Consider the following 57,671-nt stretch of genomic DNA (forward strand, 5'->3'; position numbering starts at 1 on the left):
GCGCCCTGCTCGCCGCCGGCGGCCACCGGCCGTGGCGGAAGACGCCTACCCATGCTCATCTGTGAAGGGCCCCTATACGCCACAGGCCCCCACCAGCACGGTGGGGGCCTGTGCGCGTTCCGGGGCCGGCGTGTTCCGCCGGCCGGGGATCAGCCGACGATCTTGCCGGGATTGAGGTGGCCGCCCGGGTCCGCCGCGCTGAAGAGGCCGTGCAGGAGCCGGACCCCCTCCGGGGAGACGTCCTGCTCCATCCACGGACTGTGCTCGAGCCCCACGCCGTGATGGTGGGACAGCGTCCCACCGGCGTCGATGAAGGCCTGCTGGACCGCGCCCTTGATGACCGCGTACTCGCCGTGCGGGTCCGCGCCGATCTCGTAGCCGAAGGTGAAGTAGAGGCACGCACCGGCGTGGTACGAGTGCGACATGTGGGACATGATCCAGCCCGTCTTGCCCTGCGACGCGAAGGCCCGCTCCGCGGCCTCGTAGACCGCCTGGTGCACGGTGGTGAGCTTCGACCACGGGGCGGCGGTCTCGGAGACGTCCCCGATGGTGTTCTGCTCGAGCAGGAAGTCGCGCAGGTACGGGGTGTCGAACTTCTTCTGGTCGTAGAGCGCGCCGGGACCGGCGCCAAGCACCAGGGCGCCCTGTCCCTTGACGATGCCGGCCACCGCCTTCTTCCGGCGCTCGACCTCGGCCTTGCTGCCCTCGAAGCACACGTAGCCGATGCACATGGCGTCGGTGTCCCACCCGCGGCGCCGCATGAGCTCCCACAGCAGCTCCTGGCCCTTGGCCGTGACCTTCTTCTTCAGGGTGGCGGGTGCCTTCTGGGTGGAGAGGGAGAACGCCGTCTCGTGGGCGTCCGAGACCCGGGCGAAGGTCGTGCTGACGCCGGAGCGCGCGATCTCCCGCATGGCCCGGAGGGCCTGCTGCCAGGTGGGGAACATGTAGGCGATGACCTCGCGGTGCTCGGCGAGCCGGTGCACGTGCACGTCGAGCTGGGTGATGACGCCCAGCCGGCCCTCGGAGCCGATGATCATCTCCCGCAGGCTCGGGCCCGTGGAGGTCGAAGGGAGGGGGCGCAGCACCACGGTCCCGCCGGGGCGGACGACCCGCAGCCCGCGCACGATGTCGGCGATGTCCCCGTACTTGTCCGACTGCATCCCGGAGGAGCGGGTGGCGGCCCAGCCGCCGAGGGTCGAGTGCGTGAAGGAGTCGGGGAAGTGTCCCAGGGTCCAGCCGCGGGCGTTGAGCTGCTTCTCCATGTCGGGACCCAGGACGCCGGCCTGGATCGTGGCGAGCCCGGAGGTCTCGTCGAGGGAGAGCACCTGGTTCATCCTGCCGAGGTCCAGGGAAACGATCGTTCGTTCTTCGTCCGCGTCCGGCTGGAGGCTGCGGGAGATGCTCGTGCCGCCGCCGAAGGGGATGACCACGAGGTCGCGCTCCACGGCGAGGCGCAGCACCTGCGCCACCTCGTCCTCGGTGCCGGGGTACACCACCACGTCGGGCACGCGCGCGAACTCCCCGGCCCGGGTGAGCAGCAGCTCGGTGACGGACTTGCCGGCCCAGTGCACGATGCGCAGCTCGTCGTCGAGCGTCACGTGCTCGGGTCCGGTGACGGCGGACAGCGCCTCCAGGACCCCGTCCGCGGCGCGGGAGGCCGGGACGCGCACGGTGGAGAAGTCGATGGTGTCGCGCTGCCGGGGTCGCAGGTCCACGTCCAAGGCGTTCTTCACGAACGGGGCGAACGCCGGCTTGTTCGCGTACTCGAAGTGCACGCCCTCCTCGCCCCAGCCCCACCACTTCATGTGCTTCACGTGTGCCATCTGCGCAGTACTCTCCTGGATCTCGGGGGACGGGGGACGGGGGACGGGTCTCAGGCGTCGATGCGCGGCCGGTGCTCGGCGTAGAGGGCACGCACCGAGGCCTCGATGCGGTCGTTGAACGACGAGGTCGGTTCCTTCTGCCGTGCCACGAGCGGTTCGCCGACGGCCACGACCACGCGGGGGCGGCCGCGGCGCGGCCAGCGGGCCCCGCGAGGCATCGCCTCGTAGGCCCCGATCAGGGCGACGGGGACCACGGGGACGCCCACGGCCTTGGCCAGGCCTGCCGCGCCGATCTTGAAGGAGCCCATCTTGCCCGTGCGGGAGCGGGTTCCCTCCGGGAAGATCAGCAGCGGGACCCCCGCCTTCAGCAGCTGCTTGGACAGGCCGCGGTTCGCCCCGGTCCCCGTGCGGTCCACCGGGAAGGCGTTGAAGATCAGCTCGGTGAACAGCCGCTTGTGCGGAGCCGTGAAGAAGTAGTCCGCGGCCACGCCGGTCGCGAGGTCCCGGCGGATCCGCCGGGGGACCGAGCCCAGGACGAGGGGCGCGTCGAGGTGGCTCGAGTGGTTGGCGACCACGATGCAGGCACCCTCCAGGGCGTCCGCCGCGGGATGGGTGACCACGGTGCGCCGGACCGTGCGGTACGCGAGGCCCTGCAGGAAGATCCGCTGCGCGATCCGCCGGGCGAGCCGGCGACGGGGGTCGCGGAAGCGCTCGGGGCTCAGTTGGGCGGAGGACGCGGGCGGCGCCTCGGGCGCGGCCTCGGGGGTCGGCCCGGCCGCCCCGTCGATGGAGCGCTGGACCGGCACGGGCTCCTGGGGATCGCGGCGGGTCACGACCCGGCCGCCCGTTCCTTCTGGCGGGCCGAGGCGACCAGCCCCGAGATCCGGCGCACCGCGGAGCGCGGCAGGTGGCGCAGCGCGAAGCCGAGGAGGCGGTAGCGCCTGGTGGGCATCGAGAGCACCTTGCCGCGGGCGACGTCGTCGAGCGCCTCCTCGACCACGCGCTCGGGGCTGAGCCACATGAAGGACGGGATCGAGGAGCCGCTGATGCCGGCGCGCTCGTGGAACTCCGTGCGCACCCAGCCGGGCAGCAGCGCCGTCACGTGGACGCCGGTCCCGGAGAGCTCGACGGCCAGGGCCTCGGTGAACGCGGTCGTGTAGGCCTTGATGGCCGAGTAGGACCCCATCGTGACCAGGCCCGCGGTGGAGGAGACGTTGATGATCCAGCCGGAGCCGCGGGCCGTCATGGCCCGTGCCGCCGCCGAGGACAGGACCAGCACCGCCCGGCACATGACCTCGAACGCGCGGTCGTGGGCGCCGGTGTCCGGGTCCGCGAAACGGGTCTTCACCGAGAACCCGGCGTTGTTCACGAGCACGTCCACGGGGTGCGCCGGGTCCTCGACCCGGGCGGCGACGCGGTCCACGTCCGCGCGGTCGGAGAGATCCGCGGGCAGGACCTCCACGGGCACGCCGTGCGCCGAGCGCAGCCTGGCGGCGGTCTGCTCGAGGCGGTCGGCGTCGCGGGCCACCAGGACGAGCGCATTTCCCCGGCGGGCCAGGGCCTCGGCGAACGCGGCGCCGATGCCGGACGTCCCCCCGGTCACGAGAGCGGTAAGCATGAGATCTAGGCTACACTACGGTAGCCGTAGCGCAGCCGGGTGCGGTCCGCCCGTGCGGCGCCGTCGTCGCCCGCCGGGCGGGACCCGCCCGCAGCCCCCGCCCGCTCCGCACCGGCCGCGGACCAGCACACCACCGGAGGAACACCGTTGACCGAGACCCCCACCACGCGCGTCCTGCTGACGGGAGCCACCGGCTTCCTCGGACAGGCGGTGCTCGAACGGCTGCTGTCCGCCCACGACGGGGTGCACGTCACCGCCGTGGTCCGGCCCCGGGGCAGCATCAGCGGTGCGCAGCGGCTGCGGCAGCTGCTGCGCAAGCCCGCGTTCCGCACCTGGCGGGAGGCCGTGGGCGAGGAGGAGGCCCAGCGGGTCTTCGCGGAGCGCACCGCGGTGCTCGAGGGTGACCTCTCCGCGCTGGCGGGCCTGGCGGAGCCGTTCGACGTGGTGATCCACTCCGCCTCCACCGTGTCCTTCGACCCGCCCATCCACGAGGCCTTCAGCACGAACGTCGGCGGCGCCACCGGGCTCTACGACGCGCTGCTGGCCTCGGGGCAGGACCCGCACGTCATCCACGTCTCCACCTGCTACGTGGGCGGGATCGCCAAGGGCCTGCGCCCCGAGGCGCCCGTGGACCACGACGTCGACTGGGCCGCGGAGTTCGAGGCAGCCCAGCGGGCGCGCGACGAGGCCGAGATGGCCTCCCGCACTCCGGAGCGGCTGCAGGCCATCATCGACGACGCCACGGCGGAGCACGGCAAGCAGGGCCCGAAGTCGGTGGCCCGCGCCGCCGAGGCCGCGCGCGAGGAGTGGGTCCGCACCCGCCTGGTCGAGTACGGGCGCACCCGGGCGCAGTCCCTCGGCTGGACCGACATCTACACCTTCACGAAGGCCCTGGGCGAGCGCGTCGCCGAGCAGAAGTGGGCGGGCGCCGGCCACCGGCTCTCCGTGGTCCGACCCTCCATCATCGAGTCCGCGCTGCGCCACCCCTACCCCGGCTGGATCGACGGCTACAAGGTGGCCGACCCCCTGATCATGGCCTACGCCAAGGGCGCCCTGCCCGAGTTCCCGGGGCTGCCGGACTCCGTGCTCGACGTCATCCCCGTCGACTTCGTGGTCAACGCGATCGTGGCCCTGGCCACGGACGGGCACCGCGCCCCGTCGGGGGCGGTCACCCCGGCCGGGCACGCCGACCCGGCCCCCGCCTACTACCAGGTCTGCTCGGGCGCCTCCAACCCGCTTCCGTTCCATCAGATGTACGAGAACGTCCGGTCGTTCTTCCTCGCCCACCCGCTCGAGGACGCCGACGGCAAGCCCATCCGCGTGCCCGAGTGGAAGTTCCCCGCCAACAACGCCGTGGAGCGCTCGCTGGCGGTCAAGGAGCGTCTGTCCGCGGTGGGCGGCCGGCTCACCTCGGCGCTGCCCGCGACCTCCCGCACCCGCGAGTGGGCCAGTTCCCTGCACCGGATGCAATCCGGTCTCGGGTCCCTGCGCACCTACGTGGACCTGTACCAGTCCTACACGCGCACCGAGATGATCTTCGACGACGCCGGCACCCGGCAGCTCAACGACTCGCTGCCCGCCGGGACGCCCGAGGACCGGACCTTCGACGTCCGGTCGATCGACTGGGCCGACTACTGGCAGAACGTACACCTGCCGGCCCTGACCACGATGACCAAGGCCTACGGCCGGCTCCAGGCGGCGTCCAAGCGGCGCAACGCCGCCCGGCGCGGGCTCAGCGAGGGCACGGACGTGCTCGCGGTCTTCGACCTGGAGGGCACCGTCCTGGACTCCACGGTCATCCGCCAGTACCTGCAGCTGCGCCGCCGGACCCTGCACCTCGCGAAGTGGCCCGCGGAGGTCGCCGACCTCGTCTCGAGCGCCCCGACCTATCTCAAGGCCGAGCGGCGGGACCGCGGCGAGTTCATCCGGGCGTTCATGCGCCGCTACCAGGGCGTGCCCGCCGGGACGGTGCGGGAGCAGGTGGCCGGCCCGCTCGGCCAGGACATGCGGCGTCTGCTGCGACCGGGTGCCCTCACCCGGATCGAGGAGCACCGTGCCGCGGGGCACCGCACGGTCCTGGTCACCGGTTCCATCGACCTGCTCGTGGAGCCGATCGCCCACCTCTTCGACGAGGTCGTGGCGGGCCGGATGGACGAGCGGGACGGCGTGATGACCGGCTACCTCGCCACACCGCCCCTGGTGGACGAGGCGCGGGCCCAGTGGCTCAAGAAGTACGCCGAGCAGGGCGGTTACGACCTGTCCCGCTCCTACGGCTACGGGGACTCGCACGCGGACGCCAGCTGGCTGCTGCTCATGGGCCACCCCTACACGGTCAACCCCGACCTGCCCCTCTACCGGCTGGCCCGGAAGAACCACTGGCCCATCGAGGACTGGAAGACCGCCTGACCCCGGGGACGGCGGACGGCGAGCAGGAGGGGCAGCCATGGGCGACGACGACCGGACCGATCCGCGGACCGTCACCACCGACAAGAAGATCACCGCGGCGGCCCTCGCCCTCCTCCGGGAGGGCGGACCGCACCGGGTGAGCATCGAGGCGGTCTCGGCGGCCTCGGGCGTGGCCAAGACCTCCATCTACCGCCGCTACGCGAACAGCCTCGAGATGCTCGAGGGAGCGCTCGAGGACGCCGTGGCCACGTACTCGCCGCAGCGGCCGAGCGCCCCGGCGAGCTGGGAGGAGGGTCTCGCGGAGGCACTGGACTTCCTGCTCCACGACATGGGCATCGGCGTGGCGGTCTCCCTGCTGAGCGACCCCGGGTCCGAGACCTCCCGGATCCTGCGGGCACACCTGGTCCGGCCGCGCGTGGAGCGGCTGCGGGAGCTCCTCGCCGCGGAGACCGCGGCGGGGCGGCTCAGCCCGGACCTGGACGTCGACGTGGTCCTCGACTTCGTGCTGGGCTCCGCCTACTCCCACGTGGCCCGGTACGGGAGTCTGGGGGAGGACTGGCCCCGGCGGGTGCACCGGACCCTGACCGGGGTGCTCGCGGCGCACCGGCCCTGACCCGGGCGGGCCGGCGCCCCGCTCAGAAGACCTCGCGCTCGTCCGGTCGCCGGGCCAGCTGCGAGGCCACGTAGTCCTCGACCGCCGTCTGCGTCGCCACGTCCTTGCCGGCGCGCTCGGAGAGGAACCACCGGTGCTCGAGCACCTCGTGCACGATCTCGGCCGGCTCGAGCTTGCGGCGCATCGGCGGGGTGACCGCCTCCATGATCGGGGAGAACACCTCGCGCATCCACAGCTGGGCCACGAGCTCCTCGGGCAGGCCCGGGTAGAGGTCCTGCCCGAGCTGGGCGATGTCGGTCAGCAGCCGCCGCGCCTGGTTCTCGTGGGCGCTCAGGCCCGTGAGCCGCTGCAGGCGGCGGGTGTGGTGGCCGGGCTCCACCACCTGGGGGCGCAGCCGGATCCGGCCGTCGACCGTGTCCATCGAGGCCTCCTCCACGTCGAAGCCCAGCTCGTTGAGGCGGCGCACCCGCTCCACCACGCGCCAGCGCTCGTCCATGCTGAAGGACTCCTCGACGGTCAGCTCCCGCCACAGGAAGTCGTAGGTGGCCACCAGCCGGTCCGAGACGTCGAAGGGGTCCACCACGTCCGCGATGTCGTGCCCCTCCTCGACCGCCCCGGCGAGGAGGTCCATGATCTCCCCGGCCACGTTCGTGCGCGCCAGCTCGATGTCGTACCCCCGCTGGCCGTCCGTGAGCTTCGGGTGGATCTCGCCCGTCTCCGCGTCCACCAGGTAGGCGGCGAAGGCGCCGGCGTCCCGGCGGAACAGCGTGTTGGAGAGCGAGACGTCACCCCAGTAGAAGCCGGAGAGGTGCAGCTGCACGATCAGCGAGGCGAGCGCGTCCACGAGCCGCTCGACCGTGGCGGCGCTGGGGCCGGCGGAGAAGATCGCGCGGTAGGGCAGGGAGAAGATCAGGTGGTCCGTGACCAGGGCCGCCGGCAGCAGCTCGCCCTCGGGGGTGTACCGGTCCGTCACCACGGCGTCCGGCACCACGGCCGGGATGCCCATGCGCTGGAGGCGGCGCAGTGTGGCGTACTCGTGCCGCGCGTAGTGCGGCACGGTCTCCTTGACGGCGACGACCTTCCCCCCGGCGTGGGCGAACCGCACGACGTGCCGGGAGATGCCGCGGGGCAGGGCGGCGAGGACGTCGTCGGGCCACTGCTCCAAGGGGGTGTCCCACGGCAGCTCGAGCAGCACCGGGTCCGGGGAGGCGGTCTGGATCGACACGATTCCCGAGCGTCCGCCGCGGGCGGAGCCGTTCTCGGGGGCGAGGGGGAAGTGGGGGCCGAGTGAACCCTTCATACCGGGTCATGCTAGCAACCGGGCCGGCTGCGGTCCCGCCGCGGCCGTCCCCGCGCTCGCCGCCCGCGGTCGTTAGGGTGGTGAGCGTGTCGATCGAACAGCGCATCCACGCGCACTACGCCGGGCTCTCGCCCCAGGAGCAGCGGGCCGCCGACCTGATCCTGGACCACCTGGACGACCTCGCCCTGTACAGCTCGGCGGAGCTGGCGCAGATGAGCGGCGTCTCCCGCGCCACGCTGTCCCGGCTCTACCGGCACCTGGGCTTCGAGTCCTTCACGGAGCTCCGGGAGACGGCCCGCACCCTGCGCCAGCGGGGTGTGCCGCTGGGGCCGGACGCGGACCCGGAGCTGGGCCGGCACCTGGAGCAGGAGCTCGCGAACCTGCGCAAGGTCCTGGACCCGGCCGGGGAGGACCGCCGGACCCGGGCCGTGCACGCACTGGCGGAGGCGCGGTCGGTCCTGGTCATCGGGCTGCGCAACAGCTACCCGGTCGCGCTGCACCTGAAGCAGCAGCTGCAGCAGGCACGGGACGGGGTGCGGCTCGCGCCGCTGCCCGGGCAGACGCTCGGGGAGGAGCTCGTGGGCGTCGGCGAGGGGGACGTCGTGGTCCTGTTCGGCTTCCGGCGGCGTCCTCAGGGCTTCGAACGCCTCGTGGACGTCTGCACGGCCGGCGGGGCGCAGACGGTCCTCGTGGCCGACAGCACGGCCCGGCGCCACGCGGCGGCCGTGGACCTGTGGATCGAGTGCCCCCTCGACGGCGTGGGACCGTTCGACTCCTACGCGGCGGCCATGAGCCTCGTGTCGGTGCTCGCCGACGGCGTGCTCGCCGCCGCGGGTCCCGAGGGCAGACGGCGGGTGGGGCGCACGGCCGAGCTCTACGAGGAGCTCGAGGAGCTGGACCTGCGCTGAGGCCGCCCCGGGCGCTGGGCGCCCGGTCGATCGGGACCTCCGGAACGCCGGCCCCGAGCTCCTCGTGCGGGTTCCCGCCGACCGGCCCGCCCGGCACCGAGCCGGTGCCGTCCGCTCCGTCCGGGGCCGAACCGGGTCCGGACGCGCCGCGGCGCCCTCACCGCTGCCGGGAGGGCGCCGCGGTGTCCTGGCGGTGCAGCTGCCGCCGGCCCGGGCCTCAGCCGGTCCGGAGTCCGGCGGACCCCGACCTCAGTCCGGGAGGCGGTGGCCGGTGGCGGTGTCGAAGAGGTGGAGGCGCTCGGTGTCCGGTGCCACCCAGATGGTGGTCCCGGCCTTCGGCGGGGTGCGGCCCTCGACCCGGACGATGATCTCGTGGGCGCCGGCGGCGTCCTCCTCCACGGTCCCGGTCGCATCGACCGGGACGATGGTGTTGGCGGCGGTGACCGGGGCGAGGTGGCCGTAGACGAACGCGTCGGCGCCGAGCTCCTCGACCACATCGGCGACGATCGGCAGCCCGGTGCCCTCCGGCGCCCGGTGCAGGTCCTCGGGGCGGATCCCGACCGTGACCCGCTCGGAGGTCAGCGCCTGGCGCTGCTGCCGGGACAGGGCGATCCCCAGGGTGCCCAGCTCCACCCCGGTGCCGGTGACCGGGACCCGGAACAGGTTCATCGCCGGGGAGCCGATGAACCCGGCCACGAACTCCGTGGCCGGGGCGTCGTAGAGGGCCCGGGGGGTGTCGACCTGCATGAGGTGCCCGTCCTTGAGCACCGCCACCCGGTCGCCCATGGTCATCGCCTCGACCTGGTCGTGGGTCACATACACCGTGGTGACCCCGAGGCGGCGGGTGAGGGAGGCGATCTGGGTGCGGGTCTGCACCCGCAGCTTCGCGTCCAGGTTCGACAGCGGCTCGTCCATCAGGAACACCTGCGGGGACCGCACGATGGCCCGGCCCATGGCCACGCGCTGGCGCTGGCCGCCGGAGAGTGCCTTGGGCTTGCGGTCGAGGTAGTCGGTCAGGTCCAGGATCGTGGCGGCCTCCTCGACCCGCCGGCGGCGCTCCTCGGCGGGGATCTTGGCGATCTTCAGGGCGAAGCCCATGTTCTCGGCCACGCTCATGTGCGGGTAGAGGGCGTAGTTCTGGAAGACCATCGCGATGTCCCGGTCCCTGGAGGGGACGTCGGTGACGTCGCGCTCCCCGATGTGGATGGTCCCGTCGGTGACCTCCTCGAGTCCGGCGAGCATCCGCAGGGTCGTGGACTTCCCGCACCCCGAGGGGCCGACCAGGACGAGGAACTCCCCGTCGGCGATCTCGAGGTCCAGCCCGGTGACCGAGGGCCGCTCGGCCCCCGGGTACTGACAAGTGACATTCGCGTAGCGCACAGAAGACATGGTGGAAGCCTCTTTCCCGGCAGGCACGTGCCGGACGATCCGAAGGAGAAGAGCTGCCCCGTCGGGTGACGGGGACCACAGTGATCCTAGTCACTGTTCCTGTGCGGCCGTCCTCGGCTCGCCGTCACCGGCAGCGGTCGCCGCCCGGGATCACCGCTGCGCGTCCTGGCGCAGCACGGCCAGACGGGTCAGGGTCGTGGCCATCTCCTCCGGGGAGGCGACCCGGTGCGCGGCCACCGTCTCTCCCGTGCCCACCTTGATCCCGAGGTCGTCGGGGCCGAGCTCGCGCATGGCGTTCTCGTCCGTCACGTCGTCGCCGGCGAACAGGGTGACGTCCGCGCCCGTGGCCTGCATGAACGCCGTGATGCCCTCGCCCTTCGTCGCGGAGTGCACCGAGGACTCGACCACATGCTGGCCCGGAGTGATCTTCAGGCCCTCGAGCTGTTCGAACTGCTCGATCATCTCCTGCTCCGCCCGAGCGGAGAGCGTGCGGTCCGCCATCGTGCGGGTGTGGAACGCGGCTCCCGTGGGCTTGAGCTCGAGCTTGGACCCGGGGTACCGGGCGACCTGCGCCTCCACGAGCGCGGTGGCCTGCGCCAGCAGCTCCTGCTGGGCCGGGGAGAGCTCCAGTCCGGTGTCCTCGGCCGCGTCCCCGAGGGCGTCGAGGTGCAGCTCCGCCCCGTGCGAGCCGGACAGCAGCATCCGCCCGGCCGGGTCCACCACGGAGCGGAGGAAGCGCATCGGACGCCCGGAGATGACGGCCACGTACGTGCGGTCCAGCTCGAGCAGCGTCTCGAGGGCCGACTGGGCCTCCGGCAGCGCCCGGCTGTCGTCGGGGTCGTCCGTGAACGGGGCCAGCGTGCCGTCGAAGTCCAGGGCGACCAGCAGGATCCCGGCCCCGGCGGCCCGGCGGAGGGCCTCCTCGAGGTCCGGACGGGTGTCCGCGTGCGGGTCCATCACTGCTCCTCCTCACCGGTGGTCCCCGGGCGGGTGCGGGCGAGGTCCTGCAGGAAGGCCTCCGACCAGTCGTTGACGTCGTTGCCGAGGACCTGCCGGCGCATCGAGCGCATCCGTTTCTTCGCCTCGGTCGCGGGCATGTCGCGGGCCCTCAGCATCGCGTCCTTGAGCCCGTCGATGTCGTGGGGGTTGACCAGCAGGGCCTGCTTGAGCTGTTCGGCGGCGCCGGTGAACTCCGAGAGCACCAGGGTCCCGGAGCCGTCCGTCTTGGCCGCGACGTACTCCTTCGCCACCAGGTTCATGCCGTCCCGGAGGGAGGTGACCAGCATGACGTCCGTGGCCAGGTACAGCGCCACCATCTCCTCGAAGGGGTAGCCGTGGTGCAGGTAGCGGATCGCGGTGTGCGAGATGGTGTCGTGCTGGCCGTTGAGATGGCCCACGAGGCCCTCGACGTCCTCCCGCAGCTGGACGTAGGACTCCACGCGCTCCCGGGAGGGGTTCGCGACCTGGACCAGCACCGACGGCCCCACCGTGAGCCGGCCGTCGGTCAGCAGCTCCCCGTAGGCCTTGATGCGGTGCAGGATGCCCTTGGTGTAGTCCAGCCGGTCGACGCCCAGGTACACGGTCTCGGGGTCGCCGAGCTCGTGGCGGATCTCCCGGGCCCGCTCCTGGACCTCGGGCCGTGAGGCCAGCTCCTGGATCGCCTCCGCGTCGATCGAGATGGGGTAGGACTTCGCGTGCACGGTCCACGCCGCGTCGTCCGTGCCGAACCGTGCCGTCCCGTGGCGGAACGAGACGTCCAGGAAGCGCCGGACACAGCGCTGGAAGTTCTGGGCGTCACCGGGGCGCTGGAAGCCGATGAGGTCCGCGCCGGAGAGGCCGTCCAGGACGGCCCTGCGCCAGGGCAGCTGCGCGAAGATCTCCAGGGGCGGGAACGGGATGTGGTTGAAGAAGCCGATCGTGAGGTCCGGGCGCAGCTCCCGCAGCATCTTGGGCACGAGCTGCAGCTGGTAGTCCTGCACCCACACCGTGGCGTGCTCGGCGGCGATCTCGGCGGTCCGCTCGGCGAACCGGCGATTGACCTTCCGGTAGGTGTTCCACCACGCACGGTGGAACTCCGGCGGTGCGATGACGTCGTGGTATAGGGGCCAGAGGGTCGCGTTGGAGAAGCCCTCGTAGTAGGCCTCGACCTCCCCGGCGGACAGGGGCACCGGGGCGAGGTGGAAGACGTCGTGGTCGAAGCGCTCGAGCGTCTCGTCGGGGGCGCCGTGCCAGCCCACCCAGGCGCCGGCCCGGCGCGACATGACGGGGGACAGCGCGGCCACGAGCCCGCCGGGGGAGCGGCGCCACGAGGACTCCCCGTGCTCCACGACGCGCTCCACCGGGAGCCGGTTGGAGACCACCACGAAGTCGTACCCGGTCTCCTGCGGCACGTCGGTCCGTGGCTCCGGCACCTGCTCCAGGTCGGCCGAGGAAGCGGTCGGGGTCTGCTCTGCACTCACGAGGGGTCCTTCCGGTAGGTCGTCGTCGTCCTGCCCCCAGTCTATTCGTCAGTGTGCTCATGGTTCCGCCTGGTGATCTCCTGAGTCGGCGGGGGAGCAGGGGGTCCGATAATCTGGGCGACGACACGCCCCCATCCGCCCCCCAGGATCTTGCGAAGAGGACCCATGGCATCCAGCAGCAGTTCGACCCCCGACCCCCGGAACCGCGACGCCGCCCGGGAGCGGGCGCGGCAGGTCGCGGACCAGCACGCACGGCAGGACAAGCGTTCCCGCCGGGTCCTGCAGCTGGGGATCCTCGCCCTGGTCCTGGTCATCGTCGCCGTGATCGGCATCGTGGTGGCGCAGAACCGCGCCCAGCAGATCCCCGAGGCCGGCCCGGTTCCCGCCAGCGCCAACCAGTGGGGCGGCACCGTACTGACGGCCGACGGCATCCGCACGGGCCAGGCCGAGGTCGAGGAGCGTGACCTCGGCGAGGTCCCGGAGGCGCCCGAGACCCCGGACGAGTCCGCCGTTCCGCCGGGGGTCGAGGCCTCGGGCGACGACGAGCCCGTGCAGGTCGTGATCTTCCAGGACTTCGAGTGCGTGCACTGCGCGGACTTCGAGGCCGAGAACGGCGACGTGCTCGAGGAGGCCGTGACCTCCGGCGACATCACCCTCGAGTACCGCAACCTCAACTTCCTGGACCGCGCGACGCCGACCCAGTACTCGTCCCGGGCCGCGGCCGCCGCCTACGAGGTGGGCAACCAGGTCTCCACCGAGCAGTACCTGGCCTTCGTCGAGGAGGTGTTCTCCCACCAGGGCACCGGCGGGCTGGACGACGAGCAGCTCGTCGAGATCGCCTCCTCCCACGGAGCGGACATCGCGAGCGCGCTCGAGGAGAACACGTGGCGGCCGATGGTCAACGTGGTCTCCCAGGAGTCCCTGGCCAACGGCGTCTCCGGCACCCCGACCGTGTTCATCGACGGCGAGCGGCTCGGCAACGAGCCCTTCCAGGACGCGCTCGAGGCGGCCGTGGAGGCCAAGGAGTAGCCGGTCGCTCCCCGCACCGCGCGACGGCGCCGCGTCCCCGCCCGGGGGCCGGCGCCGTCGCGCTGTGCACGCCCACCCGTCCCGGATCGGGGATTTCGGGGTCCTCCGGCGCGTCCGATATCCTGGGGGACCGGCCGCTCGGGCCGAGTCCGCACGCCGCCCGAGGGCGGATCCGCCTCCTTAGCTCAGCTGGCCAGAGCACCTGTCTTGTAAACAGGGGGTCACCGGTTCGAATCCGGTAGGGGGCTCCACTGGTCCGTGGGAACGCTCCACGGTCACACATGGCGTCACATGTTGCGCTGAGGTCTCGATCTGGGCTATAAGCCTGCTGATCTCCGCAGCTTCTCCGTTCCGCCCGTGCCGGGCCTCCGGCCACCGCCCGGAATGTGCCTGTGCTCATGCGAGGGCCGAGATCCGCGCCGTTCCGGGTCTCCCGGCGCCGCACGTCCGCCCCGCGGGGCGGGCCGGGGCGAAGAGCGGCCGCACCGGCGAGGGTCCGGGCAGCACACACCGCACGGGGGAGTGCGACGAGACAGAACCGTGATCGTGAACCCCCTGGTCAGAGTCTTGAACCGTGACTCAGGACACTCCTACGGTGTTCATACCTATCTCATAGGTGAGACCTCTTGCCCAGGTCTCGAACATCTCAATCGCATGACGATCCCCATGTCATGCCCTTTCCACAGGAGCAGCAATGAGCAGTCTGCGGAAGACCCTCGTCGGCGCGGCCATGGCCGCCGCCCTCGTCGGAGGGACGGTAGCCACCCCGGCGGTCGCGGAGTCATCTGATGGTAACGGCAACGGGCGCAGTAGCGAAAGCAAAAAGTACGACAAGGACCGGGATCACGGCAACAAGGACGACCATCGCGACCGGGACCGCGACCACCGGGACAAGAAGGACCACGACCGGAACGACCACCGGCGCTACGACCGGGACAAGAAGGACGACAACGGGAACGACCACCGGCGCTACGACCGGGACAAGAGGGACCACGACCGGCGTGACGACCGGGACCACAGGCACTACGACGGCAAGAAGTACTACGACCACGACCACGACTACGACCACGACGACTACGACCACAAGGATCACTGGTGGTGGTGCGAGAAGCACGACAAGTGGCACTTCTACGACAACGATGATCGGAAGAGCCGGGAGCACCACGACGACATGAAGGATGAGGGCAAGCACGAGCACGAGAAAGGCCACGGCGACCACGATCACAGCCACCAGCACTGACGCCGGCCGACACCGGCCCGATGAGCACGAGCTGTCCGTGACCGCACGGTCCGGCGACCGTCCGTAGGGTCGCACCCTGCCGGGGATCGAGCGCCCCGTCCCGCCGTGGACGGGGCGCTCCCCTGGGCGCCGTGCCGCCGGGCGGTGCCCCGGGCTCGGGAGGTCGGCGTCCCGGGGGAGGCCCCACGGGAGACCCCACGGGAGACGCCTCGGGGAAACCTCCGCGGACACGCTCCGAGCCTCCGCGCGCGGGGCGCCGCCGCGTGATGATATCGGGGGACGCACGCGGGACGAGCCGTCCCCCGTGACCCCCGTCGTCCGCGGCAGCACCCCCCCCGGCTCCTGCGGCGCCTCCGGGCGACGGCCCCCCCTGCGAGCGCCCGGCGCCGCGCCCGGACCGACCCTGGAGGGCACCCTGGTACCCATCGCCCGACGACGCGTGCGCCCCCCGGCCGCCGCGGCGCTGCTCCTGATGCTGCTCCTGCTCCTCGTGGCACCGGCCGGACCGGCGCGGGCGGCGCAGGACGCGGAGCCCCGCGGCCCGTACCTGGGCGCGCTGCTGGACTGGGGAGCGGACACGGCGGCCGGCCACGCCGAGCGGCTCGGCACGCCGGCGGCCGTCTACGGCAGACCCGTCCCGCTGCCCATGGGCGAGCAGGAACGCGGCCACCTGCGGGACTACTTCGCCCAGGTCGCCGGGCAGGGCGCCCACGCCCTGCTGACGATCCGGCCCGAGATCGCGCTGGGCCGCGTGGACGAGGCGCAGGCCGCCGTCCTGGCCGGGCAGCTGGCCGACGCCGCGGACGGGTTCGAGGGCACGGTCTTCGTCCGGTTCGCCCCGCAGATGAACGCCACGTGGGTGGAGTGGGGGCAGCAGCCGGAGGCGTACACGGCGGCTTTCCGCACCGTCGCGGCCGCGCTGGACGCCGAGCTGGACGACCCGGTCATGGTCTGGGCGCCCACGGCGGGAGCGGACTATCCCTTCCGCGACGCGGCGGGTGCGCCGCCGGGCAGCGGGGCGACCGGGCTGGACACGAACGGCGACGGGGTGCTGGGCCGGGGCGACGACCCCTACGGTCCCTACTACCCGGGCGACGACGTGGTGGACTGGGTCGGACTGGTCGCCCCGTACGACGAGGCGGGCAGCGGGCCCGCCCGCAACGCCGTGCCCGGGCCCGGAGCGTTCCGCGCCCTGTTCGGCGCCGGGGACGGCGCCGGGCCGGCGGGGGAGGACGACTTCTACACCGCGTACGCCGTCGGCCACGACAGACCGCTCATGGTGGAGACGGGGGCCTTCTACAGCGCGGCGGCGGGCGGCCCGTCGGAGCGGGAGGTCAAGGAGGCCTGGTGGGACCAGGTGCTCGCCACGGCGTCCGCGGACGACCTCGACCGGGTGGGGGCGATCGTGTGGAACGAGACGGTCGAGCAGCGCGACGACACCGCGGTGACCGTCGACTGGAGGATCACCGCCGACCCGGGCCTGGCCGCGGCCGCCGGCGACCGGCTGCAGGAGGCCGCCCTGGTGACCGGGCCCGTCACCGAGCGGTCGGAGCTGCCGGGGGCCGGCCCGTCGGCGGAGGGGACGGAGCTCGGCGGAGCGGCCGCGTGGGGCGGCGCCCTGGCGGTGCTCGCCGTGGCGCTTGCCCTCTGGCTGCTCCCGCTCCGGGGGCCGGTCAGGGCGTGGGCGTACGCCGACCCCGCCCGGCGGGACCTCCGCATCGACATGCTGCGCGGGGCGGCCATCGTGTTCGTGGTCGTCAACCACGTGGGCATCACCTCGGTGTTCCAGCTGCTGACGCAGGAGACCGTCGGCGTCGTCTCGGGGGCCGAACTGTTCGTCCTGCTCTCCGGGGCGGTCCTGGGCATCGTGTACGGGCCCCGGGCGAAGGACGAGCTCGGGGCGGTGGTCGACCGCACCACCTCGCGGGCGTGGAAGCTCTACGTCACCGCCCTGGTCGTGGTCCTGGCCGTCTACGGCCTGAGCCTGCTGCCCTTCCTGGACGCCGGGGCCGTCACCACGTTCACGGACCAGGGGACCGGTGCGGCCGGGGCCGGGGCCGCGGGCACCACGTATGACCTGTACTCCGGGATGGAGGGCTTCCTCCAGTTCCCCGTGCCGGCCCACCTGATCCCGTCCCTGTTCCTGCTGCAGGTCGGTCCGTGGCAGTTCAACATCATGGGGCTGTACGTGGTCCTGCTCCTGGTGAGCCCGCTGGTGCTGGCCGCGCTGGCCCGCGGGCGGACGTGGCTGGTCCTGGCGGTCAGCCTGGCTCTCTACGGGGCGGGCACCGTGTTCCGGATCCGGCTGCTGCCGTCCCAGTTCGAGGACTCGTTCCCGCTGCTGGTGTGGCAGGTCCTGTTCGTCCTGGGCATGACGGCCGGCCACCACCGGCGCCGGATCGTGCACTGGTTCTCCGGCCACCGCTCCGTGCTGGCCGCGTGCCTCGCGCTGGCCGTGGCCTTCGCGCTCTTCGCCTGGTCCAGCCCGTACCTGACCAACGCCTACGACGTGCGGCTGGCCCTGCTGCCGGAGCCGGTGTTCCGCTCGGTCTACGACGCCTTCTTCGGGCGGACCTACCTGGGGATCGGCCGTCTGGTGAACGTGCTCGTGGTGGTGGTGGCCGCCTACGCCGTGCTCAGCGCCTACTGGAGACCGATCGAGCGCGCCCTCGGGTGGTTCCTCGTCCCCCTCGGGCAGGCCACCCTGTACGTGTTCGTCATGCACGTGTTCCTGATCCTCGCCGTGGCCAACGTCCCCGCCCTGCAGCAGGGCAGCCTGTGGCTCAACACCGCGGCCTACGTCGTGGTCCTGGGGCTGCTCTGGGCCATGGTGCGGACCGGGTTCCTGTTCCGGATCGTCCCCCGCTGACCCGGTCCGGCCGGTCCTGCGGGCGCCCCGTCAGGTGCGGCGCAGGGCCACCACCGTGACATCGTCGGGGTGCCCCTGCGCCTGTGCGAAGGCGACGGCGCGGTCGACGACCTCCGCGACGGGCAGCTCGGGGATCGAGGCCCCGACAGCCTGCTCGAGGGTCTCCTCGAGTGTGGGGAAGAAGTCGAGGAAGCCGTCGCTGATCACCACGAGGGTCTCCCCGGGCTCGAGCACGGTGCTGCGGAGCTGCCAGGTGTCGTCCGGGAACACCCCCAGCGGGGGGCCCGAGCGCTCCAGCGGACGGTAGCCCTCGGCGGTGAAGACGAAGGCGAGACCGTGGCCGGCGTCCACGTACTCGACCCGGCCCGTGGCCGGGTCCAGGCGGGCGGAGAACGCGGTGACGAACGCGCCGGTGTCGGCCAGCAGGTCCTGGGAGGCCTGGGCGACCCGGGCGAAGGCGCGGTTCTGGTCGTTGAACTGGGCGGCGCCCACGAGCATGGCCCGCACCGAGGCGGCGATCAGCGCCGCGGGGATGCCCTTGCCCATCACGTCGGCCACGTGCAGCTGCAGCCGTGCGTCGTCGAGGAGGTGCCACGCGAAGAAGTCGCCGCCGATCGCCTGGGTGGGCACGCACCGGCCGGCGAGCTCGTACCCGTCGACGCGCGGGGCCGTGCGGGGCATCAGGACCTGCTGGACCTGGGCGGCGCGGTCGAGCTCGTTCTGCAGCGCCAGCTCCCGCTCCACCCAGCCGGCCATCTCCTGCAGGAGGGTCCGTTCGTCGGCGCTCAGGCTCCGCGGCTTCGTGTCGTGCATGCACAGCGACCCGATGCGCTCCCCGCCCGGCGCCTCCAGCGGGTGGCCGGCGTAGAACCGGACGTGCGGATCCCGGCGGACGAAGACGTTGTCGCGGAACCGGTCGTCCGCGGTGGTGTCGGTCACCACGAGGGCCCCGGGGCGCTGCACGGTGTGGCGGCACATCGAGTCCGTGGTGGAGGTGTTCTCCAGCCCGTCGAGACCCGCCTCGGCCTTGGTCCACTGCCGGTCCGCGTCGATGAGGTTCACCGCCACCATGGGCACGTCGAACATCCGCTGGGCCAGCTGGACGATGCGGTCGTAGCGCTGCTCGCGGGGGGTGTCGAGGACGTTGAGGGCGTGCAGGGCCCGGACGCGGTGGCGGGAGTCGGTGGCGTCGGCCAGGTCGAGGGACATGCCATCACCCTACTCACCGGCAACGGCCCGCCCCGGGGAGCGGGACACGCCCGGGCTCCGGTGCGGCACAGGGGAGGAGCGCCGTCCGTGACGGTGCACAGGACCCTCCGGCCAGCCCGTATGACGCCGCACGGCAGGGCTCGGGACAGCAGCGCCCCGCGGTGCTAATTTGCGTTCGCTCATTCTCGTCGTCGCGGACGAGACCCCCCGCGTGCCCGCCGTCGGCGGAGGCCCGCACCCCTCGGAAGGCCCCCTCATGCCCGCTCCCGCTCCCTCCCGTCTCCTGTGCTCCCTCACCACGGCCGCCGCCGCCGTGGCCCTGGGGCTGGTCGTCGTCCCCGCGGCGCACGCCGCACCCCTGGTCCAGGCCCCGGCCGGGCCGCCGATGCTCGCCGCGGCGAAGAAACCGGTGCGGTCCGTCACCGTCGCGACGACCGCGCCGCAGGTCCGCACGTGCCCCCTGCGCTTCGGCGTCGGCACGGCCGGTGGCCCCGCGGCGGCGGACGAGCTCGCCGAGGTCGCCTCGCTCACCGGGGAGAAGCCCTCGATCGTGCTCTCCTACAAGGACTTCGCCCAGCCCGTGCCCTACTGGGAGCTCGAGCAGACCCGCGCCGCGGGGGCCGTCACGCTCCTGACCTGGGAGCCCTGGATCTGGGGTGGCGGGACCGAGCAGCCGGCCCACTCCCTGGACGCGATCGCCTCCGGCGCCCACGACGCCCACATCACCGACTGGGCGACCCGCCTGGCCGACTGGGGGTCGCCCGTGATGCTGCGCTTCGGCCACGAGATGAACGGCAACTGGTACCCGTGGGCCGAGGGCGTCAACGGCAACGCGGCCGGGGACTACGTGGCCGCATGGCGCCACGTCCACGACATCTTCACCGCCGCGGGCGCCGACAACGTGCAGTGGGTGTGGAACCCGAACGTGCCCTACTACGGATCCACGCCCCTGGACGGGCTCTACCCCGGCGCCGACTACGTCGACGTCGTGGGCCTCGACGGCTACAACTGGGGCACCTCCCAGTCCTGGTCCACCTGGCAGCAGCCGTGGGACCTGTTCGCCTACGGGCTCTCCGAGATGCGGCGCGTGGCCCCGGGCAAGGAGATCGTCGTGGCCGAGACCGCCTCGGCCGAGTCCGGCGGGTCCAAGGCCGAGTGGAACGCCCACCTGGTGTACTACCTGGCCCAGCAGCCCGACGTCACGGGACTCGTCTGGTTCCACCTCGACAAGGAGGTGGACTGGCGGATCAACTCCTCGACCTCGTCGGCCCAGGCGCTGGCGGCCGAGCTCGCCAAGCGGCCCTGTCCCTGAGCGCCGCCGCGCCGCACGCCACACGGTGTCACGCTGATCACAAATGCAAATCAGCGGTGTAGCGTGACCCCAACGACCGGCGCCGCGCCACCTCCCGTCCGGGGGCGGCGCGGCGCCGGTCGGTCCCCCCAGGACCGTGTCGAGGAGTCCCCCCATGGCAGTACCCGTCCCCCCACCGCCCGGTCGCAGGCTCGGGCCCGTCTGCGCGGCGCTGCTCGTCGTCGCGCTGGCGGGCTGCGCCGCCGATCCCGGGGCCGATGCGACCCCCGCCCCGTCGGCGGCCTCGGCCACCACCACGGACCCCGTCGGGACCGCCGCGCCGGCGACACCCGACGCCACACCATCAGGCACCGCGCCGTCCGACACCGCGCCGTCCGATACCGCGCCGTCCGGCAACGACGTGGCTCCCTACGACGACACCTCGACCCGGGACGCCGCCGGGTCCTTCGGCACGGCCCAGCGCCTCGACGCCTCTCTCGAGGCCGTCGTGGAGGGCCCCCGCCCCGCCACCACCGGCGAACGTCCCGTCCGCGCGGCGCCCGGGACCCCGGTCCAGGTGTTCACCCTGACCCTCACCAACACCGGCGGCACCCCGGTCGACGCCGTGCGGTGGTCCTTCCCGGTCGCCGTCGCGGACGGCGAGCCTGCGGTCCCCGTCTTCGACGAGTCCCTGGGGGTGCCGATGGAGACCTTCAGGACCATCGGCCCCGGGGAGAGCGCCTCCCTCGAGGTCGCCTACGCCGCCCCGCACGACGCCGAGCTGGCCGTCCGCGTCTTCGACACCGCCACCCCCGACCACTACGTCGAGTTCTCCGACTGAACGCCCAGCAAGGGACCCCCCATGACGATCTCAGCTCTGCGCCTCCCCGCCGCGCTCGCGGCCTGCTTCGCGGTCGTGCTCGCCGGCGCCCCCGGGGCCTCCGCCGCCCCGTCCGCTCCGACCCCCGCCGTCTCGGCCGGCCCGACCACGACGCCCGGCCCCTCCGCCGTCCCCTCCGCGGGTGCCGCCACGGCGACCGTGCGGCTCGACCCGGCGGACGACACGACCACCCTGCCCGCCCGCGGCTCCGCGCTGCTCGACGTCCTGGCCAACGACGGTCTCGACGACCCCTCGGCCGTACGGCTCCTGCTCGTGGACCCTGCGGCCGCGGCCACCGTCGGTGATCCCGAGCTCGTCGACGCACTGCGCACGGACCTCGGGTCCCTGCGCGTGGTCACCCCGGAGACGGATCCCGCGTCCCTGCCCGAGGGTTGGGAGCTCCCGGAGCACCCGGTCCTCGCTCTCACGCCCGACCCGGATCGGCCGGCCGGCGGCACCGCGGCGGAGGTGTCCTACGCCCTGGTCGACGCCACGGGGGCCGAGGCCCGGGCCGTGCTCACGGTCGCCCCGGACCCCCGGAGCACCGAGGACCCCCGGGACGACGAGGGCCGGTCCTCCCCGGCCGCCCCGGAGAACACGGCCGCCCCGGAGGGCGCCGCCGGGCCGACGGCGGAGCCCTCCTCCGGAGCGGACCCCTCCGCCGGGCCGGACCCGGCCGAGGAGCCGGCCGCACCCGGGGCCGAGCCCCAGGAGCCGGCGGCCGCGGCCGCCGCGGAGGAGGTGGACGTGCCCGCCGAGGTGCGGCAGGCGCTCGAGGCCGCCGCGGCCCGCGCGGCCGCCCGGACCGGGGAGCCGACCGCCGGGATGCGCCCGTGGAAGGGCGGCTGGGAGTGGCCGCACGAGCGGGGCGTGGTCCTGTGGTCGGAGGCCCACGGCGCGCACTTCGTGCAGCTGCGCGGCGCGATCGGCCACCGGTGGACCCTCGGGGGCGGGGTGGACGTGCTGGGCTGGCCCGTCGAGGACGAGTCCTGCCACCTGACCGGCGGCGGGTGCCGGCAGTCCTTCTCGGCCAACCGCACGATCTTCTGGACCTCGTCCACCGGGGCGCGGACCGTCAACATGCGCGGTGCGATCGGCCACAAGTGGATCCGCGGCGGCCGCGAGGCCGGGAGCTACGGATACCCCGTCACCGACGAGTCCTGCGGCTCCGACGGCGGGTGCCGGCAGTCCTTCTCCGGCAACCGCACCATCTTCTGGACCCCGTCCACCGGCGCGCGGACCGTGAACACCCGGGGCGCGATCGGCCACCTGTGGATCCGCGGCGGCCGTGAGGGCGGGAGCTACGGCTACCCCACGACCGACGAGATCTGCGGGCTGACCGGAGGCGGGTGCCGCCAGTCCTTCACCCGGGCGCACACGATCTACTGGTCCCCGTCCACCGGGGCGCGGGCGGTCAAGACGAACGGCGCCATCGGGCAGCGGTGGATCGCCACGGGACGCGAGCGGGGATCGCTCGGCTACCCCGTCACGAACGAGGTGGGCACCGGCAGCGTGCACCAGACGTTCCAGCGCGGAGTCGTCACCTGGAGCCGCGCCACCGGCGCCCGGACGCACCTGTTCCGCGGCGAGTGCCACCACCTCAACACCGGGCGCTCCGTGCAGCCGACCCGCAACGCCGCGCGGGTGTCCCTGACCATCGCGGAGGGCTACGGGCGCTCGCAGGCCACGTTCGTCAACTGCGTGCGGATCGGCGGCAACTACGTCGAGGAGTGGCGGACCTCGGCCTACGTGGGCGCCAGTGGCTTCAAGCGGCCCGGCGTGCCCTCGGGACACACGCAGTACCTCTACTCCCCGCAGGGCTCGTACTCGGTCACGGAGTCCTTCGGCGTCTACAACCCGGGCACCGCCCTGCCCTACCGGCAGCTCAACCCGAACTCCCGGTGGGGCGGGCGCCTGGGCACGCTCTACAACAAGTACTTCGAGTCCACCGGCTACACCTGGCCGGACGAGAACATGTGGTACTTCTCGCTCTCCGGTGACTACCGCCTGGGCGTGGTGATCAACTACAACCGCCCGCCCGACTCGCCCATCGTGCAGGGCAACGGCTTCGCCATCTTCCTGCACGCCAACAAGAAGCCCACCGCGGGGTGCATCGCCCTGCACGAGCACGAGGTGGCGCGATACATGCGCACCGCCCGGCCCGGTGACCGGATCATCATGGGCGTCCGGGCGGACCTGTTCCGCTGAGGACCCGGCACAGCACAGGGGGACCGCGCCCGGCGCGGTCCCCCTGTGCTGTGCCGGGTGCGTCATGCCGGGCCCGTCCGGGTGCGGCCTGCCCGACGGACTACTCGACGGTCTCCTCCACGGCGGCCTGCTCACGGCGGCCGAAGACCCACAGCAGCAGCTCGCTCGGCACGGCGCGCAGCACGCGCACGGTCCCCGTCCTGCCGCGGCCGCCGCGCACGGCGCCGTAGGACGGGGCGATCAGCACGACCGTGTCCTCCTCGTCCTTGAGCATGACCTTGGCCACCAGGCTCAGGGACCGCCACAGGTCCCGCTCCTCGTCGTGCAGCAGCGGGCGCGCGTGCCACGTGGGCTGGGCGCGGCGGACGTCCTCGTGGTGGACGAAGTACTCCACGGTGTTCATCCGCTTGTCCACCGGCCCCAGCCGCGCGGGGGAGTACAGCGGGGGGTGCTCCACCTTCCGCACGAGCTCCTCCCACGGCTGGGCGGCGACGGCCTCCTCGGCGCGCCGGGTGCGCTCCCCGAGCAGGGGTACCTGCGGCAGCACCCGGCCGGGGAGGAGGTCCGGGCGGCCGTCGCGCAGCACGAGGTGCACGGCGAGGTCACGGGTCCTCCAGCCGTCGCACAGGGTGGGGGCATCGGGGCCCAGCCGGCGCAGGAGCGCGGCCAGGTGCCGGCGCTCGACATTGGCGAAATTGGTCACGGGGATCCTCCTCGTGGCGCCGCCGGCGGTCGGCGGGGCCGTCCTGCGACCACGCTATACCGGCTGCTCGGCCGCCCGGAACCGGCGCGGCGCGGGACCGGCCGCGGCCGACGGGGTCAGCCGCGGGGGACGGGCGGACCCAGGTACAGGAGCACGGAGGCGAGACCCGCCACCACGGCCGCGCCCGCCAGGACCGCCAGCCAGGGGCTGCGCAAGGACCAGGCCTCCACGTGCTCGGGCATGGTGGCGGGGCGGTCTCCGCCGGGGGCCAGCCGCCACCCGCCGTCGAGCCGTCCCGAGCGCCGCGCGCGGCGCTCGAAGGGGATCGTGGCGTACGGGACCACGGCGCTCACCAGACCCAGGGCCCCGAACCGGGCGGACCAGCGCTGGTCCACCGCGACGAAGCAGGTCACCACGCAGTACCCCAGGAACACGAGGCCGTGCAGCATCCCGAAGACGGGCACGAACGCCTCCGAGGTGCCCGTGTACTTCAGGACCATGCCGAGGATCAGCAGCGTCCAGGTCACCGCCTCCGCGAGGGCGAAGCGTCCGTACAGCTCACGGGGTGTCATGGGCGGTGCTCTCCTGCGGGTCGTGGGTGTCGTGGGGGCCGTGGGGGCCGTGGGCCGCCGCACGGGACCGCCGCGCGTCCGGGCCGCCGGCCGGCCCCACCCCAGGATGATAGCCGCGGCGGGGCCGCAGCGGCGTCGGCACGGGACCGGTGGAGGCGTGTGCAAGGCGCCGGACGGGGGACTCCTCTCCGGGCCCGCAACCCGATGTGGCGTTTCGTGAAGTGGATCACCAGAACCCCTGGTAAAACCACACGAACTCACATAAACTCAAGGGAACGCAAGAAAGAGCCATTCGTCCCCGTCCGTGAGGTGCCCGTCATGTTCGCAGAAGAACGCCAGGGCGAGATCGCCGAGCTGGTCGTCACGACCCGCCGGGTCAACGGCGCCGAGCTGGCGCGCCGCTTCGACGTCACCATGGAGACGGTCCGCCGCGACCTCGCGGCCCTCGAGGCCGCGGGCAAGCTCCGCCGGGTCCACGGGGGCGCCGTCTCCGCGGACCAGTCCACGTCCGACGAGAAGGCCATCTCGTCGCGCAAGCACGTCAACACCCCGGAGAAGCGGCGGATCGCGCAGGCCGCGTTCGACCTCCTGCGCACCAGCGGGGCCGGGGCGGTCGTCCTCGACGCCGGCAGCACGGTCGAGGCCCTGGCCGACCTCATCGTCCGCACCGACTCCAGCCTGCCCGACGGGCAGGAGCAGCTCATCATCACCCACGCCCTGCACATCGCCGCCAAGCTCGCCGACGCCACGGGCATCGGCCTCGAGCTGGTCGGCGGGCGGGTCCGCAAGCTCACCTGGGCCGCCGCCGGCGGCCGGGCCGCGGAGCACTACACCCGGCTGCGCCCGGACCTCGCGTTCGTGGGCTGCAACGGGATCCACGCGGCGTTCGGGCTGAGCACCCCGGACCCCATCGAGGCGGTCGTGAAGACCGCCATCATCCAGACCTCCCGGCGGGTCGTGGTCCTCTGCGACTCCGCCAAGCACGATCAGGAGACCCTCATGCGCTTCGCATCGCTCGACGAAGTCGACACCCTCATCACGGACCGGGCCCCCGGGTCCGAGCTGGCCGCCGCCCTCGAGGAGGCCGACGTCGAGGTGGTGATCGCGTGATCCTCACCGTCACCCTCAACCCGTCCCTCGACCGCACGGTCGAGCTCCCGGCCCCGCTGCGCCGCGGCGCCGTCCAGCGCGCCGACGCCGCCCGGCAGGACGCCGGCGGCAAGGGCGTCAACATCTCGCGGGCCCTGCGCGCCAGCGACGTCCCGACCCTGGCCGTGCTGCCGGGCGACCCGGGGGACCCGCTGCTGGCGGAGCTCGTCGCGGCCGACGTGCCGTACGAGACGGTCCCCGTCGGTGCGCCGATCCGCTCGAACGTCACGATCACCGAGCCGGACGGCACGACCACCAAGATCAACGCCCCGGGGGCGCCGCTGGGCCCGGAGCACGTCGACTCCGTCGTCGAGCTCCTGGTGCACCGCGGCCCCGACGCCTCCTGGGTGGTCCTCGCCGGCTCCCTGCCGCCCGGCGCCCCGGAGGACGTCTACGCACGGATCGTCCGCCGGGTCCGGGCGGCCCTGGGGGAGCGTTCGCCCCGGTTCGCCGTGGACACGTCCGGGGCGGCGCTGCGCGGCGCCGTGTCCGGCGACGACGCCCTGCCCGACCTCATCAAGCCCAACGGCGAGGAGCTCGCCGAGCTGGTCGGGTCGGTCGACGGCGAGCGGCTGGAGGCCGATCCCGACCTCGCGGCCGCGACGGCCGCCGCACTCGTGGAGCGCGGCCTCGGCGCGGTCCTCACCACCCTCGGGGCCGGCGGGGCGGTGCTCACCGTCCCGGAGGGCTCCTGGCACGCCGTCCACGAGCCCGTGGCCGTGCGCTCCACCGTGGGCGCCGGCGACAGCTCGCTCTCGGGCTACCTGATCGCCCAGGAGCGCGGCGACGGCCCGCCGCAGTGCCTGCGGCAGGCCGTGGCCTCCGGGTCCGCGGCGGCCGCGCTGCCGGGCACCCGGGTCCCTGCCCTCTCCGAGACCACCCCGGAGGCGGTCACCGTGCGGGAGCTCCCCGCGCGTGCCGTCGCCGGCTGACCAGACCCACCCCACCTCATCCGAACCACCCGGGCCACCGGCCCGGCCGCTCAAGGAGGACATCGTGTCCGAGCTCATCACCCCTGACCTGGTCTCGCTGGACCAGGACCTGGGCGCCGACAAGGAGACCGTCATCGGACGGCTCGCCGAGCTGGTGCAGCGCACCGGCCGCGCCGAGCAGCTGGACGGGCTGCTCGCGGACGCCATCGCCCGCGAGAGCAAGACCGCCACCGGCATCCCGGGCGGCATCGCAATCCCGCACTGCCGCTCCGCCGCCGTGACCGAGCCGACGCTGGCCATGGCGCGGCTGGCGCAGGGCGTGCCCTGGGGCGCCAAGGACGGCCCCGCCGACATCGTGTTCTTCATCGCCGCGCCCGAGGGCGCCGACCAGACGCACCTGCAGCTGCTGGCCAAGCTCGCCCGCTCGCTGATGAAGAAGGACTTCGTGGCCGCCCTGCGCACCGCGGACTCCGAGCAGGAGATCGTCCGGATCGTCGACGACGCCCTGGGCCTCGGCGGCAGCGCCGAGGGCGCCACCACGGCCGGAGCCGCGTCCGCCGGAGCCGCGTCCGCCGCTCCGGCGCCCGCCGCGCAGACCCCGGAGCCCGCTGAGGGCGCCGCGCCGCACGCCGGCAAGAAGATCGTGGCCGTCACCGCCTGCCCCACCGGCATCGCCCACACCTACATGGCGGCGGACGGACTGACCTACGCGGCCGAGGAGATGGGGGTCGACCTGCAGGTCGAGACCCAGGGCTCGGCCGGTTTCACCAAGCTCGACCCCGCCACGATCGCCGCGGCCGACGCCGTGATCTTCGCGACCGACGTCGACGTCCGGGACCGCTCGCGGTTCGCCGGCAAGCCCTACGTCGCCTCGCCGGTCAAGCGCGGCATCGACGAGCCCAAGGTCATGATCGAGGAGGCCCTCGCCAACGCCGGGAACCCGAACGCGAAGCGCGTGCAGGGGACGGCCGGCGCCGCCGACGAGGCCGAGTCCTCCGGCGGGCGTGAGGGCTGGGGCACCCGGATCCGCAAGGCCGTGATGACCGGTGTCAGCTACATGATCCCGTTCGTGGCCGCGGGCGGCCTGCTCATCGCCCTGGGCTTCATGATCGCCGGCGCGGACATCGCCAACGTCGCCGACGACATCCTGGGCACCTCCACCCTGTGGAACCTCGGGGACGCCAGCGTGGCCCAGTACCTCGGTGCCGTGCTCTTCAAGATGGGCGCCCTGGCCATCGGGCTGCTCGTCCCGGCGCTGGCGGGCTACATCGCCTACGGCCTGGCCGACCGGCCCGGCATCGCGCCCGGCTTCGCCGCCGGTCTGGTCGCCAACTTCATGGGAGCCGGCTTCCTCGGCGGCATCGTGGGCGGCCTGCTGGCCGGCCTGGCGGCCTACTGGCTGGCCCAGCCGCGTCTTCCGCGCTGGCTCGGCTCCCTGATGCCGGTGGTCATCATCCCGCTGCTCGCCACCCTGTTCTCCTCGGGCCTGCTGCTGCTGGTCCTCGGCGGGCCGATCGCCACCTTCATGGCCTGGCTCACCGAGTGGCTCAACGGCATGACCGGGGCCAGCGCGCTGGCGCTCGGAGCGATCCTCGGCCTGATGATGGGCGCGGACCTCGGCGGGCCGATCAACAAGGTCGCCTACACGTTTGCCGCCGCCGGCCTGGGCGCCGCCACGGCCGTGAACACCGCCCCGCAGGAGATCATGGCCGCCGTCATCGCGGCCGGCATGGTCCCGCCGCTGGGCCTGGCCCTCGCCTCCCTCGTGGCCAAGCGCTACTTCACCGTGGCCGAGCAGGAGAACGGCAAGGCCGCGTGGCTCCTGGGCGCCTCCTTCATCTCCGAGGGCGCCATCCCGTTCGCCGCGGCCGACCCGCTGCGCGTGCTGCCCTCCACCATGGTGGGCGGTGCCGTGGCCGGCGCGATCTCCCTCAGCGCCGGAGCGCTCTCCCCGGCTCCGCACGGGGGCGTCTGGATCCTCCCGCTGATCGGCAACCCGCTGATGTTCCTGCTCGCGGTCGTTGTCGGTACCGTGGTCACAGCAGCCGTCGTCGTCGCTCTCAAGCACGTGGGTGGAGCGCACGGGCGGGTGGCCGAGGCCACTCGTTCGCGCGAGGACGCCGCCGCTGTGCCGACCACCGCGTGAGCGACGTGCGCGGGCCCCGCGAGGGGCCCGCGCACGGCCAGCTCCTTTCCCGAGGAAGAGGAACACCATGCAGACACTGACAGGCGTGGGAGTGTGCGCGGGCCGCGTCATCGGCGAGCTCGTGAGCATGCCGGATCCCGTCTCCGAGCCGGCCGCGGGCCTGACCCTGGGCGACGAGGAGCCCGACGCGGCCGTGGTCCGGCTGCAGGCGGCCGCGGCCGCCGTCAAGGCCGACCTCAAGGCGCGCGCCGAGGTCGCTGTCGAGAAGGACGCCGCGGACGTGCTCAAGTCCACCGCCCTGATGGCGGGGGACAAGGCGCTGCTGAAGAACGCCGCGAAGCTCATCACCGGGCGCGGCCTCGCCCCCGAGCGGGCCCTCTGGGAGGCCGCGAGCGACTACGCCGACCAGATGCGCGCCCTCGGCGGGTACATGGCCGAGCGGGCCACCGACATCGAGGACGTGCGGGCGCGGCTCGTGTCCCAGCTGCAGGGGCTGCCCATGCCGGGCGTGCCGCAGCGGGACGTCCCGTTCGTGCTGACCGCCGAGGACCTGGCCCCCGCCGACACCGCCACCCTGGACCCCGAGATGGTCCTGGCGCTGGTCACCTCCGGCGGCGGCCCGCAGTCCCACACCGCCATCCTGGCCCGGAACCTGGGGCTGCCCGCGATCGTGGCCGTGCGCGGCGTCGAGGCGATCGAGGACGGCACGCGCGTGTTCGTGGACGGCGCCACCGGGGAGATCCGCACGGAGCCCGGCGAGGAGGAGCAGGAGCTCGTGGAGGCCTGGGTGCGCAGCGCCGCGGCGCGGACCGCGTTCGACGGCCGGGGCGTGCTCTCGGACGGCACCGAGGTGCCGCTGCTCGCCAACGTCGGCACGCCCGAGGACGCCCGCACGGCGGCCGCGGCCGGCGCCCAGGGCGTGGGCCTGCTGCGCACCGAGTTCTGCTTCCTGGGCCGCGACAAGGAGCCCTCCGTCGAGGAGCAGGTGGAGCAGTACACCGCGATCCTCGAGTCCTTCGCCGGCAAGAAGGTCGTGGTCCGCACCCTCGACGCCGGGGCGGACAAGCCCCTGCCCTTCCTGACCGACACGGCCGAGCCGAATCCGGCGCTCGGGGTGCGGGGTTTCCGCACGGACCGCTCCGTGCCCGGCGTGCTGGGCCGCCAGCTCGAGGCGATCGCGCAGGCGGAGCGGGCCACGGAGGCCGAGGTGTGGGTCATGGCGCCGATGATCGCCACGACCTCCGAGGCCCGGGACTTCGCCGAGATGGCGACGGCCGCCGGCCTGCGCGTGCCCGGGGTCATGGTCGAGACGCCGTCCGCGGCCGTCACGTCCGACCAGATCCTGCGCCACGTCGAGTTCGTCTCCCTGGGCACCAACGACCTGACCCAGTACACGATGGCCGCGGACCGGATGATGGGCTCGCTCGCGGAGCTCAACAACCCCTGGCAGCCTGCCGTGCTCCGGATGATCCGGTACACGGTGGAGGGCGCCCGCCGGGCCGAGTCCGAGGGCGCCGGCCGGCGCAACGTGGGGGTCTGCGGCGAGGCCGCGGCGGATCCGGCGCTCGCCGTGGTCCTCGTGGGTCTCGGGGTGGACACCCTGTCCATGAGCCCCCGGGGGCTGGCCCCCGTCGCCGCCGTGCTGCGCAGCGTGGACCTGCCCACCGCCCGGGCCCTCGCCGAGCTCGCGATCGAGCAGCCGAGCGCCGAGGACGCCTCCGCCGCCGTGCGGGCCGAGCTCGACGTGCTCGCCGAGCTCGGGCTCTGACCCTCGCTCCCAGCGCCCACCCGCTACCCCAACCCCCGGGGTCCGACAAGCAGGACCTCGCAACCCGAAGGAGAACCACCATGGCAGAACGCACCGCCACCATCGCCTCGTCCGTGGGCCTGCACGCACGCCCCGCCGCGATCTTCGCCGAGGCGGCCGGGGAGTACGACATCGAGATCACCATCGCCGCCGAGGGCGAGCCCGAGGACGAGGCGATGGACGCCTCGAGCGTGCTGTCGCTGATGTCCCTCGGCGCCGGCCAGGGGGACAAGGTGGTCCTCCGGGCCGAGGGCGCGGGCGCCGACGAGGCGCTCGACAACCTCGTGCGCATCCTCGAGACGGACCACGACGCCGAGTAGGACCGTCCCGCACCGGGGCACACCACGGCGCCCGTCCACCTCGGGGTGGGCGGGCGCCGTGGTGTGCCCGGGCCTCTGTCACGGAGCTCCCCCGTGCGCCCACTACCGTGGAGGGGACGCCCGGCCACCCCGATGGAGGACCCATGACCGCCGACCGACCACCGCTCGACCTCCAGCCGCGGGACGCGGAGCGCACCGCGCCGGCGCCGCGGCGGGCGCTCATCGTGGGCACGGGCCGGGACCGGGGCGCCCTCGCGGCGGCCCGCGCGCTCCGGCACTCGGGCTGGCACGTGGGCGTCGGCACCCCGGACGGGCCGGGCATGCTCGGTGCCAGCCGGGCGGCCGCGGTCCGGCACGAGGTGCCGCGCCCGCGCGGTGACGGGTCCGGCTTCATCGACGGCGTCCGCCGAGCGGTCGCGGAGGGAGCCTACGACGTCGTCTTCGGGGCCGGGGACGACTGGATGGCGGCGGTCTCGGCCTACCGGCGGCACATCCCGGCGGCCGTGGCCCACCCGGGTCCCGACGTGGTCGCCGCGGCCCTCGACAAGGTGGGTCTCGCGGACCGTGCGGCGCGGGCGGGCCTGTCCGCTCCCCGGACGCTGACGGCCACGGACGAGGCGCTCGCCGCCTGGCACGGTCCGGTGGTGGTCAAGTGCCGGGCGCACTGGGAGCCGGGGCAGACACGGCCCCACCGCATCGAGGCCAGGCTGTTCCCCGACGCCGCAGCCGCCGCCGGACAGGTCCGGCGCATCCGCGCCGCGGGCGCCGAGCCGGTGCTCCAGGCTCCCGTCCGGGGAAGCCTCGGGGCCCTGATCGGTGTCCACCACGACGGTCGCCTGCACGGCCGCGTCCAGCAGACCACCACCCGGCTGTGGCCCACGCCCAACGGCGTCTCGGCCCGCGCGCGGACGGTGCCCGTGGACGAGGCGCTCGCCGCCCGCGCCGAGGCGCTGCTGCGCGAGCTGGGCTGGTGGGGGCTCGTGGAGCTGCAGTTCCTCACGGGCGAGGACGGCGTCCCGCAGCTCATCGACCTCAACGGCCGCTTCTTCGGCTCCATGGCGCTGGCCGAGTCCGCCCGGCCCGGGCTGGCCGACGCGTGGGGACGGCTGGTCCTCGGCCGGCCCGTGCCGGTGCTGCCGGACGCCCGGCCCGACGTCCGCTACGCCTGGCTCGCGGGGGACCTGCGCCGGGCGTCCGTGGAGCGCCGCGGCGGCCTCGCCGCCGACGTGGCCGACACCCTCCGCTGGGGCCGCGGCGCCCAGCACAGCGTGTGGGACCTCCGGGACCCCGGGCCCACCTGGCACCTGGCCACGTGGCGGTTCCGCGGCGGAGGCCGGTCGCGGTAGCCCGGCCGCGGGGTCAGCGCCGCCGGCGCAGCGTGCGCAGCGTCTCGCCCACGAGCCGGCGCTCGGGGGCCCGCAGCAGGACGAGCCCGAGCAGGTAGGTCCCGCCCACGGCCGCGGCGCACAGCGCTGCCGGCACCGGTGCCGGCAGCTCGGGCAGCGCCTGCCGCACGACCAGCCCCACGGCGACCGCCGCTGCTGCCAGGACCAGAGCCCGGAGCACCAGGGCCGTCGTCGCCGGAGCGTCCAGCCCGGCGTGCCGCCGGTGCAGCCACCACGCGTTGAGCACCGCCGCGACGACCAGCGACGCGGTCGTGGCCGCCGCGATGCCGGCGAGCCCCAGGACGGGGGCCAGGAGGAGGTCGCCCACGACGTTGACGAGCATCGCCAGCACCGCCACGACCACCGGCCCGCGGGAGTCCCCGAGGGCGTACGACGCCCGGACCACCACCTGGCGGAAACCGAGGGCCAGCAGCGCCGGGGCGTACCAGGCGACCGCGGTGGCCGTGGCCGCCACGTCCCTGGCGTCGAACGCGCCGTGACCGAAGGCCGTGGCGACGAGGGGCCCGGACGCGACCACGAACACCGCGCACACCGGGGCCAGCACCGTGACGACCACGGACAGGCCGCGGTTCACGAGCCGCCGCAGCTCCGGGCGGTCCTCCGCGGCGGCGCCCAGGGCCGGGTACAGGGGCACCAGCAGCGCGGCGATCACGACGGTCTCCGGGAGGTCGACCAGGCGCCAGCCGTAGGTCAGGGCCGTGATCGTGCCGTCCCCGAGGGTGGAGCCCACCGCCCGGTCGACGAGGGTGTTGATGTTCACCACGGCGTTGCCCACCAGCATCGGCGGCACGAGCCGGGCGATCTCCCGGAAGCCCGGGTCCCGCAGCTCCCAGCGGGGGCGGAGCCGGGTGCCGAGCGCCCGCACGGGCGGCACCTGCATCAGCAGCCGTGCCGCGGAGCCCACCACGTAGCCCACGGCGAGCGCCGAGATCCCGTACCGGGGCCCGAACAGGCCCGCCGCGGTGATCATGACGAGGTTGAACGGGACGCCCTGCAGGGAGGACCACGCGAAGCGTCCGTGCGCCTGCACGAGCGAGGCCAGCAGGTCGGTGCCGGCCACGAGCACGGTCGCGACGAGGACGATGCGGGTGAGCGAGGCGGCCGTGGCGGTCTGGGCGTCGTCGAACCCGGGGGCGAGCAGAGTCGTCACCGGCTCCGCGAGCAGGCCGGTCAGCACGGCGGCGAGGCCGAGGGCGACCACGGTGACGGTGAGGGAGACCTCGAAGCCGCGGTGGCCGCGGCAGCCCGTGCCGTCCGCGCGCTCCCGGGCCGCCTCCCGCGCGGTCACCGGGGTCACGGAGCGGGCCATCGCCCACGCGAGCAGGCCCAGGACGACGTTGAGCACGCCCTGCGCCACCAGCCACGCGTCGAGCTCGGCACCCGCCCCGAAGACCGCACCGACGACGACGTCGCGGAGGAAGCCCAGGACGGTGGAGACGGCGGTCAGCGCGGTCACGAGGACGGCGGCGCGCGCGATGCTCCAGCGCCCGCCCGGTCCGCCCACGGCTTCCGCCACCTCCCTGGTCCGGAGCGCCCCGTGGATCGGTGCCGGCTCCGTCTGGTGCGAGCCGCGGACCTGCCGGCGCGAACCGCCTGAACAGAATACACAGCGCGGTCCCCGGACCCGTTCAGGGGGCGGCAGCACGGGGAGCGCGGCGGGGACCGCGGCGGGCGTGCCTCCTGTCGGCACGGCTCAGAAGCGGCTCAGGCCTGCGCGGTTAGACTGACCGGGGCCGGCCCCCGCCGGTGCACCGGTCCGCCGACCGCCCCCGGCCGGCCCCGACGACCCCGACGACCTTGACGATTGAGAGAGCCTTGCGAGAGTTCACCGCACGCTTCGCCACCACCCAGGAGATCGCCGACTGGGACGACCACGTCACGGCGAACCCCCACGGCGGCAACATGCTGCAGTCCGCCTCCTTCGCGGCCGTCAAGAAGGACCACGGCTGGCAGCCCCGGTACCTCGTGCACGAGCCCGCCGACGGCGGGCAGGCGTCCTACAACCTCGTCCTCGAGAAGCCGGTGCCGGCCCTCGGCAGGCTCTGGTACATGATCAAGGGCCCGGACGTCGCCTCCGTCGAGGACATCCCGGGGATCGCCGCGGCCAGCGCCCGCTTCGTGGCCGAGCAGCGGCTGAACGTGTTCGCGATCAAGATCGAGCCGGACGTCCAGGACTCGGACCACGCCCGGGCCGTGCTCGCGCGGGCCGGGCTGAAGAAGTCCTTCAACATCCAGCCCAACGACTCCACCGCGATCCTCGACACCGACCGGGACGAGGACGCCGTGCTCAAGTCCCTGCACTCCCGTGGCCGCAACGCCGTCCGGCGGGCGCTGCGCGAGGGGTGCACGGTCGAGCGCGTCGAGCTCACCGAGCAGAACATGCGCGCGATGTACGCGCTCATGGACACCGTGGGACAGGGGGACGCGAACGTGAACCTGCGCTCCTACGAGTACTACGCCGCGTTCTGGACGACCTTCGCGCAGGCCGGCCAGGGGCGGCTGTACTTCACCTACGAGGACGGCGAGCCCTCCGTGGGGGCCTACGTCATCGCCTACGGGAACAAGGGCACCTACAAGGACGGCGGCTCGAAGCCGCGGCGCCGCCAGTACGGTGACTCCCACCTGCTCCAGTGGACCGCGATCACGGACCTGATGCGGGAGCACGGCATCGTGGAGTACGACTTCTGCGGCACCCCGCCGAGCGACGAGCTCAAGAACAAGGAGCACCCGTACTACGGGCTGGGCCTGTTCAAGACGAGCTTCACCAAGACCGTCGTCGACTTCGTCGGCGTCCACGACCAGGTCCTGAGCCCCGCCAAGTACGCGGTGTGGACCAACGTGGCGGAGAAGGTCCAGCGCCAGCTGTGGGTCCGCCGCACGGGTCAGCCCTTCTACTGATCCGCCTGCCGGACCGCCCCCCACCGACCGCCGGACCCGCCCCCGCGCCACGGAAGGAGGACCACCACGTGGTGACCGACCAGCTCGTCCCCCTGAGCCCGTTCGCCGCCTACCCCTCGTCGGACGGGAGCGCGGAGCCCGACGTCCACGTCGTCGAGCCGTTCGGACCCGGCGGGGACACGACGCTCACGGGCGCCGCCCGGCCGGTCGCCCGGCACGGCGCGGGCCTGCCCGCGGTCCGCCCCACGGAGGCCCAGGCCCTCCACGCCCGGCGCCGCGCAGGCACCGCCGCGACCGACGTGGTGCCCGACGGCCCGCAGCCCCTGCCCGTGCTGAGCACGGGCCAGATCCGCCGGCACGGGCACGCCGGGGCCGCCCCGGAGGAGCCCCGGCAGCCGCTCACGGCCGCCGAGACCGTTCCCCTGGCCGCCTCGGCCCGCCGCCGGCGCCGCACCGACACGGTTCCCGTCGCCCGCCCGGAGACGACGACGATCGGGCCCCTGCCGGCACCCGGCAAGAGCTCCGACCGGATGCAGCGGGGCGCCTATCCCTCCACCCGGGCACAGGGGGCCCGGCCCGGGGGTCGCGCCCGGCTGCGCTCCATCCTGCAGGGGGAGGCCGCACCGACCGCCCCCATGCGCGTGGTGGAACGGCTCAACGCCTCACCCTTCGCCAACCTGCGCCGGTTCGGGGAGTCCACCAGCCGCCAGGCCCGCCGTACCCTGAACTTCGCGCTGCGGCTCGCGGAGACGATGTTCCACTACGGTGCGGACGCCCTCGACGTGGAGAACGCCATCATCGCGGTGTGCGCCACCTACGGGGTCGAGAACGTCGAGGTGGACATCACCAACCAGGCCGTGACGATCAACTACATCGCCGACGACCAGCCGGACGGCGGGGACACCCGCACCCGTGAGGACGTCTTCAACGACCCGGACACCAACAGCCACACGGTCATGCGGGTCGTGCGCTCCTGGACGGACAACTACGCGGGTCTGGCGGAGACGCACCAGCTCGTCGCGGACATCACGGGCGGGGAGATGCCGCGCGGGGAGGCGGAGCGGCGCCTCGAGGCGATCAACGCCAAGCCCAAGCCCTATCCGCGGTGGATGGTGCGCGCCGCCACCGTCGCGGCGGCGATGACCATCACCGCCGGCATCGGCGGCGGTGTCCTGGGCGCGCTCGTGGCCGGTCTGTCCTCGATCCTCAACCAGCTCGTGGCCCACCGGCTGGGCACCTGGCGGATCCCCGAGTTCTTCACCATGGCCGCCCAGTCGGGGATCCTCACCACGATGGCACTGCTGCTGTCCTGGGGCGGTGCCGACCTCTCCCCGTCCCGGGTCATCGCCGGCGGGATCATCCTGCTCCTGCCCACCACCCGCATGGTCTCCACCATGCAGGACGCGATCAACGGCTTCCCCGTCACGGCGGCCGGCAGGCTGCTGTCCACCTCCATGGCGTTCCTCGGCATCGTCGCGGGCATCGCGGGGGGCATCTCCATCGCGGGCTACGCCGGCATGCCCCGGGTCGACGTCTCGATGAGCGCCTTCGACCCGGTGAGCCCTCTGACCAACGCCGTGTTCATGCTGATCGCCACCGGTCTCATCGCGGTCACGATGCAGGCCAAGCCCCGCCACGTGCTCTCCACCGTGGCCGCCGCCCTGGGCGGTCTCGTGGTCTACCACGTCGGCACGGCGGCCGGTGTGGGAGCCCGCCTGGACACGGCCCTCGCCGCGATCACCAGCGGGTGCGTGGCGACCGTGCTCGCCGCCCGGCACCGGATCCCCCAGCTGGTCCTGGCGATCCCCGCCATGACATTCCTGTTGCCCGGGCTGTCCATCTTCCGCGGCATGTACACCATCACCGTGGAGACGGACACCTACGGGCCCGGGATCGTGGGGCTCGTCAACGCGATGGCCTCGATCGTGGCCCTGGCCTCCGGGGTGGTGCTCGGCAAGTACCTCATGCGTCCCTTCGTGGGGCACCTCAACGGCACCAGCTCCCGCCGCAACCGGCGCCGCTGACCTGGCGCTGTTGCCGGGGCGCCGCTGACTTGCTGCTGCGGTCGGGGCGCCGCCGTTCCGGTGGCGCCGGCAGGACCGCGGAGTGCGGCGCACCGGGCGGCGCGGTGCCGAGCGCGGGCGGCCGCGGAGTGGACGTGGCGTCGCAGACACGCGGTGCCACGGTCCCGGTCAGAACGGGGGCGGGGCGTCGCAGGGAAGCACCGTGCAGGGGCGACCGCCGTGGCTCAGGGAACTGCGGGACGTCCACGGGCGACCGGACGGTGGCGGCTCGGGCTGCGGCGCGGCCCGGAGCGGGAGCATGTCGGCGAGCCGCAGCGACGAGAGCACCGGATGGTGGTGCTCCTGCGGGTAGGTCACGTGCACGCGTCCCGCCGGCGAGGTCCACTCCAGCACGCCCTCCGGAGCCTGCGACCCGCGGTGCCGGACCTGCCAGCGTCCGAGCGGGCCGTGCCGGTGCTTGAGGACGTGGTGGTGGCGGCAGAGGTGGGCGAGGTTGTCCGCGGCCGTCGGACCGCCCTCGGCCCAGGGGACCGTGTGGTCGAGGTCGCAGCGCTCGGCGCGGCGCCGGCACCCCGGGAACCGGCAGGTGCCGTCCCTCGCCCGCAGCCGGCGCTTCAGGTCCGCCGGCACGGCGTAGGTGGTGCGGTCGTGGTCGAGGACCGTGCCGGTGACGGGGTGGGTCAGGACCCTCGACCAGGACCCTGCACCGGCGGCGATGCGCTCGGCCATGCTCACCGGGATCGGCCCGTAACCGGCCAGTTCCGCGCATCCCGGGGCCACGAGGGGCTGGTCGGCTCCGAGGTGCTGAGCGGCAGCGGACGGCTGCTCGGCTCCGAGCTGCTCACCGGCAGCGCGCAGTCGACCGGCACCGGGCCGCCCGACGCCGGCCGGGGACCGTCCGGGCACCCCGGCGCCGGACGTCCGTGCGTGGTGCTCCAGCAGCGCGAGCACCGGCACGGTGACCGTGACCTGTCCGCGGATCCCGCGCAGGTGTTCGGGCATCCGGGCAGGCTCCCCGTCCAGCAGCAGCGCGGCGAGCACGTCGGCGCGCACCTGTCCGGTCGTGCGCCGCCCACCGTCCCAGCAGTCCGGAAGGCATCCGTGGTGACAGGCGTGGCCGGGATCCTCTCCGTGGCCCCGGCACAGGTCCCGCGCACCATCGGAGGCCGCGGGCACTCCCGGAGGTGGCCCGTGCGAGTCCACCCGGGCGGCCAGGGAGGTGAGGCGGTCGAGGACCGCGTGGGCGGTGGCCGCGTCCAGCAGGGCGCACAGCCGGGCCATGCCGTCCTCCTCGGGCTCCACCCAGACCCGGCGCTCCCGGTGGGCCACCCGGTGACGGTCCTCCTCGGCGCCGGCCAGCAGCTGAGCACGCCGCCGCCGGGCCAGTGCCCGCAGCTGTGCCGCCGTGGCGTCCGGGGCCTTCTCCAGCAGCTCGTCGACGACCTGCGCCACGGCCTCGAGGGGAGCCCGGTACCCGGGCGGCCGGCCGGCCACGCCCATCACGTCCCGCCACAGGTCCACGATCACCTCGGCCTGGCGCACGGCGATGTCCCCGGACTCGAGGGCCTGCAGCACGCGGGGCAGGGCCTCGGCCAGAAGGACTGCGTTCTCCACCCGCCGCACCGCCGTGACCGCCGGCAGCCGCAGGACCGGACCGACCTCGTCGGCCACGTCCAGCAGCGTGCGGTGCTCCGGTTCCGGCGCCCACGCCCCCGGACCACGGCCGTCCGTCCGCCGGGCCAGGGCGGCCCGCCGCTGCTCGTGCGCCTGTTCCTGGAGGCGCCACATCCGGTGGATCGCCCGCAGCTGCCGGCCCGCGGCCCGGGCCTCCGCACGGGCGTCCTCGACCAGTTCCGCCACGGCACCGGCGTACTCCCGGTCGATGCCGGTCTCGTCCGCGTCCTCCCGGAGGGTCTCCGTCCGGGGGCCCGGCCGGCGGGTGGTGATGGTCATGCTCCATGATCCCTACCGGGTCCGACACCACAAGAACTGTCGCGGGGTCCTCCCGGGACGCTTCCGGGGCCCTGCCGGACCGGCACGGGGCCGGGCCACGTCGTCATCGTGGCACGGCTCCGGGCGGTGCCGTCCGGTCGTCCCGGGCCCTGGCCGCCCGGCGTCCTGGGCCTTGGCGGCCCGGCGTCCTGGGCCTTGGCGGCCCGGCGTCCTGGGCCTTGGCGGCCCGGCGTCCTGGGCCTTGGCGGCCCGGCGTCCTGGGCCTTGGCGGCCCGGCGTCCTGGGCCTTGGCGGCCCGGCGTCCTGGGCCTTGGCGGCCCGGCGTCCTGGGTCAGAGGATCTGGCCGACCGGCAGCTTCTTCTCCGCCTGGAAGACGTCCTCGTTGCGGCCCCGCGCCCAGTAGCCGGAGAGCGAGACCTGGTCCCGCTCCAGCCGGCGGCGGGTGAACAGCTCCTCGCGCAGGGCCTTCATGACCTCCCGCTCCCCGTGGGCGAAGACCTGGACCCCCTCCGGGGCCCCGGGCCACCCGGCCTCCCGGACCGCCCGCACCAGGGCGGGGTCGTCCCCGGGGGCGTCGTCGGCGCGGAACACCCAGCGCACGGCCATCCCCTCGGGGGCGGACACGGGCTGGACGTCGCGGGCGGTGTCCACCTCGAGCAGCACCTCGCCGCGCGCGGACTCCGGGAGATCCTCCAGGACGGCGAGCGCGGCGGGGACGGCGGCGTCGTCGGCGGCGATCAGGGTCCACGAGGCACCGGGATCGGGCGTCCACTTGCCGCCGGGTCCCAGGGCGATGATCCGGTCCCCGGGCTCGGCGCGGGAGGCCCACGGGCCGGCGTAGCCCTCGTCGCCGTGGAGCACGAAGTCCATCCACAGCTCGTGCCGCTCGGGGACGTACCGGCGGATGGTGAGGTGCCTGGTGACCGGCTGCCGGTCGCCCGGCAGGGTCTCCTTCAGCTCCCAGTAGTCCGGGTTCCGGCCGGAGCCGTCCTGCGGATCGGCCGGATCCGGGTGATCCGTGCCGGGGTGGAGGAAGACCAGCTTGACGTACTTCTCGGGCGGTGCGATGTCCGTGTAGCGCTCGGGCTCGTCGATGCCCAGGACCACCCGGACCATCGAGGGGGACAGCTGCTCTCGGGAGCGCACCGTCAGGTTCAGCTGCGGTCTGCGGGGTCTGGAGGGCCGGGCCCCGGGGGTCGTCGTCATGGCGCCCACCCTAACGGAGGCCCGCCGGCCCCCGGGTTCACAGGCGCCAGTCGACGGGCTCCGCACCCTGCTCCTCCAGGAGCCGGTTGGTGCGGGAGAACGGGCGGGAGCCGAAGAACCCCCGGGACGCGGACAGCGGGGACGGGTGCGCTGACTCGACCGTGGGGAAGCCGTCCAGCCACACGGCCGTGCTGCGGGCGTCACGCCCCCACAGGATCCCCACGAGCGGTGTCCCGCGGGCGGCCAGGACACGGATGGCACGCTCCGTGACCGCCTCCCAGCCCTTGCCCCGGTGGGAGGCAGGAGCGCCCTCGCGCACGGTGAGGACCCTGTTGAGGAGCATCACGCCCTGGCGGGACCAGGCCGAGAGGTCGCCGTGCTCCGGGGGGTCGATGCCGAGGTCGTCCCGCAGCTCCTTGTAGATGTTCTGCAGGGACCGCGGCACGGGGCGCACGTGGGGCTGGACGGAGAAGGACAGGCCCATGGCGTGTCCCGGCGTGGGATAGGGGTCCTGCCCCACGACCAGCACCCTGACCTGCTCCAGCGGGTCCTGGAACGCCCGCAGGACGGCAGCACCCTCCGGGAGCGTCCGGTGGCCGTCGGCGTGCTCCTCCCGCAGGAAGCGTCCCATCTGCCGGATCTGCGGCTCCACCGGTGCCAGGGCCTCCGCCCAGTCGGGGGCCATGATCCTGTCCAGGGGCTGGGGCTCGCTCACGGTGCTCCTCGGTGCTGTGTCGGTGCTGTGTCAGTGGGTGCCGGCACGGCCGCCGGTCTGCCGGGCACCACTCTAGGACGGGTCGGCACGGCTCCCGGCCGCGGTTCCGTCCTCGCGGCCGGGGGCCGAGGCGTCCTGGTCCGGGGCGGAGGGGCCGGTGCCCGGGCCGGGGGCGCGGCTGTCCAGGACCAGTGCCGTGCTGCCCTGAGCCGGGGTCGTGGTGCCCCGGGAGGAGGCGGGCACGGTGCCCGGGCCGGCCGTGCCGCGGGGACCGGTGCCGGAGTGCCGACGGCGCAGTGCGCGGCCCTCCTCGACCAGCTCCTCCTCCTTCGCCTCGAGCCGGCGGACGCCCCGGAGATCCCGCGGCGGCAGGCGGAGGGTCTCCTCGGCCTCGATCCCTGCCTGGAGCTGGCGGCCGCGCTCGATCTCGGCGTTGAGCTCGGCACCGGCCAGCAGCACGATGTTCATGATCCAGAGCCACAGCAGCAGGACGATCACGCCGCCGATGGCGCCGTAGGTGGCGTTGTAGTTGCCGATCTCGGACACGTAGACGCTGAACCCGGTGGTCGCCGCGACCATGACGAGGATGGCGACCGCCGATCCGATGCTGAGCCACCGGAACCTCGGCTGCCGGATGTTCGGGGTGGCGTAGTACAGCAGGGCGATCACCAGGACGAGGAGCACCAGCAGGGCCGGGATCCGGGCGGCGTGCCAGAGCCGGAGGGTCTCCGGTCCCAGGCCGACGAGCTCGCCGAGGCTCTCCGCGACCGGTCCGGAGAGCAGCAGGAGCAGCATCATGGCCACCACCAGGAGCACGAGTGCGAGGGTCACGCCGACCATGAGGGGGTAGAGGGTCCAGAAGGGCCGCCCTTCCTCGACCTCGTAGATCCGGTTCATGGACCGGCCGAAGGCCCGGACGTAGCCCGAGGCGGTCCACAGGGCGCCGACCAGGCCGGTGATCAGGGCCAGGCCCGCGGACGGAAGGACGGTGAGCTCACCGATCGGGCCCGCCAGCACTCCCACGGCCCCGTCGGGGACACCGAACTCGTCCAGCAGGCGCAGCAGCGTCCTGGTGGTGGCCTCGGCCTGACCGACGACCCCGAGGGCCGACACCACCGTGAGCAGTCCCGGGAAGAGGGAGAGGACGGCGAAGAACGTCATCACCGCCGCCGAGTCCGTGCAGTCGTCCCGGCGGAACTCGTGAACCGTGCGGCGCAGGATGTAGCCCCACGAGGGCCTGCTGATCTGCGCCGGTGACGTGGGCTTCTCCGCGCTGTCCGGATCCGCTCCGGGATCTCCCGACGCGTGCGGGTCGGTGGCCATGTGCTCCTCCGGGTGCTCGGCTGCGGGCCAGGATACCGGGGCGCCCACCGTCCGGGCCCGCCGCGTCCGGCTCTGGCCGGTTCCGGAGCAGGGGGAGGGCCGGACGGGACGGGACGGGGCACGGCGGGAGCGGCGGCGGACTGGCTAGAGTGGAGGCCATGAGCGCTTCCTCCACCGAGACCCGACCCCGTGCCGTCGTCACCGGTGCCACCGGAGGCATCGGTCGCGCGTGCGTGCTGGACCTGGCCCGCGACCACGACGTCCTGGCCCTGGGGCGCGACGCGGGGCGGCTGGCGGAGCTCGCCGAGCTCCCGCACGTCACCGTCCGCGCCGCCGACCTGACCGACCTCGAAGCCCTGCCGGCCGTGGTCGCCGACCTGGACCGGGTCGACGTCCTCGTGCACTCCGCGGCCCTCGCCGGGCGCACCACCGTGGAGTCCGCGTCCGTGGCGGAGTGGCGGGCCCAGCTCGAGCTCAACGTGGTGGTCCCCGCGGAGCTGACCCGGCTCCTGCTGCCCGCCCTGCGGGCCGCGCGGGGCACGGTCGTGTTCCTCAACTCCGGCTCGGGGCTCAACGCCCGCGGTGGGGACGCCGTCTACGCGGCCTCGAAGTTCGCCCTGCGCGCGCTCGCCGACTCCTTCCGCCAGGAGGTCGAGGCCGACGGGATCGTGGTCGCCTCCGTGCACCCCGGACCCGTCGACACGCAGATGCAGCGCGACATCCAGGCGTCGCTGGGCCACGAGTACGTCCCGGAGCGCTACCTCCGCCCGGAGTCCGTGGCCGCGGCGGTGCGCGCCGTCGTGGACGCGGGCGAGGACGCGCAGCTGACGAGCGTGACCCTCCGTCCCCGGGCCGAGACCCGGTGACCGGCGAGGACACCGGACCCGAGGCCGCCGTGCCGGGGGACGCCGTGCCGGGGGACGCCGTGCCCGACGACGACGCCTCCGGTGCGGGACTGCCGCTGGACGGTGCGGCCGAGGCCGGTGGGGGAGCGGCGCCGGGGCGGCCACCGGCGACGGTCGGGGATCCGTCCGCGACCGGTCAGGCCCTGGACGACGTCGACCGCGAGATCCTGGCCCTGGAGAACCTCCAGTGGAAGTACCAGGGAGCCAAGGAGATGGAGATCCGCCGCCGCCTGAAGCTCTCGCCCACGCACTACTACCAGCGGCTCAACGTCCTGATCGACACCCGCGCCGCCCTCGAGCACGACCCCATGCTCGTGGCCAGGCTGCGCCGGCAGCGAGGAGACCGGGGATGACCCAGTACCCGCACGACGAGTTCGACGACGTCCCCGAGGACGGGCCCCGCCAGGGCGCCCACCGCGGCCTGCGGCCGACCGTCCGGGTGGGTGCCCGTGAGCTCGCGGCCATCGTCCTGGCCGGGGTGCTCACCCTGGGCGTGGGGGTGTTCGCCTTTCTCAACGCACCTGCCGACGCCGGCACGACACCCGCCGCAACGACACCCACGGCAACGACACCCACCGCAACGACACCGAGGCCGAGCCCCCCGGCCGCGAGTCCGGCGACCCCCTGACCCCACCGGAAGGAACCACCGTGCAGATCGAAGGAAGCAGAGTCCGCCTCCGTGACTGGACCGAGGAGGATCTCGCTGCCTACGAGACGTGGATCATGCCGCCCGCCGGCGGCGGTGAGCACGAGTGGCAGCGCACGGACGGCCCGTTCTACCCCAACTTCACCGCGGAGGGCGCCCAGCGCTGGCTGGCGACCCTCCGGGAGCACGTGGCGGCGGGGGACTGGCCGGACCCGCGCGAGACCATGGTCATCGCCGACGCCTCCGACGACCGGTTCATCGGGCAGGTGTCCTGGTACTGGTCGGAGAAGCCCACGGAGGACCCCGGGGACGGCACGCACCTGCTGCCGCTGCGCTCCCTGGGCATCACCGTCTACTCCCCGGAGCACTGGAGCGGCGGCTACGGGACCGAGGCCCTGCGCCTGTGGATCGACCACATCTTCGCCCGCTCCGACTCCCACCGCCTCGACCTCGAGACGTGGAGCGGCAACGTGGGCATGTGCCGGGTCGCCGTGAAGCTGGGCTTCACGGAGGAGGCCAGAATCCGCCGTGCCCGCAAGGTCCGCGGCGAGTACTACGACCGGATGATCTACGGCGTGCTCCGGGAGGAGTGGCAGGGCTGAGCGGATTCGGCTCAGGGGTTTGCACTCTCCGGGGACGAGTGCCAAGATTGCGATTAGCACTCAGTCGTGTGGACTGCTAATGGATCGGTCCCCGGCCCGACCCGGGCAGCCACCGGCACAGGAGTGACACCTCAACCACCACGGTGAGGTGCCGCGCGGCGTCGGGAAGAGTCCGTCGCCGTGCGCGCCGTCCGTCGCGGGCACCGTGGAGGTCGACCGTTTGTCTACCGTCCAGGAGGGACGAAGTCACATGGCAAAGATGATTGCTTTCGACGAAGAGGCACGCCGCGGTCTCGAGCGGGGTCTGAACACCCTGGCCGACGCCGTCAAGGTCACCCTCGGCCCGCGCGGCCGCAACGTGGTCCTCGAGAAGGCCTGGGGCGCCCCCACGATCACCAACGACGGCGTGTCCATCGCCAAGGAGATCGAGCTCGACGAGCCGTACGAGAAGATCGGCGCGGAGCTCGTCAAGGAGGTCGCCAAGAAGACCGACGACATCGCCGGCGACGGCACCACCACCGCCACCGTGCTCGCCCAGGCGCTCGTCAAGGAGGGCCTGCGCAACGTGGCCGCCGGCGCCGACCCGCTGAGCCTCAAGCGCGGCATCGAGAAGGCCGTCTCCGCGGTCACCGAAGAGCTGCTGGCCTCCGCCAAGGAGGTCGAGACCGAGGAGCAGATCGCCGCCACGGCGTCGATCTCCGCCGGCGACCCCGAGATCGGCCGCCTCATCGCCCAGGCGATGGAGAAGGTCGGCAAGGAGGGCGTGATCACGGTCGAGGAGTCCAACACCTTCGGGCTGGACCTCGAGCTGACCGAGGGCATGCGCTTCGACAAGGGCTACCTCTCCGGCTACTTCGTCACCGACGCCGACCGCCAGGAGGCCGTCCTCGAGGATCCCTACATCCTCGTGGTCAACTCCAAGATCTCCGCGGTCAAGGACCTGGTCCCCGTGCTCGAGAAGGTCATGCAGGCCGGCAAGCCGCTGCTGATCATCGCCGAGGACGTCGAGGGCGAGGCCCTGGCCCTGCTGGTGCTCAACAAGATGCGCGGTTCCATCAAGTCCGTGGCCGTCAAGGCCCCCGGCTTCGGCGACCGCCGCAAGGCGCAGCTGGCCGACATCGCCATCCTCACCGGTGGCCAGGTCATCACCGAGGAGGTCGGGCTCTCCCTCGAGACCGCCACCGTGGACCTGCTGGGCCAGGCCCGCAAGGTCGTCGTGACCAAGGACGAGACCACGATCGTCGACGGCGCCGGCACCGCCGAGGAGATCGAGGGCCGCGTGGCCCAGATCCGCGCCGAGATCAACAACTCGGACTCGGACTACGACCGCGAGAAGCTGCAGGAGCGCCTGGCCAAGCTGGCCGGCGGCGTGGCCGTCCTCAAGGCGGGTGCCGCCACCGAGGTCGAGCTCAAGGAGCGCAAGCACCGCATCGAGGACGCCGTGCGCAACGCGAAGGCGGCCGTGGAGGAGGGCATCGTCGCCGGCGGCGGCGTGGCCCTGATCCAGGCCGGCCAGAAGGCCTTCGACAAGCTGCAGCTCACGGGCGACGAGGCCACCGGCGCGAACATCGTCAAGGTCGCCATCGATGCCCCGCTGAAGCAGATCGCGATCAACTCGGGCCTCGAGGCCGGCGTCGTCGTGGACAAGGTCCGCGGCCTGCCCCTGGGCCACGGCCTCAACGCCGCCACCGGCGAGTACGAGGACCTGATGGCCGCGGGCATCAACGACCCGGTCAAGGTCACCCGGTCCGCGCTGCAGAACGCGGCGTCCATCGCCGGGCTGTTCCTCACCACCGAGGCCGTCGTGGCCGACAAGCCGGAGCCCGCGGGCGCCGGTGCCGGTGCCGACGACGGCATGGGCGGCATGGGCGGCATGATGTGATCGACGGCTGACCCGTCGAGCGTGCCCAGCACGCATCCGGCACGGGCCGGGCACCTCCGACGAGGTGCCCGGCCCGTCGTCGTCCCCGCAGGGCGTGCCGCTGGCGCCCGAGTGGTGTTCAATCGGAGGCACCAGCTGCCGGAGGAGGAGCCGTGGGCGTCGTCGTGTGGGATGCGGTTCCCGTCCAGGTCGCGCTCGTGCTGATCGCCTTCGGCCTCACCTCCCTGGTGGGCCTGGAACGGCGGCTGCGGCGCAAGAGCGCCGGGCTGCGCACGCACGCCCTGGTCGGCACCGGCTCGGCCGTCTTCACCCTCGTCTCCGCCTACGGCTTCGGCGCCCTGCCCGGCATCGACGCCGGTCCCGACCCCTCCCGCGTGGCGGCCCAGATCATCACGGGCATCGGCTTCCTCGGCGCGGGCGTGATCTTCACGAACCGGGACGTGGTGCACGGGCTGACCACCGCCGCCAGCATCTGGCTCTCCGCGGCCATCGGCATGGCCTGCGGGGCCGGGCTCGTGCCGCTCGCCGTGGTCGCCACGGGACTGCACTTCGTCTCCGCGCTGATGCTGACCCCGCTCTCCCGCCGACTGCCCGGGATGGTGGCGCCGCAGGGACTGCGGCTGCGCTACGAGGACGGGCACGGCGTGCTGCGCGAGGTCCTCACGGTCGTCGACGAGCTCCAGCTGAGCGCCTCCGTGGTCTCGAGCCGGACGGTCGAGGGCCCCACCGGGGCCGAGGTCGAGCTGCTCCTGCGGCTCGACGGCAAGACGGACCTGCGCACCGCGGCCGTGCAGCTCTCGAAGGTCGCCGGGGTGCGCGACGTCGCCCAGCAGCAGCTCGAGCAGGAGCCCGGCGACTGAGCGCCCGTCCGGCCCCGGGGCCGTGGCGTTCGAGGGCGGGCCGCCGTGAAAAGATGGGATCCATGACGATCACAGCTGCCGCCGACGGCTCCGCGCTGGGCAATCCCGGTCCCGCGGGATGGGCCTGGTACATCGACGACAACACCTGGCGGGCCGGCGGATGGCCGCACGGCACCAACAACATGGGCGAGCTCAAGGCGGTCCTGGACCTGCTCGAGGCCACGGCCCACCGCCCCGAGGAGCCCCTGCGGGTGCTGTGCGACAGCCAGTACGTCATCAACTCGATCACCAAGTGGATGCCCGGCTGGAAGAAGAAGGGCTGGAAGAAGAGGGACGGCAAGCCCGTCCTCAACGTGGAGCTCATGAAGGCGCTCGACGCCGCGATGACCGGCCGGAACGTGCACTTCGAGTGGGTCAAGGGCCACGCCGGCCACGAGCTCAACGAGGCGGCCGACCAGCGCGCCCGCGCGGTGGCCACGGCCTTCCAGACCGGGCGCCCCGCGCCGGAGGGTCCTGGCTTCGACGGCGCAGGGGCCCGCCCGGGCGCGGAGGGCCCCGTCGTCGCCGGTCCGCGGCCGGCGGAGGACACGGAGCCCGGCGGGCCCGGTGACGGCGACGACCCGGACCTGCTGAGCGAGCTGCTCGCCCACGAGGAGGAGCTGGCCCGTGGGCGCACGGCGGGGGAGACCGTCCTGGACCTCGAGCGGGACCTGCTGCGCCCGGAGGTCCGGGCGGACCCGGGCCGGCTGGGCCAGCTGCTGCACGAGGGCTTCGCCGAGGTCGGCGCCTCGGGGACGTGGTGCTCCCGGGAGGACGTCCTCGCCCGGCTGCCCCGCGAACCGGCCCTCGGCGCCGTGGACCTGCACGTGCTCACGACCACCGACCTCGGCTCGGCCGCCGTGCACCTCGTCTACCGGCTCACGGCGGGGGACCGCACGAGCCTGCGCAGCTCCCTGTGGGTCCGGGAGGACTCCCGCAATGAGCTGGGTCCCTGGCAGCTGCGCTTCCACCAGGGCACCGACGAGTCCTGACGGGTCCGCTCACACCTCGGGGGCGTCGTCGGCGGGCTCGATCCCCGGCACGCGCACGGTCATGGTCGCCCCGCCGCCGGGGGTCGCGGTGAGCCGCACGGTGCCGTCGTGCTGCTGGACGATCGCGGCCACGATCGACAGTCCCAGCCCCGTGCCGCCGGTCTCCCGGGTGCGGGAGGAGTCGGCCCGGTAGAAGCGCTCGAACACGCGCTCCGCGTCCTCGCCCTGGATCCCCGGGCCGTGGTCGCGCACCTGCAGGACGGCGTTGAACGTGTCGTCGACCGAGTGCTCCACGCCCACCGCGATCTCGATCGGGGTGCCCTCCGGGGTGTAGCGCAGGGCGTTGGTCACGAGGTTCGCCACGACCTGGCGGAGCCGGAACTCGTCGCCGTGCACCCACGCCGAGACCGGCCCGCCGCCCCGCAGGCCCTCGACCGTGATCCGCCGCTCGGGGGCGGAGACCCGGGCGTCCCCGGCCGCGTCGAACGCGAGGTGCAGCAGGTCCACGTCGACGTTCTCGGCGGGCCGACGCTCGTCGAGGCGGGCGAGCATGAGCAGGTCCTCGACGAGCTGCGTCATCCGCTGCGCCTCGGACTCGATCCGGGACATCGCCCCGGCCACGTCCTCCGGCTGCTGCAGGGCGCCGTGCCGGTAGAGCTCCGAGTAGCCGCGGATGGTCACCAGGGGCGTGCGCAGCTCGTGGGAGGCGTCGGCCACGAACCGCCGCAGCTTGGCCTCGGACCGGGTCCGGGCGTCGAAGGCGTCCTCGATGTGGCCCAGCATCGCGTTGAGGGACGCCGAGAGCTGGCCGATCTCGGTCTGCCGGTTGTAGCCCTCCATGCGCTGGGAGAGGTCGCCCTCCGCGATGCGGGCGGCGGTCTGCTCCACCCGGTGCAGGGGTGCGAAGGCGCGGGTGACCAGGACCCAGCCGACGGCCATGGCGGCGAACAGGGTCGCCACGCCGAAGCTGAGCGTCAGGAGGGTCACCGCGCTGAGCATCGCGTTCATGTCGTCGAGCGGCTCGGCGACCGCCACCACGAGGTTCAGCTGCTGCGTCTCGGCCGCGACCACCCGCCACCGGCGGTCCGGGGCGTCCACGGAGCCCACGGTGGTCGGCTCGAAGGGGTGCTCCCGCACCTCCTCGAGATCGACCTGGGACAGGTCCGGCCGCCGCTCGAGCACGCCGTCCGGCGTGTGCACCGCCTCGGCGAGCGTCCTGCCCTCGGCGTCGAGCAGGAACCCGGCGTGGGGGACCTGCACGGCCTGCCCCGTGCCCAGGTCGGCCACCAGCACGGTGGACACCGGCTGCACGGACTCGACCAGGCCGCGGTCGATGTCGTTCAGCAGCGAGCTGCGCAGCACCGAGATCGCCACGAAGCTCGTGACCAGGATGGACAGGGCGAGGAGCAGGCCCGTCAGGACCATCAGCTGCGAGCGCAGCGAGGTCGAGCGCCACCGGGAGGACAGGGTGTGCATCCCGGGACCGGGTCAGTGGTTCTTGTGCGAGGACCGCAGGAGGTAGCCGACGCCCCGCTTGGTGTGGATCAGCGGCGGCAGCTCCGGGTCGTTGTCGATCTTCCGGCGCAGGTAGGAGATGTAGGACTCCACGATGGAGGCGTCCCCGTTGAAGTCGTACTCCCACACGTGGTCGAGGATCTGCGCCTTGGACAGCACCCGGTTCGGGTTGAGCATGAGGTAGCGCAGCAGCTTGAACTCGGTGGGGGAGAGGTCGATCTCGCGCTCGCCCCGGAACACCTCGTGCGCGTCGTCGTCGAGGACCAGGTCGTCCACGCGCAGCCGGGAGTCGTCCTCCTCGGCCGGCTGGGTGCGGCGCAGCACCGCGCGGATGCGGGCGACGACCTCGTCGAGGCTGAAGGGCTTGGTGACGTAGTCGTCCCCGCCCACGGTCAGCCCCGTGACCTTGTCCTCGGTCTCGTCCTTGGCCGTGAGGAAGAGGATGGGGAAGTGCCGCCCGGACGCGCGCAGCTTGCGGGTCACGGAGAAGCCGTCCATGTCCGGGAGCATGACGTCCAGCACCGCGAGGTCCGGGTTCTCGGACTCCGCCTTGGCCAGGGCGTCACGGCCGTTGGCGGCGGTGACGACCTCGAAGCCGGCGAAGCGCAGGGACGTGGCCAGCAGCTCGAGGATGTTGGGCTCGTCGTCGACGACGAGCAGTTTCGCTTCGGGGTTGTCATTCTTCACGACACCCATTTTCTCGGAACACCCTGAAAGCCGCCTGAACGGCGGTCACCGGTCCTCGGGGAGTTCCCCGGGGGCCTCATGACCGGGGGCCTCGTGACCGGGGGCTTCGAGATCGGCGGCGTCGAGGATCCGGTAGGCGTAGCCCTGCTCGGCGAGGAAGCGGCGGCGCTTGGCCGCGTACCCGGCGTCCACGGTGTCGCGCGCCACCACGGTGTAGAACGTCGCCGGGCGGCCGTCGCGCTTCGGGCGCAGCAGCCGGCCCAGGCGCTGCGCCTCCTCCTGCCGGGAGCCGAAGGCCCCCGAGACCTGCACGGCGACCGAGGCCTCCGGCAGGTCGACCGAGAAGTTCGCGACCTTCGAGACCACGAGCACCGGCAGCTCCCCGGCGCGGAACGCGGCGAAGAGCTTCTCCCGCCGTGCCGTGCTCGTGCTGCCCTGGAGCACCGGGGCGCCGAGCAGCTCGCCCAGCTCGCCGAGCTGGTCCAGGAACTGCCCGATGACCAGCACCGGCTCCCCGCGGTGACGCGCCACGAGCCGGGCGACGACGTCGAGCTTGTGCGGGGAGGACGAGGCGAGACGGTGCCGGTCGGCGTCCTCGGCGGAGGCGTAGGCCATCCGGTCGGCCAGGGGCAGCTCCACCCGGACCTCGACGCAGTCGGCGGGCGCGATGTGGCCCTGGGCCTCGATCTCGCGCCAGGGCGCGTCGTAGCGCTTGGGCCCGATGAGGGAGAACACCTCGCCCTCGCGGTGGTCCTCGCGCACCAGGGTGGCCGTGAGGCCCAGGCGGCGCCGGGCCTGCAGCTCGGCGGTCATCCGGAACACGGGGGCGGGCAGCAGGTGGACCTCGTCGTAGACGATCAGCCCCCAGTCGTGGCCGTCGAGCAGCTCCAGGTGGGGGTGGAGGCCGCCGCGGCGGGACGTCAGCACCTGGTAGGTGGCGATCGTCACGGGACGGACCTCCTTGACGGCCCCGGAGTACTCGCCGATCTCGTCCTCCGTGAGGGTGGTCCGCCGCAGCAGCTCCGCCTTCCACTGCCGCGCCGAGACCGTGCTCGTGACCAGCACGAGCGTCGTGGTGGAGCTCGCGGCCATCACCCCGGCGCCGACCAGCGTCTTGCCGGCGCCGCAGGGCAGGACGACCACGCCGCTGCCGCCGGCCCAGAAGTTCTCCACCGCGTGGCGCTGGTACGGGCGCAGGGCCCAGGCCTCGCCCGTGAGCGGGTCCGTCTCCGTCAGGGCCACGGGGTGGGGCGTGCCGTCCACGTAGCCGGCCCGGTCCTCCGCCGGCCAGCCCACGGTCAGCAGCAGCTGCTTGAGCCGGCCGCGGGCGCTCCCGTGCACCACCGTGGTGGCGCCGTCGATCCGGGGCCCGAGCAGCGGGGCGATCGTGCGGTGCCGGGAGATCTCCTCCAGGACGGGGGCGTCGTGGCTGCGCAGCACGAGCCCGTGCACGGGGTCCTGCTCGAGCACCAGCCGGCCGTAGCGGGACATCGTCTCGTCGATGTCCAGGAGCAGGGCGTGCGGGACCGGGAACCGGGAGCGGGTGAGGAGGACGTCGAGCACCTGCTCGGCGTCCAGCCCGGCGGCGCGGGCGTTCCACAGGCCCAGCGGGGTGATCCGGTAGGTGTGCACGTGCTCCGGGGCGCGCTCGAGCTCGGCGAAGGCCGCGAGCTCGCGCCGCGCGTCGTCGGCGTCCTCGTGGTCGAGCTCGAGCAGCACGGTCCGGTCGCTCTGGACGATCAGTGGTCCCACGGGGCGGCTCCTCGGCTGTCGGGCGAACGGTCGGTCGGGCGGCCGGCGGGGTCGACCGCCGGGTGGCCGGGGGGAGGGCCGGGGAGGTCGTCGGGGGGCCGCGCCCGGTCCCGGCCGGTGAGCCGGTCCACCAGCTCCGCGATCTCGTCGGCGGAGGGGACGGGCAGGCGCGGGGCGGGGACCTCGAGCAGCAGCAGCGGGTCCTCGGCGGGGGACGTGCCGACGGCCTCCGCGGGCACGTCGTCGAGCGCAGGCTCCGTGCCCGTGGCCCGCACGGCGGCCGCGAGCTCCTGCCACCCGCCGTCCCGGCCGGCCGGTCCCCGGCGCCGGCCGGGACCCTCCGCGCCGGAGCCGACCACGAGCACACCGGGCGCGGGCCGGCGCAGCCGCCGCCCCGCGAGGTCCGGGGAGCCGGCGAGTGCCTCCAGCAGCTCCTCCTCCCCGGTGAGCACCCAGTCCGCCCGGGTGATCCGGATCCGTCCGTGCGCCCGGCCGGTCTCCTCGACCAGGTAGGCCAGGGCCTGCGGCACCTCGCCCCGGCCGTGCTCGTCGAGCCAGGCCAGGATCGAGGAGGGCGTCCACCCGGCGTCGAGGGCGCGGTGCAGGGAGCGCTCGCTGAAGCGGTGCCGCGGGACCGGGCCGTGGCCCTCCGGCTCGGCCAGCCCGGTGAGGGCGCGGGCCACGTCCGGCGCGAGGTAGCCCGTGGCCGTCGCCGTGAGGTCGCTCTGCAGCAGCACCGTCCGCGTGGGGGCGGGCAGCCACCCGGCCACGGAGCGGACGGCGTCCTCGGGCCGGTCCTGCGCCAGGGCCAGCCCGGGTGCGGTGAGGGCGCCGGCGCCCAGCAGGCCGAGATCCGCGGCCTCCGTGAGCATCCCCGGCCCCCACCGGTCCAGGGCCCGCGCCAGGCGCGGTCGGCGCCACCGGGCGAGGGCGACGACGTCCCCCGTCCCGTGGCCGCCGGGGGAGCGCTCGGCGAGCTCGGCACAGGCGGCCAGGACCGTCCGGCGCACGTCCGGGGCCTCCGGGGCGTGCGTGCCGCGGGTGAGGACCCCGATGACCGTGCCGTCGGCCAGCGGCAGGCCGGCGGCGGAGGGGACGACGTCGGAGGCCAGCCACGAGCGCACCAGGTGCCACCACTGGCCGGTGCGGTCGGCGTCCTCCACGGGGGCCGGCGCGGGACGCCAGGACGACGTGTCCGGGTCCAGCCGCACGAGCCCGGACAGCTCGCCCAGACCGAGCAGGCGGACGAGCTCGGCGTGCTCGGTGCCCAGGGCCGAGCGCAGCCGGCGCAGCTCGCGCACGCCGACCCCGCCGGCCCGCAGGGTGGTCAGCGGCCGGTCCCGCAGCTCGGCGCGCAGTGCCGCACCGCGCCGCAGCAGCTGCTCGACCGCCGCCGCCGCGGCGTTGTCCCGCACCCGGTCCGGCACGCGCGTGCCGGGCGGGAGCGGCGGCTCCGGCGGCGTGGCGGCCCAGGGATCGGGCCCGCGCAGCAGCAGGCCCACCTCCCGCGGGAGCTCCACGTGGCGGGCGTCGACGGGCAGGAGCACGCCGTGGGCGAGGAGCCAGTCGACGGGCTGGGCGAGGGGGTCGGCCGCGGGGTCGACGGGCCGCAGGGCCTCCGGCAGGGCGCCCACGGGGCGGGATCGGAACCGCTCGAGGACCTCCCGCACCGGCGCGGGCCACCCGGCGAGCTCCTCGGCGGTGCGGGGCAGGACGGTGCGGGGCAGGTCGGTGCGGGACGGGTCGGCGCCCGGCTCCGGCGCGGCCGCGGCTCCCCCGCGCAGGCGCGCGGCGGAGGCGGCGAGCACGCGGTGCGGGCGGCCCAGGCCCGCCGGATGGCGGCCGAGGGCCTCCTCCACCCCGGGCACGAGCCGCAGGGCGTCGCCGTCCCGGAGCACCAGGCCCAGCCGGTGCAGCCGGTCCCACGGCGGGTCCGGCGGCACCGTCGCGACCGCACCGCCGGGCGGGCCCAGGAGCACGGCCCGCTCGACGGCGTCCAGCTCGGGTCGGGAGAGCGCGTCGAGGGCCCGGCGCAGGCTGCCGCGGGACAGCAGCGTCCCGGCGAGCTCCCCGAACGAGGCCGTGCCGGGACGCACCGCGTCCGGCCGGGCGGCGAGCAGCGCGCCCAGCTCGGCGGGGGAGCGGGACGCGAGATCCCGGAGCAGGTCGTCCGGGAGCACGGATCAGGCCCGGCGGCGGCGCAGCAGGGAGCGCACCAGGACCGCGCAGAACAGCAGGAAGGCCACCGGGAACGCGAACCACGGCACCACCGTGAGCCCGTCCCAGGGATCCGCGCCCACGGCCTCGAGCACGAGGAGCAGGGCCAGGCACGCCGCGCTCACCAGCCCGAGCAGGACCGCGGAGGCGCCGAGGACGTCGACACCGGTGCGGGGGGCGGAGCGGTTCGGGGACGTGGCGGCTCGGTCGTCGGAGGCAGGCATGGCTCCAGAATACCGAGCGCGGCGGTGCGCCGGTGACCGCGCCCGGCGGAGCCCGCACCCGGAGCAGGGCTAGAATGGGAGGTTCCACAGGGTGGCCCGGCGGCGACGACCGCCGGGCCACCCCACCACGAACACGAGGACGAGGGAGACAGCGTGCCCACCGGCAAGGTCAAGTGGTTCGATGCGAAGAAGGGCTTCGGGTTCCTGGCGGCCGACGACGGCCAGGAGGTGTTCCTGCCCTCCTCGGCGCTGCCCTCCGGGGCCGGCACGGTGAAGCCGGGGACGCGGATGGAGTTCGGCGTCGCCCAGGGCCGGCGCGGCGCGCAGGCGCTCTCCGCCCGGATCCTGGACCGGACCCCGTCGGTCGCGAAGAACGTCCGGAAGCCCGCCGAGGAGATGGCGGTCATCACGGAGGACCTGATCAAGCTCCTCGACGACATGTCCAACGGGCTGCACCGCGGCCGCTACCCGGACTCCGCGCACGGGAAGAAGATCGCCGCGATCCTGCGCACGGTGGCCGACAACCTGGACGTCTGAGGACGCCACGGGCCGCCGTCGCGGTCCGCCCCCCATCCGTCCCCGACATCCAGCACGAGGGAGACCAGCAGTGACCGAGGACACCGTCCAGGACGCGACCGCCGAGGCCGCGGCCCCGGCGCCCGACACGGCGGCCCCGCCGCCCCGCCGCCGCCGGACCCCGAAGCAGGACCCCCTGCTGGTGGCCGACGTCGCCACCGCCCGCGCGGGGGTCGAGCAGATCGCGGAGCCCTCCCAGATCGGTCCCGGCCACCGGGTCACGGTGGAGGAGGACCGTCTGGTCGTCCACCTCTTCGAGTGCACGCTGCCCGGCTACCGCGGCTGGAACTGGTTCGCGAGCCTGGCCCGGGCCCCGCGCAGCAAGGCCGTCACGGTCTGCGAGGTGGGCCTGCTGCCGGGGGACGACGCCCTGCTGGCGCCCGAGTGGGTCCCGTGGTCCGCCCGGGTGAGCCCCGAGGAGAAGGCCCAGGAGGATCTGGACCGGGCCGAGGACGAGGCCGCGGCGAACGCCGGGGCCGGTGCGGACGCCGGGGCCGTTGCGGGCGCCGAGGCCGGTGCGGACGCCCAGTCCGCTGCGGGCGCCGCCTCCCGGGAGGGCCGCGAGCAGGCTCCGGACGACACCGCCGGGGACGGGGCCGTCCCGCCGCCGGAGGGCGGGCGGTCCTGACCGCTGCGCCGGGGGACGCCGGGGCGCCCGAGCCCGCGGGCGGGATGTTCCGGTCCTTCCGGTTCCGCAACTACCGGCTGTGGTTCCTGGGCGCGCTCGTGTCCAACATCGGGACGTGGATGCAGCGCACGGCCCAGTCGTGGCTGGTCTTCGACGAGCTCACCGACCACGACGCCACCGCCATGGGCGTGGTGACCGCCCTGCAGTTCCTGCCCCAGCTCCTCCTCGCCCCCTGGGCGGGCGTGCTCGCGGACCGGCTCGACCGCAGGCGCCTGCTGCTGTGGACGCAGACGTCCATGGCGGTGCTGGCGGCGGGTCTCGGGGCGCTGGTCCTGGCGGACGCGGCCACGCTGTGGCACGTCTACGGCTTCGCCCTCGCCCTGGGGGTCGTCTCCACGCTCGACGCCCCCGTGCGCCAGACCTTCGTCTCGGAGATGGTCGACGACGCCTATCTCTCCAACGCGGTGGCCCTCAACGCGACGTCCTTCAACACCGCACGGATGATCGGTCCGGCCGTGGCCGGGGTGCTCGTCGCCTCGATCGGCTCGGGCTGGGTCTTCCTCCTCAACACGGTGACCTTCGGCGCCATGCTCGCCGCCGTCCTCGCCATCCGCACGGACGAGCTGCGCGGGATGCCCCGGTCCGGCCGGGGGCGGGGCCAGATCCGGGAGGGACTGGCCTACGTGGGCGGGCGCCCCGACATCGTGGCGGTGCTCGTCACGATCTTCCTCATCGGCACCTTCGGGCTGAACTTCGCGGTGTTCCTGGCGGCCATGGCCGGGCCCGAGTTCGGCCGCGGCCCGGAGACCTTCGGTCTGCTCAACTCGGTGCTCGCGGTCGGCACGGTGGCGGGGGCCCTGCTCTCGGCGCGGCGCCGCAGCGCCCGGCTGCGCTACGTCTACGGCGGCAGCGCCGTCTTCGCCCTCAGCTGCCTGGGCGCGGCCACGGCACCGAGCCTGCCGCTGTTCGCGCTGTGGCTGGTCCCCTGCGGAGTCTCCTCCCTGACCATCATGACCACCGCCAACGCCTACGTGCAGTCGACCACCTCGCCGGTGATGCGCGGACGCGTCATGAGCCTCTACATGGCCATCTTCCTGGGCGGCACCCCGGTCGGGGCGCCGGTCGTCGGCTGGATCACCGACGCCCTCGGCGCACGCTGGGGCATGGGGGCCGCCGTGGCCGCGGGGCTGGGCGGGGCCCTGGTGGGCCTGACCGTCCGGCTGCGTGCGGGTCGCCCCTCCGCGCCGGACGGCTAGCGTCCGGAGCCCGGGCGGAGCTGCCCGACGACGTGGTCGACGCAGGCCAGCAGCCGGGAGACGTCCTCCGGGTCGATGGAGACGAAGGTGGCGATCCGCAGCTGGTTGCGGCCCAGCTTGCGGTAGGGCTCGACGTCGACCACGCCGTGGGCACGCAGGGCGGCCGCGACGGCGGCGGCGTCCACCGTGCGGTCGAAGTCCACGGTGGTGATCACCGTGGAGCGGTCCTCCGGGGCCGCCACGAACGGCGCCGCGAACTCCGAGGCCTCGGCCCACGCATAGACGAGGTCGGAGGACGTCCTCGTGCGGGCCGCGGCCCAGGACATGCCGCCCCGGTCGTTGAGCCAGCGGACCTGCTCGTCGAGCATGACCAGCGTGGCCAGGGCGGGCGTGTTGTACGTCTGGTTCTTCCGGGAGTTCTCCAGCGCGGTGCTGAGCCGCAGGAAGTCGGGGATCCACCGTCCCGAGGCGTCGATCCGCTCGATCCGCTCGA

Annotated in this window: 48 protein-coding genes and 1 tRNA gene (1 of these 49 running past the window's edge); 28 read left to right on the forward strand and 21 right to left on the reverse strand. The window is 73.9% G+C overall.

Annotated elements, in window-relative coordinates; all coding sequences use genetic code 11:
- Positions 1-149 precede the first annotated feature (149 nt).
- The 3 genes from QYM41_RS04005 to QYM41_RS04015 are packed head-to-tail and all read right to left on the reverse strand — an operon-like array spanning position 150 to position 3,441.
- Positions 150-1,823, reverse strand: coding sequence for an FAD-binding oxidoreductase (locus QYM41_RS04005; RefSeq protein WP_368798447.1), 1,674 nt, complete (start codon positions 1,821-1,823; stop codon positions 150-152).
- Between the two features lie 50 nt (positions 1,824-1,873).
- Positions 1,874-2,656 (reverse strand): lysophospholipid acyltransferase family protein, encoded by a 783-nt coding sequence (locus QYM41_RS04010; RefSeq protein ID WP_368798448.1) that lies wholly within the window; start codon positions 2,654-2,656, stop codon positions 1,874-1,876.
- Positions 2,653-3,441: an SDR family NAD(P)-dependent oxidoreductase gene (locus QYM41_RS04015; RefSeq protein WP_368798449.1), complete on the reverse strand. Its 789-nt coding sequence runs from the start codon at positions 3,439-3,441 to the stop codon at positions 2,653-2,655. The genes QYM41_RS04010 and QYM41_RS04015 overlap by 4 nt, the downstream gene beginning before the upstream one ends.
- Before the next feature lie 147 nt (positions 3,442-3,588).
- On the opposite strand from QYM41_RS04015, the gene QYM41_RS04020 reads away from it, so the two are divergent.
- Together QYM41_RS04020 and QYM41_RS04025 are read left to right on the forward strand one after the other, a co-directional pair.
- Positions 3,589-5,847 (forward strand): HAD-IB family hydrolase, encoded by a 2,259-nt coding sequence (locus QYM41_RS04020; protein WP_368798450.1) that lies wholly within the window; start codon positions 3,589-3,591, stop codon positions 5,845-5,847.
- 37 nt (positions 5,848-5,884) lie between these two features.
- Positions 5,885-6,460: a TetR/AcrR family transcriptional regulator gene (locus QYM41_RS04025; protein ID WP_368798451.1), complete on the forward strand. Its 576-nt coding sequence runs from the start codon at positions 5,885-5,887 to the stop codon at positions 6,458-6,460.
- Positions 6,461-6,482: 22 nt separating this feature from the next.
- Here the strand turns inward: QYM41_RS04025 and QYM41_RS04030 are convergent, their stop codons facing one another.
- Positions 6,483-7,760, reverse strand: a complete 1,278-nt coding sequence (locus QYM41_RS04030; RefSeq protein WP_368798452.1) for a DUF4032 domain-containing protein — start codon at positions 7,758-7,760, stop codon at positions 6,483-6,485.
- A gap of 86 nt (positions 7,761-7,846) precedes the next feature.
- Between QYM41_RS04030 and QYM41_RS04035 the strand changes: the two genes are divergently transcribed.
- Entirely contained in the window at positions 7,847-8,668 is an 822-nt protein-coding gene (locus QYM41_RS04035) for a MurR/RpiR family transcriptional regulator (protein ID WP_368798454.1), read from the forward strand.
- A gap of 249 nt (positions 8,669-8,917) precedes the next feature.
- Here QYM41_RS04035 and QYM41_RS04040 read toward each other — a convergent pair whose 3' ends face one another.
- The 3 genes from QYM41_RS04040 to QYM41_RS04050 form a co-directional block, all read right to left on the reverse strand.
- A complete protein-coding gene (locus QYM41_RS04040) occupies positions 8,918-10,057 on the reverse strand; it encodes an ABC transporter ATP-binding protein (RefSeq protein WP_368798455.1) in 1,140 nt (379 codons plus the stop codon).
- A 150-nt stretch (positions 10,058-10,207) separates the two neighbouring features.
- On the reverse strand, positions 10,208-11,014 hold the full coding sequence (gene otsB, locus QYM41_RS04045) for a trehalose-phosphatase (protein ID WP_368798456.1): 807 nt from the start codon (positions 11,012-11,014) through the stop codon (positions 10,208-10,210).
- The gene (locus QYM41_RS04050; RefSeq protein WP_438612545.1) at positions 11,014-12,516 is read right to left on the reverse strand and encodes an alpha,alpha-trehalose-phosphate synthase (UDP-forming); all 1,503 of its coding nucleotides are present in this window, start codon (positions 12,514-12,516) and stop codon (positions 11,014-11,016) included. The genes otsB and QYM41_RS04050 overlap by 1 nt, the downstream gene beginning before the upstream one ends.
- A gap of 165 nt (positions 12,517-12,681) precedes the next feature.
- On the opposite strand from QYM41_RS04050, the gene QYM41_RS04055 reads away from it, so the two are divergent.
- From QYM41_RS04055 to opgC, 4 genes are all read left to right on the forward strand, one after another.
- Complete coding sequence (locus tag QYM41_RS04055) at positions 12,682-13,545, forward strand: DsbA family protein (RefSeq protein ID WP_368798457.1); 864 nt, start codon at positions 12,682-12,684, stop codon at positions 13,543-13,545.
- Positions 13,546-13,719: 174 nt separating this feature from the next.
- A tRNA-Thr gene (locus tag QYM41_RS04060) sits at positions 13,720-13,796 on the forward strand.
- 443 nt (positions 13,797-14,239) lie between these two features.
- Complete coding sequence (locus QYM41_RS04065) at positions 14,240-14,785, forward strand: hypothetical protein (RefSeq protein WP_368798458.1); 546 nt, start codon at positions 14,240-14,242, stop codon at positions 14,783-14,785.
- Positions 14,786-15,257: 472 nt separating this feature from the next.
- Positions 15,258-17,654 (forward strand): OpgC domain-containing protein, encoded by a 2,397-nt coding sequence (gene opgC, locus QYM41_RS04070; protein WP_438612549.1) that lies wholly within the window; start codon positions 15,258-15,260, stop codon positions 17,652-17,654.
- Between the two features lie 30 nt (positions 17,655-17,684).
- Here the strand turns inward: opgC and QYM41_RS04075 are convergent, their stop codons facing one another.
- Entirely contained in the window at positions 17,685-18,863 is a 1,179-nt protein-coding gene (locus QYM41_RS04075) for a PP2C family protein-serine/threonine phosphatase (RefSeq protein WP_368798460.1), read from the reverse strand.
- A gap of 256 nt (positions 18,864-19,119) precedes the next feature.
- On the opposite strand from QYM41_RS04075, the gene QYM41_RS04080 reads away from it, so the two are divergent.
- From QYM41_RS04080 to QYM41_RS04090, 3 genes are all read left to right on the forward strand, one after another.
- Entirely contained in the window at positions 19,120-20,175 is a 1,056-nt protein-coding gene (locus QYM41_RS04080) for a glycoside hydrolase family 26 protein (protein WP_368798461.1), read from the forward strand.
- Positions 20,176-20,329: 154 nt separating this feature from the next.
- Positions 20,330-20,995 (forward strand): hypothetical protein, encoded by a 666-nt coding sequence (locus QYM41_RS04085; RefSeq protein ID WP_368798462.1) that lies wholly within the window; start codon positions 20,330-20,332, stop codon positions 20,993-20,995.
- Positions 20,996-21,016: 21 nt separating this feature from the next.
- Entirely contained in the window at positions 21,017-23,242 is a 2,226-nt protein-coding gene (locus QYM41_RS04090) for a L,D-transpeptidase family protein (protein ID WP_368798463.1), read from the forward strand.
- 100 nt (positions 23,243-23,342) lie between these two features.
- On the opposite strand, the gene QYM41_RS04095 is transcribed toward QYM41_RS04090, so the two are convergent.
- On the reverse strand, positions 23,343-23,945 hold the full coding sequence (locus tag QYM41_RS04095; protein ID WP_368798464.1) for a TIGR03085 family metal-binding protein: 603 nt from the start codon (positions 23,943-23,945) through the stop codon (positions 23,343-23,345).
- 116 nt (positions 23,946-24,061) lie between these two features.
- Positions 24,062-24,517 carry a DUF3817 domain-containing protein gene (locus QYM41_RS04100; RefSeq protein ID WP_368798465.1) on the reverse strand — a complete coding sequence of 152 codons (456 nt, stop codon included), beginning with the start codon at positions 24,515-24,517 and terminating at the stop codon, positions 24,062-24,064.
- A gap of 318 nt (positions 24,518-24,835) precedes the next feature.
- On the opposite strand from QYM41_RS04100, the gene QYM41_RS04105 reads away from it, so the two are divergent.
- The 6 genes from QYM41_RS04105 to QYM41_RS04130 all read left to right on the forward strand — a co-directional run bounded on the left by QYM41_RS04105 (position 24,836) and on the right by QYM41_RS04130 (position 32,217).
- On the forward strand, positions 24,836-25,627 hold the full coding sequence (locus QYM41_RS04105) for a DeoR/GlpR family DNA-binding transcription regulator (protein ID WP_368798466.1): 792 nt from the start codon (positions 24,836-24,838) through the stop codon (positions 25,625-25,627).
- On the forward strand, positions 25,624-26,598 hold the full coding sequence (locus tag QYM41_RS04110; RefSeq protein ID WP_368798467.1) for a 1-phosphofructokinase family hexose kinase: 975 nt from the start codon (positions 25,624-25,626) through the stop codon (positions 26,596-26,598). The genes QYM41_RS04105 and QYM41_RS04110 overlap by 4 nt, the downstream gene beginning before the upstream one ends.
- A gap of 64 nt (positions 26,599-26,662) precedes the next feature.
- The gene (locus QYM41_RS04115; RefSeq protein ID WP_368798468.1) at positions 26,663-28,744 is read left to right on the forward strand and encodes a PTS fructose transporter subunit IIABC; all 2,082 of its coding nucleotides are present in this window, start codon (positions 26,663-26,665) and stop codon (positions 28,742-28,744) included.
- A 67-nt stretch (positions 28,745-28,811) separates the two neighbouring features.
- Positions 28,812-30,512, forward strand: coding sequence for a phosphoenolpyruvate--protein phosphotransferase (gene ptsP / locus QYM41_RS04120; RefSeq protein ID WP_368798469.1), 1,701 nt, complete (start codon positions 28,812-28,814; stop codon positions 30,510-30,512).
- Positions 30,513-30,592: 80 nt separating this feature from the next.
- On the forward strand, positions 30,593-30,871 hold the full coding sequence (locus QYM41_RS04125; RefSeq protein WP_368798470.1) for an HPr family phosphocarrier protein: 279 nt from the start codon (positions 30,593-30,595) through the stop codon (positions 30,869-30,871).
- A gap of 143 nt (positions 30,872-31,014) precedes the next feature.
- Positions 31,015-32,217, forward strand: a complete 1,203-nt coding sequence (locus tag QYM41_RS04130) for an ATP-grasp domain-containing protein (protein WP_368798471.1) — start codon at positions 31,015-31,017, stop codon at positions 32,215-32,217.
- 13 nt (positions 32,218-32,230) lie between these two features.
- On the opposite strand, the gene murJ is transcribed toward QYM41_RS04130, so the two are convergent.
- Positions 32,231-33,781, reverse strand: a complete 1,551-nt coding sequence (gene murJ / locus QYM41_RS04135) for a murein biosynthesis integral membrane protein MurJ (protein WP_368798472.1) — start codon at positions 33,779-33,781, stop codon at positions 32,231-32,233.
- 311 nt (positions 33,782-34,092) lie between these two features.
- Here murJ and QYM41_RS04140 point away from each other — a divergent pair, with 311 nt between their 5' ends.
- Both QYM41_RS04140 and QYM41_RS04145 read left to right on the forward strand, forming a co-directional pair.
- Entirely contained in the window at positions 34,093-35,175 is a 1,083-nt protein-coding gene (locus tag QYM41_RS04140; RefSeq protein ID WP_368798473.1) for a lipid II:glycine glycyltransferase FemX, read from the forward strand.
- Between the two features lie 68 nt (positions 35,176-35,243).
- Positions 35,244-37,199 (forward strand): threonine/serine exporter family protein, encoded by a 1,956-nt coding sequence (locus tag QYM41_RS04145; RefSeq protein ID WP_368798474.1) that lies wholly within the window; start codon positions 35,244-35,246, stop codon positions 37,197-37,199.
- Between the two features lie 168 nt (positions 37,200-37,367).
- On the opposite strand, the gene QYM41_RS04150 is transcribed toward QYM41_RS04145, so the two are convergent.
- From QYM41_RS04150 to QYM41_RS04165, 4 genes are all read right to left on the reverse strand, one after another.
- On the reverse strand, positions 37,368-39,152 hold the full coding sequence (locus QYM41_RS04150; RefSeq protein ID WP_368798476.1) for an HNH endonuclease signature motif containing protein: 1,785 nt from the start codon (positions 39,150-39,152) through the stop codon (positions 37,368-37,370).
- Between the two features lie 331 nt (positions 39,153-39,483).
- Positions 39,484-40,359, reverse strand: coding sequence for a siderophore-interacting protein (locus QYM41_RS04155; RefSeq protein ID WP_368798477.1), 876 nt, complete (start codon positions 40,357-40,359; stop codon positions 39,484-39,486).
- Between the two features lie 37 nt (positions 40,360-40,396).
- A complete protein-coding gene (locus tag QYM41_RS04160) occupies positions 40,397-41,074 on the reverse strand; it encodes a uracil-DNA glycosylase (RefSeq protein ID WP_368798478.1) in 678 nt (225 codons plus the stop codon).
- A 72-nt stretch (positions 41,075-41,146) separates the two neighbouring features.
- Entirely contained in the window at positions 41,147-42,397 is a 1,251-nt protein-coding gene (locus QYM41_RS04165) for a YihY/virulence factor BrkB family protein (RefSeq protein WP_368798479.1), read from the reverse strand.
- 158 nt (positions 42,398-42,555) lie between these two features.
- Between QYM41_RS04165 and QYM41_RS04170 the strand changes: the two genes are divergently transcribed.
- The 7 genes from QYM41_RS04170 to QYM41_RS04200 all read left to right on the forward strand — a co-directional run bounded on the left by QYM41_RS04170 (position 42,556) and on the right by QYM41_RS04200 (position 48,323).
- A complete protein-coding gene (locus tag QYM41_RS04170; RefSeq protein ID WP_368798480.1) occupies positions 42,556-43,263 on the forward strand; it encodes an SDR family oxidoreductase in 708 nt (235 codons plus the stop codon).
- Positions 43,260-43,655 (forward strand): DUF3263 domain-containing protein, encoded by a 396-nt coding sequence (locus QYM41_RS04175; RefSeq protein ID WP_368798481.1) that lies wholly within the window; start codon positions 43,260-43,262, stop codon positions 43,653-43,655. The genes QYM41_RS04170 and QYM41_RS04175 overlap by 4 nt, the downstream gene beginning before the upstream one ends.
- Positions 43,652-43,930, forward strand: coding sequence for a hypothetical protein (locus QYM41_RS04180; RefSeq protein WP_368798482.1), 279 nt, complete (start codon positions 43,652-43,654; stop codon positions 43,928-43,930). The genes QYM41_RS04175 and QYM41_RS04180 overlap by 4 nt, the downstream gene beginning before the upstream one ends.
- Before the next feature lie 20 nt (positions 43,931-43,950).
- Positions 43,951-44,550 carry a GNAT family N-acetyltransferase gene (locus tag QYM41_RS04185; protein ID WP_368798483.1) on the forward strand — a complete coding sequence of 200 codons (600 nt, stop codon included), beginning with the start codon at positions 43,951-43,953 and terminating at the stop codon, positions 44,548-44,550.
- A gap of 250 nt (positions 44,551-44,800) precedes the next feature.
- A complete protein-coding gene (gene groL, locus QYM41_RS04190; protein WP_368798484.1) occupies positions 44,801-46,432 on the forward strand; it encodes a chaperonin GroEL in 1,632 nt (543 codons plus the stop codon).
- 152 nt (positions 46,433-46,584) lie between these two features.
- Positions 46,585-47,292, forward strand: a complete 708-nt coding sequence (locus tag QYM41_RS04195) for an MgtC/SapB family protein (protein WP_368798485.1) — start codon at positions 46,585-46,587, stop codon at positions 47,290-47,292.
- Between the two features lie 62 nt (positions 47,293-47,354).
- Complete coding sequence (locus QYM41_RS04200) at positions 47,355-48,323, forward strand: RNase H family protein (RefSeq protein WP_368798486.1); 969 nt, start codon at positions 47,355-47,357, stop codon at positions 48,321-48,323.
- A 9-nt stretch (positions 48,324-48,332) separates the two neighbouring features.
- On the opposite strand, the gene QYM41_RS04205 is transcribed toward QYM41_RS04200, so the two are convergent.
- From QYM41_RS04205 to QYM41_RS04225, 5 genes are read right to left on the reverse strand one after another with little or no spacing between them, the layout of a single operon-like run.
- Complete coding sequence (locus QYM41_RS04205; protein WP_368798487.1) at positions 48,333-49,799, reverse strand: sensor histidine kinase; 1,467 nt, start codon at positions 49,797-49,799, stop codon at positions 48,333-48,335.
- 12 nt (positions 49,800-49,811) lie between these two features.
- On the reverse strand, positions 49,812-50,534 hold the full coding sequence (locus QYM41_RS04210; RefSeq protein WP_368798488.1) for a response regulator transcription factor: 723 nt from the start codon (positions 50,532-50,534) through the stop codon (positions 49,812-49,814).
- Between the two features lie 36 nt (positions 50,535-50,570).
- Positions 50,571-52,277, reverse strand: coding sequence for a DNA repair helicase XPB (locus QYM41_RS04215; protein ID WP_368798489.1), 1,707 nt, complete (start codon positions 52,275-52,277; stop codon positions 50,571-50,573).
- On the reverse strand, positions 52,265-54,457 hold the full coding sequence (locus QYM41_RS04220) for a helicase-associated domain-containing protein (RefSeq protein WP_368798490.1): 2,193 nt from the start codon (positions 54,455-54,457) through the stop codon (positions 52,265-52,267). The genes QYM41_RS04215 and QYM41_RS04220 overlap by 13 nt, the downstream gene beginning before the upstream one ends.
- Positions 54,458-54,460: 3 nt before the next feature.
- Positions 54,461-54,718 carry a hypothetical protein gene (locus QYM41_RS04225; RefSeq protein WP_368798491.1) on the reverse strand — a complete coding sequence of 86 codons (258 nt, stop codon included), beginning with the start codon at positions 54,716-54,718 and terminating at the stop codon, positions 54,461-54,463.
- Positions 54,719-54,871: 153 nt separating this feature from the next.
- On the opposite strand from QYM41_RS04225, the gene QYM41_RS04230 reads away from it, so the two are divergent.
- The 3 genes from QYM41_RS04230 (at position 54,872) to QYM41_RS04240 (ending at position 57,178) form a co-directional block, all read left to right on the forward strand.
- A complete protein-coding gene (locus tag QYM41_RS04230) occupies positions 54,872-55,255 on the forward strand; it encodes a cold-shock protein (RefSeq protein WP_368798492.1) in 384 nt (127 codons plus the stop codon).
- Between the two features lie 70 nt (positions 55,256-55,325).
- On the forward strand, positions 55,326-55,922 hold the full coding sequence (locus QYM41_RS04235; protein ID WP_368798493.1) for a DUF3027 domain-containing protein: 597 nt from the start codon (positions 55,326-55,328) through the stop codon (positions 55,920-55,922).
- Between the two features lie 44 nt (positions 55,923-55,966).
- Entirely contained in the window at positions 55,967-57,178 is a 1,212-nt protein-coding gene (locus QYM41_RS04240) for an MFS transporter (RefSeq protein ID WP_368798494.1), read from the forward strand.
- On the opposite strand, the gene serC is transcribed toward QYM41_RS04240, so the two are convergent.
- Positions 57,175-57,671, reverse strand: partial view of a phosphoserine transaminase gene (serC, locus tag QYM41_RS04245; RefSeq protein ID WP_368798495.1) — the end only. The gene runs 643 nt beyond the window's last position; only the last 497 of its 1,140 coding nucleotides appear in the window; the start codon falls outside the window, past its right edge; the stop codon is at positions 57,175-57,177. The genes QYM41_RS04240 and serC overlap by 4 nt on opposite strands.

Source organism: Kocuria oxytropis, from assembly GCF_040981195.1.
In the GTDB taxonomy this organism is placed as follows: domain Bacteria; phylum Actinomycetota; class Actinomycetes; order Actinomycetales; family Micrococcaceae; genus Kocuria; species Kocuria oxytropis.

Bases quoted from the DNA above. Each gene is read 5' to 3' on its own strand.
- QYM41_RS04005 (WP_368798447.1), bottom strand. From the start codon at position 1,823: ATGGCACACGTGAAGCACATGAAGTGGTGGGGCTGGGGCGAGGAGGGC.
- QYM41_RS04105 (WP_368798466.1), top strand. From the start codon at position 24,836: ATGTTCGCAGAAGAACGCCAGGGCGAGATCGCCGAGCTGGTCGTCACG.
- QYM41_RS04090 (WP_368798463.1), top strand. From the start codon at position 21,017: ATGACGATCTCAGCTCTGCGCCTCCCCGCCGCGCTCGCGGCCTGCTTC.
- QYM41_RS04130 (WP_368798471.1), top strand. From the start codon at position 31,015: ATGACCGCCGACCGACCACCGCTCGACCTCCAGCCGCGGGACGCGGAG.
- QYM41_RS04055 (WP_368798457.1), top strand. From the start codon at position 12,682: ATGGCATCCAGCAGCAGTTCGACCCCCGACCCCCGGAACCGCGACGCC.
- QYM41_RS04225 (WP_368798491.1), bottom strand. From the start codon at position 54,718: ATGCCTGCCTCCGACGACCGAGCCGCCACGTCCCCGAACCGCTCCGCC.
- QYM41_RS04165 (WP_368798479.1), bottom strand. From the start codon at position 42,397: ATGGCCACCGACCCGCACGCGTCGGGAGATCCCGGAGCGGATCCGGAC.
- otsB (WP_368798456.1), bottom strand. From the start codon at position 11,014: ATGGACCCGCACGCGGACACCCGTCCGGACCTCGAGGAGGCCCTCCGC.
- QYM41_RS04085 (WP_368798462.1), top strand. From the start codon at position 20,330: ATGGCAGTACCCGTCCCCCCACCGCCCGGTCGCAGGCTCGGGCCCGTC.
- QYM41_RS04205 (WP_368798487.1), bottom strand. From the start codon at position 49,799: ATGCACACCCTGTCCTCCCGGTGGCGCTCGACCTCGCTGCGCTCGCAG.
- QYM41_RS04200 (WP_368798486.1), top strand. From the start codon at position 47,355: ATGACGATCACAGCTGCCGCCGACGGCTCCGCGCTGGGCAATCCCGGT.
- QYM41_RS04180 (WP_368798482.1), top strand. From the start codon at position 43,652: ATGACCCAGTACCCGCACGACGAGTTCGACGACGTCCCCGAGGACGGG.
- QYM41_RS04030 (WP_368798452.1), bottom strand. From the start codon at position 7,760: ATGAAGGGTTCACTCGGCCCCCACTTCCCCCTCGCCCCCGAGAACGGC.
- QYM41_RS04125 (WP_368798470.1), top strand. From the start codon at position 30,593: ATGGCAGAACGCACCGCCACCATCGCCTCGTCCGTGGGCCTGCACGCA.
- ptsP (WP_368798469.1), top strand. From the start codon at position 28,812: ATGCAGACACTGACAGGCGTGGGAGTGTGCGCGGGCCGCGTCATCGGC.
- QYM41_RS04170 (WP_368798480.1), top strand. From the start codon at position 42,556: ATGAGCGCTTCCTCCACCGAGACCCGACCCCGTGCCGTCGTCACCGGT.
- QYM41_RS04100 (WP_368798465.1), bottom strand. From the start codon at position 24,517: ATGACACCCCGTGAGCTGTACGGACGCTTCGCCCTCGCGGAGGCGGTG.
- QYM41_RS04040 (WP_368798455.1), bottom strand. From the start codon at position 10,057: ATGTCTTCTGTGCGCTACGCGAATGTCACTTGTCAGTACCCGGGGGCC.
- QYM41_RS04210 (WP_368798488.1), bottom strand. From the start codon at position 50,534: ATGGGTGTCGTGAAGAATGACAACCCCGAAGCGAAACTGCTCGTCGTC.
- opgC (WP_438612549.1), top strand. From the start codon at position 15,258: ATGCTGCTCCTGCTCCTCGTGGCACCGGCCGGACCGGCGCGGGCGGCG.
- QYM41_RS04065 (WP_368798458.1), top strand. From the start codon at position 14,240: ATGAGCAGTCTGCGGAAGACCCTCGTCGGCGCGGCCATGGCCGCCGCC.
- QYM41_RS04150 (WP_368798476.1), bottom strand. From the start codon at position 39,152: ATGACCATCACCACCCGCCGGCCGGGCCCCCGGACGGAGACCCTCCGG.
- QYM41_RS04025 (WP_368798451.1), top strand. From the start codon at position 5,885: ATGGGCGACGACGACCGGACCGATCCGCGGACCGTCACCACCGACAAG.
- groL (WP_368798484.1), top strand. From the start codon at position 44,801: ATGGCAAAGATGATTGCTTTCGACGAAGAGGCACGCCGCGGTCTCGAG.
- QYM41_RS04155 (WP_368798477.1), bottom strand. From the start codon at position 40,359: ATGACGACGACCCCCGGGGCCCGGCCCTCCAGACCCCGCAGACCGCAG.
- QYM41_RS04240 (WP_368798494.1), top strand. From the start codon at position 55,967: ATGTTCCGGTCCTTCCGGTTCCGCAACTACCGGCTGTGGTTCCTGGGC.
- QYM41_RS04075 (WP_368798460.1), bottom strand. From the start codon at position 18,863: ATGTCCCTCGACCTGGCCGACGCCACCGACTCCCGCCACCGCGTCCGG.
- QYM41_RS04080 (WP_368798461.1), top strand. From the start codon at position 19,120: ATGCCCGCTCCCGCTCCCTCCCGTCTCCTGTGCTCCCTCACCACGGCC.
- QYM41_RS04015 (WP_368798449.1), bottom strand. From the start codon at position 3,441: ATGCTTACCGCTCTCGTGACCGGGGGGACGTCCGGCATCGGCGCCGCG.